We start from the raw sequence: 55,133 nt of genomic DNA, 5'->3' as shown, positions 1-55,133 counted from the left end.
ACCGGCGGCGACGGCAAGGTGGCCAACGCCCGCCTGGCACCGATCATCACCGACTCGCTGCGCAACCAGATCAACGCCCGCACCCTGCAGCAGCTGGTGTCCGGCGACCGCGGCGAGCTGATCGCCGGCCAGCTCAAGGGCATCAACGAAGCGGTGCAGACCCTGGGCATGCAGATCATCGACCTGCGCATCAAGCAGATCGACCTGCCCACCGACAGCCAGGTGATCACCGACGTCTACGAGCGCATGCGCGCCCAGCGCAAGCAGGAAGCGGCCAAGCTGCGCGCCGAAGGCGAGGAGCAGTCGCTGACCATCCGCGCCCAGGCCGACCGCGAAAGCACCGTGCTGGTGGCCGAGGCCGAGCGCGACGCCCAGCAGCTGCGCGGCGAGGGCGACGCCCAGGCCGCGGCCATCTACGGCAAGGCCGGCTCGGCCGACCCGGCGTTCTACGCCTTCTACCGCAGCCTGGAGGCCTACCGCGGCTCCATGACCGACGGCAACGGCGTGATCGTGCTGGACAAGAACGACCCGTTCCTCCAGTACCTCAAGAACGACCGCTGAGCCGCTTGAAAGTCCCTCTCCCTCCGGGAGAGGGGTTGGGGTGAGGGCAGGGGGGCGAAGCCCTCGATTGTCTCCCCGCAGCACTCCAGCCCACGCCCCCTCATCCGCCCTACGGGCACCTCGCTCCGCGCCCCGGCCCGGCGCAGCGCGCCGGGCGTTCAGGCGTGTGCGAGCCCGTGGCTCGCAAGCGACACGCCTTCACCCCAACGCGAGAAGGGAAAACAGCCCCCCATGCAAGACCTCCTCTCCGCCCTCTGCCTGGTCGCCATCCTCGAAGGCCTGTTCCTGTTCGCCGCCCCGCTGGTGTGGAAACGCCTGGCCGCGCGCCTGCAGGAACTGCCCGCCGCGGCCCTGCGCCAGTCCGGCGGGTTGATGCTGGCCCTCGGCCTGGCCGTGCTGTGGTGGCTGCGCCACTGAACCGCCGCCGGCCGCCCGCCGCGGCCCGGGCCGGCGGGGGTGGTAGCCGCCAGGCAAAACCCGGATAATCCAGAAAAGCCGGCCGGGGCACTCCCGTTCGGCTTTTTCCGTGTAGGGCGCATGCGTTTGCCGGCCGCCCCCCGATGGGGCCGCCACCCAGGCAGGCCCGCCGGCCCCGCACGGTCCCGTCCGCGGCCCCGATGGCCGCAGCCAACCTAGGAGTCACCCGTCATGGGTCAATCAGTTGTTGTTCTCGGCGCCCAGTGGGGCGATGAAGGCAAGGGCAAGATCGTCGATCTGCTCACCGAGGAAATCGGTGCCGTCGTGCGTTTCCAGGGCGGCCACAACGCCGGCCACACCCTGGTCATCAACGGCAAGAAGACCGTCCTGCACCTGATTCCGTCCGGCATCCTGCGCGACGACGCGCTGTGCCTGATCGGCAATGGCGTGGTGATTTCCCCGGCCGCGCTGAAGAAAGAGATCGAAGAGCTGGAAACGGCCGGCGTGGAAGTGCGCTCGCGCCTGAAGATTTCCCCGGCCGCGCCGCTGATCATGCCGTACCACATCGCCCTGGACCAGGCGCGCGAAAAGGCCGCCGGCGGCAAGGCCATCGGCACCACCGGCCGTGGCATCGGCCCGGCCTATGAAGACAAGGTGGCGCGCCGCGGCATCCGCATCGCCGACCTGCACTACCCCGAACAGCTGGCCGAAAAGCTGCGCGCCGCGCTGGACTACCACAACTTCGTGCTCACCAAGTACCTGGGCGTGGAGCCGGTGGACTTCGACAGCGTCTACGCCGAGGCGCTGACCTTCGGCGAATACGTGGAGCCGATGAAGAGTGACGTGGCCGGCATCTGCCACGACCTGCGCAAGCAGGGCAAGCGCGTGCTGTTCGAAGGCGCGCAGGGCGCGCTGCTGGACATCGACCACGGCACCTACCCGTACGTCACCAGCTCCAACACCACCGTGGGCGGCGCGCTGGCCGGCACCGGCGTGGGCGCGGATTCCATCGACTACGTGCTGGGCATCGCCAAGGCCTACGCCACCCGCGTCGGCGGCGGCCCGTTCCCCACCGAACTGGACGATGAAATCGGCCAGGGCATCCGCGACCGCGGCGCCGAATACGGCGCCTCCACCGGCCGCCCGCGCCGCTGCGGCTGGATGGACATCGTCGCGCTCAAGCGCGCCGTGGCCATCAACGGCATCACCGGCCTGTGCATCACCAAGCTGGACGTGCTGGACGGCATGGAAAAGCTCAAGGTGTGCATTGCCTACGAATACCGCGGCAAGCGCACCGAATACGCCCCGCTGGACGCGCAGGGCTGGGAAGAGTGCACCCCGGTGTACCTGGAATTCCCGGGCTGGAGCGAGAACACCCACGGCATCACCCACTGGGACGACCTGCCCCCGGCCGCACGCGCCTACCTGCGCTCGCTGGAAGAACTGGCCGGCTGCCCGATCAGCATCGTCTCCACCGGCCCGGACCGCGACCACACGATGGTGTTGCAGGATCCGTGGGGTTAATTTCAAGTAATCAGCTGCTTTGAAGAAGGCCCCGTAAGGGGTCTTCTTTTTTTGCGCTATAAAAACCTAATACGTTGCCCGCAAGTAGCGCGGGGTAGGTGAGCGCGGTAAGGGGAGTGCCTTATCCACTCCGCGCTTTTAGGGCTCGTTCCGGCGGCCTTGCGCGCGGCTATGCTGGAAATATTTCCTCGCAAAGGACGGCTTTCCATCGTTTGATCGCTTCACTACGCTCTCGGAGCCTCATATCCATCAAATAAGACAAATTTTGTCTGCTTTGAACATGAGGCGAGTATTAAGATCATTGAGGCATATGGAGATCGACGTTCTTTCCAGATTTGATCAACTCGTAGATGAGTTCGACCAAAGGTTTCATTGCTTGTTGCTTGTGTTTCATTACATGTGTCGCCAATTCGCTATGGGAGTACAAGGCTCGTACCACCGCTGAGTTGACCGAGCCCCCGATGTTGCCGTTCATCGCCATATCACGTGGGTTATTCATTACTTGCGCAACGGTGTTGGGGTTCTCACGCACGATGTCAGCCACATGGTTGACAAATGCCACCTTGTCGGTCAGTGCGGTGGCCTCGCCGAAGATCGAGTTAAGGTGTGCGATCACCTGCCGTAAATAGACCGGCATCTCAGCTAGGCCGCCGCCCCCAGGGCCGACGGGTTTGAGAATGGTGGTGTGTTCTCCACGGGATTCGTCGTCACTTGGGCGCTCCTGGGCTTTAATGTCGAATCCGGTCAAGATCAGTGCCGAAACGTCGATCTGCTCGGGCGGCACGCCGTGAAGACGCTTGGCGAGAAGGCGACCGAAGCTGGCGAATGCTTCCAGGCTAGGGTCGCCTAGATCGATGGTTTGGGCGATGTAGGTATAAAGCAATCCGAACCGGACTAGGCCAGACTTGAAGTCCATGAGCTGCTGTAACGTTTCTGCATGCGTCGTCCGGATGGCGTCGGCTTGCTTCATGCCTATCTCGTTACCATGCGACTTGGCTGCTTCGTAAGCAGCCTCAGCCGAGTGGATGGCTGCGCGCGCTGCGGCTACCTTGTCGTTGAAGCGCTGGGTGGGCATGCTCGTAGCAGCGTACAGATCCTTGTGTTGTGCAAGCTCGCCTGCCGCATAGGCTGCTGCGGACTTGAAGCGAACAGCTGCGTAGGCGTCAACCTCGCCTTGCGTATAGATCCCCGCCTTGTCTAGGTCGGTCTGCAGGTCATAGATGACGTTGGGATTCTGAACGTCTTGGATCCGAGCGCCCTTATCGTACTTGGCGAACGCGTCCAAAATGACCTGCGGCTCGTTGACGAAGTCGACCACGAAGGTGGTGTCCTTGCCGGGTGCTGTACGGTTGAGGCGGGAAAGCGTCTGGACGATCTCCACGGGGTTGGCGATCTTCTTGTCCAAGTACATCGCGCACAGCTTGGGCTGGTCGAAGCCGGTCTGGAACTTGTTTGCCACGATCATGACCCGGAACTCGGGGCGGTCGAACACCTTCCGCAGATCCGAACCGTACTGCTTGGGGTTCATGCTGCTTTCGGTGAACTGCTCGTCGTCTGCTGCTGCGAACGGATCGTCTTTCAACTGCTCGTCGGAGCTATGGATGACTTCCTTGCCCGTCAGTGTTCCGGAGAACGCCACCAATGCCTGAAACGCCTTGTGCTGGGGGTGAGCCTCGATGTATGCGTCGAAGGCGCGCTTGTAGCGCACAGCAGAGGCACGTGAGGAGGTCACGATCATGGCCTTGGCCGTACCTCCCAGGAGCGGGGCGACGTTGGCCGCGAAGTGCTCGACGATGAACTCGACCTTCTGAGTGACGTTGGTCGCGTGCAGGTTGAGCCACTTGGCCAGGGCACGCTTGGCCGCCTTCTGGGAGACCCGCTTGCCGTCCTTGACGGGCTCGGCCAAGTTGAAGGCTGTCTTGTAAGGCAGGTAGCCCCTCATGACATCGAGGATGAATCCTTCGTCGATGGCTTGGCGCATGGGGTATTTGTGGAAGGACTGCGGCCTATTTTCCTTGCTGGGCGGCTTGCTCGGATCGACAAGGCGCCCGAACAGGGTCAGGGTGGCGTGTTTGGGTGTGGCGGTGAAGGCGAAGTAGGAGACGTTCTTCGGGCGCACGCGGGAGGACTGGATCTTCTCCAACAGCTCCTCGACCGTGAGACCTTCCATTTCCTTGGCGTCGCGCAGCGCCAGTGTGGCCTGCAACTTGGAGGCAGCCGAGCCGGTCTGGCTGGTATGGGCTTCGTCGATGATGACGGCGAAGCTGCGGTCTTTCAGCTTTCCATTGGTCAGAATCTGCTCCATAGCGTAGGGAAAGGTCTGGAGCGTCACTACGATGATGGGCGTGCCGCGTTCCATTGCCCTGGCCAGCTCTTTGGACTTGCTCTCGTCCGTGTCCTTGTCACCTATGGCGGCGATCAGCTCATCTTGATGGTCGATCTGCTGGACGGCGTCCTGGAGTTGCTTGTCGAGAACCGTGCGATCGGTGACCACGATTACCGAGTGGAAGTAGGGGGCACCCTCCTTGCTGCGCAGGCGGATCAGGTCGTGCGCAGTCCAAGCGATGGTGCTGGTCTTACCGGACCCTGCCGAGTGCTCGCACAGGTACGTCATGCCAGGGCCGTTGGCCTTGGCGTCGGCAATCATCTTCGTGACCGCATCCCACTGATGGAAGCGGGGGAAGATCTGCGTTTCCTTACGGGAGTGGTTACCGGCCAGGTCCACCACGTCCTTCCTTTCGGTGTACACGAAGCTGTGGAAGATCCGCAGCCAGTTGTCTCGCTGGCAGACCTGCTCCCAGAAGAACGCCACCGGGTAATCGCCATCCTCCCGGATGGGGTTACCTGTCCAGATGCCATTGCTGCCGTCCCGGCCCTGGTTGAAGGGCAGGAAGTAGCTGTTCTTGCCGTCCAGCTTCGTGCACATCTGGATTTCGCTGTCAGACATGGCGAAGTGAACGACGGCGCCCCGCTGGAAGGTCAGCAATGGCTCCACACGCCCCGTTGCCTTGTCCTTTGGCAGGCGGTCGTTCTTGTACTGCTCAACGGCGGCTTCCGCAGACTGGGTGAAGTCGGTCTTGATCTCGACGGTAGCCACGGCTAGGCCATTGATGAAGAACACCAGGTCGATGGCCAGCGTGCTGCCCGGGCGATACTTGAGCTGTGGCACGACCCGCAGGATGTTGGCGTTGTAGCGCTCCCAAGCGGAAGGGTCGCGCTCGTCCTCCGGTAAGCCCTCGCTAAGCGCGATCTCGCCTGCGCCAGCCACCTTGACCCCCTTGCGCAGAACGTTGATCGTGCCCTCGCGCTCCAAGGCCTGGCTCAAACGATCCATGAGGGTGGCGGTGGCCTTGCTGCCATTGCTGGCCTCCAGCTTCTCCCACTTCTGAGGCTGCGTCGCCTTCACCCACTCGACCAGATCCTCAGGGTACTGGGCGTGGTTTTTGTCGTAGCCAGAGGTGTCGCCCACCTTCCAGCTACGAGCGGCCAGTTGCTTGACGACGTACTCCTCGAAGTACTTCTCGCGGTGGGCGGTGTCGGTGAAGACGGGATGCATGGCTGGTCCTCAGGCCGTGGCGCGCAGGTCGAGTTTGCCGGTGACGGCAGCAGTAATGAGAGCGGTGCGGTGTTCGCGCAGCAGTTCGATGGAGCGCTCGGTCTTGGCTATCAAGGTGTCTATGCGGGCGGTGGCGCGGTCGAGATACTCAACGATAGCCGCGGCCTTACGTTCCTTCGGGCGTGGTACTTGGATCGAGAGGAATGATCCAGGGCGAATGGTCTTGCGTAGCCCCTTGTAGAAAGGCTTGAGGCGCTTGTATTCGTCTACATGCAGGAAGAAATAGTAGAGATAGCGCGCCCACAGTTCGCTCTGTGGATGGAACACCGTGTAGGCGCTGGTGAGCATTCCATCCTGGGGTGCTATACCAACCGTCCTTGGCGTCTCGTCCATATCGAAGAGGCAAAAAACCATTTCGCCGGTGGATATCCGCTGGTAGCCATCGAATGAGGCGGGCATCTTCCCGGTGGGGTTTTCGAGATCGCGCTCGATCACGCCCTGCAGGGTGAGTGATAACAGCCTAGTCTTGGCGCTGTCGGCACCAACGATGTCCCGACGCAACTGCAAGAACGACTTCAGCGGGGCGGTATCCCAGGTTTCTGGCAGGTCTCCCAGCCACTCCACGCCGCTCTCCTTCATCGGTACATTGGGATCTAGACCCCTGGTTACGGCGTGAGTGATTAGGGCCCGGCGCTTCTCGCGCAGCAGTTCGATGAAGCGGGTCTTCTTGGCGACTAGGGTATCGATACGGTTGGTGGCGCGGTCGAGGTGTGAGGCTAGCTCGACTGCCTCCGCAAGGGGCGGGAGGTCAATCTTGCAATATCTCACCTTGTTCCATTGAAGGCGTAGCCCCATTCGGATGCCGGTTTTGAAGAGGCCAAGCTGGCTGATCATGAACTGGCTTTTCAGCGCGTATTTCAGATACCTGGAATAACGAGCGTCGACGATTGGACGAAGCAATGTGTAGTCAGGGCTCACGCCGCCGTGCAAGCCACACCATTCAATTCCATGTGCGTGACTGCTTAAGGAGATCACGAAATCGTTCGGCTGGGCGGGTGCCAAGCTGTAGCCTTCTCGAAATGCCTGTTGGGGCCGCATGTCCAGCGAAGATTGAGGTACTACGCCGTAAACAGTGCTTGGTGTGAGCAGCTCGAGTTCGTCGGCGGGAACGAGCTCCTTTACCTCGCGAAAAATTCGGTCAAGCCGGACGGCATTCATTGGTCCGCAACCTCATCCAGCAGCGCGGCAATCTCCGCTTCCACCTCCTTCAACTCGGCGTCGATCTCGTGCAGGTCACGCGGCGGCACGTACTTGTAGAAGTAGCGGTTGAAATTGATCTCGTATCCCACCTTGCCGATCTGGCCGTCGCGGTCATCCGTGTAGCTGGTATCCACCCAAGCGTCGGGAACGTGGGGCAGGACCTCCATGTTCATGTAGTCGCCGATCATCTGGTCGAGCGGCACGCTCTCGAAATCTTCCAGTTCCTTGTCGGGCACCGGGTTGCCTTCCTCATCGAGGACTTCAGGTGCGTCGGGATCGCGCACTCCCAAGGCGACTTCCAGAGCGTTGGCCAGCGGCTTGCTGATCTTGGGAAGGCCCGCTTTCTTTGCAGCCGTTGCCAACGTGGTGAACCACTCGTGAGGATGGGTCTGACCCAGATCCTTGCGCAGCAGGGCCAGCCACTTCTCCTGGTCGTCTTCGTCCAGCTTGGCGAAGGCCTTGCTGGCTGCCAGAGCAGCCAGCCCTTCCTCGGTGATCTTGGCGACCATTCGCAAGGGGCGCAGCACCTTGATCCGCCGGTAGCCGAATTCGCGGTAGTCCACAATTCGAACATTGTCGCTGGGCGCGAAGTCGGCGTAGAGGCGGGCGATGTCCTGCGCCTGCTCGTCGCTGATGTAACGCCGCTTGTTGCCCTCGGACTTGCGCATAGGGCTGTGCATGCCGATAGCGTCGATGAGCTGGACCTTGCCCTTGCGCTCTTCGGGCTTGTTGTTATCCAGGAGCCAGATGTATGTGCCGATACCGGTGCGAAAGAAGATGTCCGTGGGTAGGGCCACGATGGCATCGATCAGGTCGTTTTCCAGCAGCCAGCGGCGGATCTCGCTTTCACCCTGGCCGGCGTTGCCGGTGAACAGGGGCGAGCCCGACAGGATGATGGCCGCGCGGCCACCGCCGTTCTCCGGGCGCTCCAGCTTGGAAACAAGATGCTGGATGAAGAGCATGGAACCGTCGGACACTCGGGGTGTGCCCGCACCGAAGCGGCCCTCGAAGCCCTTCTCTTTGGCCTCGCGCTCGACGAAGGCCTGGTCCTTTTCCCACTTCTTGCCGAAAGGTGGGTTGGACAGGCAGTAGTGGAAGCGTTGGCCAGCGAAGGCGTCCTGGGACAACGTGGACTTGGGGCCGGCGATGTTGGCCGACAGATCGCGCGCGGGCTCGGTTTCCAGGCGACGCAGCAGCATGTTGGCCAGGGCCACCGCATGGGTTTCGGGTTCCAGTTCCTGCCCGAACGGGATCAGTACAGGTGGCGCCTTGCCCTGGGCAGCGAAGCCATCGACGTGGTTCATGGCGTCGGTGAGAAAGCCGCCGGTCCCACAAGTGGGGTCGTAGAGGGTGCGGATGAGACCTGGGTTGTCGCGGAACAGGGCGTCGTCGGGATCCAGCAACAGGGTCGTGGCCAGGTGGACCACGTCGCGCGGCGTCATGAAGTCCTCGGCCGCTTCGTTGACCTCCGAGCCGAACCGGCGGATCAGGTGCTCGTAGATGTTGGACATGACCCGGTCGGGCACGACATCCGGGTGCAGGTCGGTGTTGGCGAAGTTCTGGCAGATCTTGAACAGGATGCCCGCGCGGGCCAGGCGGACGATCGTGTCGGTGAAGTTGAATTGGTCGAAGATGACGCGCGCATTGTCCGAGAAGCCGGCGATGTAGGCCTCCAGGTTGGACTTGGTCTTGGTCGCGCCCAGAGTGGACAGCGAGTACTGTGAGGTGTTGTAGAAAGGCAGTTCGGCGGTCTGGCGCAGGATCAAGCCGATATCCAATCCCTTGTTCTTGAACTTGGAGTGGGCATCACGGACTTTGTCGCGGGTAGGTTCGAGTACGCATTCCAAGCGGCGCAGTAGGGTAAACGGCAGAATGATCTTGCCGAAATCAGTGTGCTTGAAGTCGCCCCACAGGTCCTCGGCGTTCTTCCAGATAAAGGCTGCAAGAGTTGTGTCTGTAGTAGCTGGTGAGTAAGGGCGAGGTGTAAGGTGGCTCAAGTTCATTGGTTGACTGCGAGTTCGTTCTAGAGGTACAGCGCGACTGTCGTCTTCTGGAGTGGACGAAAAATTGGTGGAGGCTTTTTTCTTGCCACCTTTGACTTTGCAAGCTTTGCTTTGAATGGTGGTCTTGGGAGAGCTTGATTCAATTAGCCGAACCGAACCGCCACGGCCGCCTGCTACGGTTATGCGTCTGGCTTCGACCAGGCTGCTCTTTGTGCGTCGATAGGTGCTCTCCGCCCAGCCTAGCGCTGTCCGCAGCCGCTGGTTTCCTGCAGCGCCTCCTAGGCTTTGCAGTACTTCAATGAACCGGCTTTCCTCTGTGCGACGAGACATCTGAGGTGTTCTTTATAGATGAGTAGTGAATCGTGCAGGTTTCGGCTCAGAGAGGAAAGACCTAGATGCTGGCGATTCTGTGGCAGACCTGCAGGCCCTGTTCCTCGTCAAGGGGGCTCTGCGCGTTGGTCAGCAAACGGATGTCCTTGGTGCCTCGGCAGCTTCGGTGTCCAGCGAGGCAGCCAAAGCCTTGACTCAACAGCGTTTCAGTAGCATCCTCGCCCCACGGAGCCTCGAAACTCCGCAGACAGCGGTACCCACCTCCGACAAACCGGTGGGTTTTTTGTGCCTGCATCTTTTGTAGGCGCAACCGACGCGATGCCTGCGTCGGGAGGGCGGTGAATACAACACCCTTCGGGGAAATAAGCCCGCCGGCTGTCTGCGGTTTCGAGCCTCCCGACTTCCCGTCCGCCGTTCGCGGCGGGCGGCCACTTCATGGAAGGAGACGGCAACGATGGCAAAGCACATGTTGGACGATGACAGGCCGGGCTATTACTTGCCCGAGGACAGCCGCCAGCGGCTGGTGCGGCTGAGCGACCACATCAAGTTCCTGCTGCGGTTGATGCGGCCGCTGGCCGATGCGGCGGACGGGCCGGCGCGCGAGGTGCGCATGGCCGAGGTGGCGTTCTGCCTGGAGCTGGTGGGCGACCAGGTGGACCTGGTGCTGGACGAGCTGTCGGGGCCGGCGCGGCATGCGCCGCAGGCGGTCGCGCCCGCGCATGAGGCTGTGGGCGAGGCGCAGGGCTACACCTTCGGCGTCACGCTGGCGCAGATGGACACGCTGGAAGGGCTGGTGGGCACGCTGGCCGCGCATGGCGACGTGATGGCCACGGGCCATGCGGCCGGGTGGGCGGGCGGTACGTTGCCGGCGATGGGCAGTGCGGTGTTCGATGCGGCGGCCGCCGTGCGCGGGGTGCTGGATGCGGTGGAAACGCAGCGGCTGGCGACGGGCGCTGAGGCGCGCTCGCGGGTGGAGGAGGCGCGGGCGGTGTATGCGGTGCCGGCGCGTCTGTCCGCCGATCACACGCCGGTGGAGGCGCAGCTGCCTTACGGCGACTATCTGCACTGAGGCGGGCGTACAACCCGGGCGGTGCAACTTTGGGCGGCCGCGCTGACGGCACGCCCATAGCCGCATGGGGGCGAATGGCCTGTGTCACATGGCGGGCGTCTCCCACGTCGCTTCCCACGAACAAGGCAATCGGCGATGCTGCCGCAGCGAAAGGGGGACGGGATGACGCAGGCAGAGCAGAACGACAACCGGCAGGCGCAGGGCAGTGCGCTGCCGGCCGCGCCGATGAACTGGTCGCCGATACCCGACGTGGGCGCGGGCGATGATTCCTGGGTGCTGAACCTGTGGCGGCGCGGTTGCCGCGAGCCGGCGCTGATGTTTTCCGCCGCGTATTTGCTGGTGGCGTTCCTGGGCTTGTGGTCGAGCGCGTGGTTCTACCACGGCTTCGGCATCACCATTGCCGATTACCTGCAGGCCAGCGATTACCTGGTGGCGGGCCTGCGCGACCCGGCGTATGCGCTGATTTTCGCCATTGGCGTGCTGCTGGCGGCGCTGGTGAGCTGGCCGGAGGCGCTGCGCCGCCGTTATCCCGAGTACGTGGCCGACCTGCGCCGGCGCCGCTGGTGGGCGCGCCTGGCGTTCCCGCGGTCGCGGATCATGACGTGGGATGGCGTCGGCATCCACCCCATCACCGGCGTCAGCCTGGTGGTGGCGAGCTTCATGCTGCTGGGCTCGGCGGTGTACGTGCAGACCAAGGGCGAGCTTGTGCGCGAGCAGGGCCGCGGCACGCCGGTGCGGGTGCACATGCTGGGCGATGCCGCGCCGCTGCCCGGCGAGGCGCGGTTGCTGGGTACCAGCAGCGCCTTCGTCTACCTGTGGTGGCCGGCGCAGCAGCGAGCGGAGGCATTGCCCATCACCTCGGTGCGGCGGGTGCAGGGCATGCCGAAATCCGTACGGAATACGGAGGCGCCGAAGCCGGCGCCCGCCCCGCGCTGACCGGCTTACGCCGGGTCCAGCGCAATGCCGTTGAGCTGGCGCTCCACGAAATCCAGGATCATCGGCACGCTCACGCCGAAGGAACCGGCGCGGCCGGCGTCGAAGGCCTGCCGCCATTCGTCGTAGCCCTTGCGGTAATCGGCGGCCGGCGCCTGCGGGCCCACGTACACCATGCCGCTGCGCTCGAAGGTCTGTTCGATGACCGGCGCGTGCGCCAGCCGCGTCATCACGCCGCCGGGCAGGCCGGGGTGGCGCAGGCGCAGGCCGTCGAGCGTGACGTGGAAGATGCGCCCGCCCAGCGGGTGGGTTTCCACGAGGTTGATCAGCAGCGTGGGCTGCTCGTCGGGCCCGCGGCCGTTGCAGCGCCATAGCTGGCCGGCGGCGTAGTCGGTGGGAACGGGCGGCTGGCTCATGGTGATGGTCCGGTGGGTGGACCGCCGATGATGCCTTGCGGCCGCCGGCCTGACGTTGCGCAATCGGGCCGGATGCGCCCAGTCAGTGCTTGGTGTCGTGCTTGCGCCCGCTGCCGGATTTCTTGCCGCCACCGTCCTGCTTGTTGACCGTAGCCCAGGCGATGCGCTCGGCGGTCTTGGTGCTGGCGCCGCGCGCTTTCTCGCTCTTTTCGATGTGTTCGGCCTGTCGCTTCTGCTTGTCGGTGTAGCTGGATTTGTCGCCCTGGGTCATGGCGGCGCTCCCTGGGTGGATGGGGCCTGCAGGTATAGGCCGGGCAGTGGGTGGAGATGGTGAAGCCGCCGTTGGCGGTGCGTTAGGGCCGGCCCGCGGCCGGGCGTGGAGGAGGGGTTGGCTAGAATGCGGCGATTGCACCGCTGCTGGACCCTGCTTGATGCGCATAGACCCCGCCGAGATCGAAGCCCTGTTCGACGCCATTCCCAGCGTGCTGTTCTTCGCCAAGGACATGGACGGCCGCTACACCCACGTCAACATGACGATGATGCAGCGGCTGGGGGTACGCTCGCGTGGCGAGGTGATCGGGCGGCGCGCCGACGAGCTGTACCCGGCCGGCATGAGCGAGGCCTATGTGGCGCAGGACGCGCGCGTGCTGGCCGGCGAGGTGATCGAGAACGTGATGGAGCTGCAGCTGTTCGCCAACCGCCAGCCGGGCTGGTGCCTGACCTGCAAGCGGCCCATCGTGGAGAACGGCAGGGTGGTGGGGCTGATCGGCATCTCGCGCGACCTGGGCCAGCGCGGCGGGCTGGAATCGCAGTACGAGCCGCTGCGGCTGGCGCTGGAGTACCTCAATACGCACTACGCCGAAAACGTGCGCATGCAGACCCTGCTGGACATCACCGGGTTCTCGCTGTCCAAGCTGGAGCGCAGTTTCCGCAAGGTGTTCCAGATGACGCCGCAGCAGGTGCTCACGCGCCTGCGCATCCAGATTGCGCTGCACCTGCTGCATGGGCAGGACAGCGTGGCCAGCATCGGCCAGGCCTGCGGGTTCACCGACCAGAGCGCGTTCACCCGCAAGTTCAAGGCCGAGGTGGGCATGGCGCCGCGCCAGTACCGGGCGATGATCGCGGCGCGGCAGGAGGGCAAGGTGCTGGAAAACTGAACGAAGCATGACTTCCGGCGCTGTCGGGCCGGTGCCCGGACGCGGACGATGGATGGCTGGGGATTCCATCGACAACTAGGGAGAGCAGGCATGCGCCGTATTCTGGCAACCGCGATCACGCTGGCCTTGGCCGGCACAGGCCTTCCGGCATCCGCACAGGAACAGGCGCCTGCCGCGCCGGCTGCGCAGTCGGCGGCGGTGACGACGCAGTTGCCGCGCACCGCGCGGCCCACGCACTACCGGGTCGAGGTCACGCCGCATGCGCAGCAGATGGCGTTCGACGGCAAGGTCGGCATTGACCTGGAGGTGCTGGAGCAGACCTCGAGCATCGTGCTGCAGGCCGCGGACCTGCGCTTTGCCAACAGCACGCTCACCGCCGCTGGCGGCAAGCCGATGCCGGCCAAGGTGAGCATCGACGCGGAGAACCAGACCGCGACCTTCAGCGTCGACACGCCGCTGCCACCCGGGCGCTACACGCTGGCCACCGACTACAGCGGCGTCATCAACACCCAGGCCAACGGCCTGTTCGCGCTGGATTACCCCACCGAAGCCGGCAGCCGCCGCGCGCTGTTCACCCAGTTCGAGAATTCCGATGCGCGGCGCTTCATTCCCTCGTGGGACGAGCCGGGCTTCAAGGCCACTTTCGACCTGGCCATCACCGTGCCCGAGGCCGAGATGGCGGTGAGCAACATGCCGGTGGCCAGCAGCAAGTCGCTCGGCAACGGGCTGAAGCAGGTGGTGTTCCAGACCACGCCGAAGATGTCCACCTACCTGCTGTTCGTGGCCACCGGCGATTTCGAGCGCGCCGCGCTGAAGGACGACGCCGGCACCGAGATCGGCGTGGTGACGCAGAAGGGCAAGGTGGAGCAGGCGCGTTTTGCGCTGGAAGGCAGCCGCGCCGTGCTGCGCGAGTACAACGATTACTTCGGCGTGCCGTACCCGCTGCCCAAGCTGGACAACGTGGCCGCGCCGGGCAGCAGCCAGTTCTTCAGCGCGATGGAGAACTGGGGCGCGATCTTCACCTTCGAGCACACCCTGCTGCTGGACCCGGCGGTGTCGGGCGTGTCGGACAAGCAGCGTGTGTTCTCGGTGGCCGCGCATGAAATCGCGCACCAGTGGTTCGGCAACCTGGTGACGATGGCGTGGTGGGACGACCTGTGGTTGAACGAAGGTTTCGCCAGCTGGATGGAAGACCGCACCACGCGCAAGCTGCACCCGGAATGGGACGTCAACCAGGTGGGCGCGGCGCTGACCAGCCGTGGCGCGATGGGGCGCGACGCGTATGCCACCACCCACCCGATCGTGCAGCACGTGGCGACGGTGGAGCAGGCCAGCCAGGCGTTCGACGGCATCACCTACGGCAAGGGCGCGGCGGTGATTGCCATGTTCGAGGATTACGTGGGCGCCGAGGCCTGGCGCGAGGGCGTGCGCAGCTATGTGCGCGCGCACGCCTACGGCAACGCGGTCACCGACGACCTGTGGCGCGAGATGGACAAGGCCGCGCCGGGCAAGCGCTTCGTCGAGGTCGCGCACGATTTCACCCTGCAGCCGGGCGTGCCGCTGATCCGCGTGGCCAGCCAGTGCGTGGGCGGCCGCACGCAGGTGACGCTGGCCCAGGGCGAATACACCCTGGACCGCAAGGACAAGGTGCCGCTGCGCTGGCGCGTGCCGGTGACCGTGCGCGGCGCCGATGGCACGGTTGCGCGCACGCTGGTGGACGGCAACGGCGCGCTGGAGCTGCCCGGCTGCGCCGGGCCGGTGCTGGTCAATGCCGGGCAGAAGGGCTACTACCGCACGCTGTACGCGCCGGCGCAGTTCAAGGCGCTGGGCCAGGGCTTCGCGCGGCTGCCGGTGGTGGACCAGCTGGGCGTGATGATGGACGCCAGCGCGCTGGCGGCGGTGGGTTTGCAGCCGGAATCGGACGTGCTGGACCTGACCGCGCAGGTGCCGGCCGATGCGCCGTCGGACCTGTGGGAAATGGTGTCCGGCACGCTGGGCGGCATCGACGCGTTGTTCGACGGCGATGCGCCGCGCCAGGCGGCGTTCCGCAGGTACGCGCGTTCGCGGCTGTCGCCGGTACTGCAGTCGCTGGGCTGGGATGCGCGCGAGGGCGATGCCGCGCAGACCCGGCAGCTGCGCAGCGGCCTGATCCGCGTGCTCAGCACGATGGACGATGAGCAGGTGATCGCCGAGGCGCGGCGCCGCTTCGATGCGTTCCTGGCCAACCCGGACTCGCTGCCGGCCGACCTGCGCCGCACGGTGCTGGGCGTGGTGGCGCGCAATGCCGACGCCGCCACCTGGGACCGGCTGCACGCCCTGGCGAAGAAGGAAACCTCGGCCATGGTGCGCGACCAGTACTACGGCCTGCTGGCGCGGGCCAAGGACAAGGCGCTGGCGCAGCGCGCGCTGGACATGGCGCTGACCGACGAGCCGGGGGCGACCAACGCCGCCGAGATGATCGGCCTGGTGGCGCACGAGCATGCGGACCTGGCGTTCGACTTCGCCGTGGCCCACCGCGAGAAGGTGGACACGCTGGTGGACAGCACCTCGCGCGCGCGTTACTACCCGGGCCTGGCGATGGGTTCGGACGACCCGCGCATGGTGGACAAGATCCGCGCATTCGCCGAGCAGCACATCGCCCCGACCTCGCGCCGCGACGCGGAGACCGCCATCACCGGCATCCAGACCCGGCTGAAGCTGCGCGCCGAGCGCAAGCCGCAGATCGATGCCTGGCTGAAGAAGAACGGTTACTGAGGCCGGTAACGGGCTGGGGCGCGGCGGTGGTGCCGCGCCTCAGCCGGCGTAGTTCGCGCGCGGTTCCTGCACGCGGCCGCCCGCGTCGATGCGGATGCGCGGGCGCAGCCAGGCGGCGAATTCGGCTTCGCTGGTGGAGCCTTCGGCCAGGCCAAGGTACAGCGGGTAGAGCTCGAGGTCGTCGGCGTCGAGCTCGCCGCCATTGAGCATGATGAACACTTCGCAGGCGACGGCCGCCATGCGCTTGTTGCCGTCGACGAACGGATGGTTGCGCGCTAGGCCGTAGGCCAGGCTGGCCGCCAGATCGGCAAGATCCGGCGGCGGGTCGCCATAGGCGTGCAGTTGCTGCGGGCGGGCGAGCGCGGAGTCGAGCAGGGTGTCATCGCGCACGCCGCTGGCGCCGCCATGCTCGGCCAGTTGCCGGTCGTGGACGGCGAGGGCGAGCGCGCGGCTGATCCACACGATCATGGCGGCTCCTTACTGGGCGAGCTTGTGCAGCAGGGTGCGGCGCTTGCGCATCACCGCCTCGGCCACTTCCATCTGCGCGGCAAGTTCCGGGTCGAAGGCGGTCAGGCGGATGCCGTCGGGAGTTTCCAGCGCGTAGAGCTCGTCGCCTTTTTCCAGGCGCAGGCGCGCAAGCAGTTCCTTGGGCAGGATGATGCCGGACGAATTGCCGATGCTGGTGATCTTGAGCTTCATGGCGGGACTCCGCGGTTGTTATAACGAACGTTACCACTCGGTGGGGGCGCGGGCAAGCGGGCGGCCGGTGGCGTGGCCGTGGGCGTCCAGCGCCTGTTCCCGCTGGCAGGGCGGATGCGGAAAAGCAGACGGCCCGCTTGCGCGGGCCGTCTGCTTTCCCCTGCCGCGGCCCGTCAGGCCTCGACGTCTTCCTTGTAGGCATCCACCGGGATGCAGGCGCACATGATGTTCTTGTCGCCGTAGACGTTGTCCACGCGCGCCACCGGCGGCCAGTACTTGGACTGCTTCAGCGACGGCAGCGGGAACGCCGCCAGCTCGCGCGGGTAGGCGTGGGCCCACTCGCTGGCCGATACCGCGGTGGCGGTGTGCGGGGCGTGCTTGAGCGGGTTGTCCTCGCGGTCCAGGCGGCCGTCCTCGATGGCGCGGATTTCCTCGCGGATCTGGATCATCGCGTCGATGAAGCGGTCCAGCTCGTACTGCGATTCGCTCTCGGTCGGTTCGACCATCAGCGTGCCGGCGACCGGGAAGCTCAGGGTCGGGGCGTGGAAGCCGAAGTCGATCAGGCGCTTGGCCACGTCCTCGGCGCCGATGCCGGAGGTCTTTTCCAGCGGGCGCACGTCGAGGATGCACTCGTGCGCCACCAGGCCGTTGCGGCCGGTGTACAGGGTCTTGTAGTGCGGGGCCAGGCGCTTGGCGATGTAGTTGGCGTTGAGCAGGGCGACCTGGGTGGCCTTGCGCAGGCCGGCCGCGCCCATCAGCGCGATGTACATCCAGCTGATCGGCAGGATCGAGGCGCTGCCGAAGGTGGCGGCCGAGACCATGGCGCCGTTGCCCACGCCCTGCGTGCGCAGGCCGTCGGCGACCAGCGCGCCCGGCAGGAACGGCGCCAGGTGCGACTTGACCGCGCACGGGCCCACGCCCGGGCCGCCGCCGCCGTGCGGGATGCAGAAGGTCTTGTGCAGGTTCAGGTGCGACACGTCCGAGCCCCACTTGCCGGGCTTGGCCACGCCGACCAGGGCGTTCATGTTGGCGCCGTCGGTGTACACCTGGCCGCCATGCTGGTGGATGATCTGGCAGATCTCCACCACCTCTTCCTCGAACACGCCGTGCGTGGACGGGTAGGTCATCATGATCGCGGCCAGGCGGTCGCTGTACTTCTCGGCGTTGGCGCGGATGTCCTCGACGTCGACGTTGCCGTTGGCGTCGGTCTTGGTGACCACCACCTTCATGCCGCACATCTGCGCCGAGGCCGGGTTGGTGCCGTGTGCCGAATCCGGGATCAGGCAGATGTCGCGGTGGCCTTCGCCGCGCGAGGCGTGGTAGGCGCGGATCGCCAGCAGGCCGGCATATTCGCCCTGCGCGCCGGAGTTGGGCTGCAGGCTCACCGCGTCGTAGCCGGTGCATTCGACCAGCATCGCTTCCAGCCCGTCGATCAGTTCCTTGTAGCCCTGCGCCTGGTCGGCCGGGGCCAGCGGGTGGATGTTGGCGAACTCCGGCCAGGTCACCGGGATCATCTCGGCGGTGGCGTTGAGCTTCATGGTGCACGAGCCCAGCGGGATCATCGTGCGGTCCATCGCCAGGTCCTTGTCGGCCAGCGAACGCAGGTAGCGCAGCAGTTCGTGCTCGCTGTGGTGGGTGTTGAACACCGGGTGGGTCAGGAACGCGGACTGGCGCACCAGGCCGGCCGGCAGCGCGTCGGCGGTGGCCGCGTCCAGCGCGTCCACGTCCACGCTGGCGCCGAACACCGCGCCCAGCGCGACGATGTCCTCGCGGGTGGCGGTTTCGTCCAGGCTGATGCCCACCGCCTCGCTGTCGATCACGCGCAGGTTGAAGCCGGCGGCCACGGCCCTGGCCTGCAGCGCGGCGGCGTCGACGTTGCGCACGTGCAGGGTGTCGAAGAAGTGCTCGCCCACGTCCACGCCGTTCTTGCGCAGCGCGGCGGCCAGCAGGGCGGCCAGGCGGTGGGTGCGGCGGGCGATGCGGGTCAGGCCTTCCGGGCCGTGGTAGACGGCGTACATCGAGGCCATCACCGCCAGCAGCACCTGCGCGGTGCAGATGTTGGAGGTGGCCTTCTCGCGGCGGATGTGCTGCTCGCGGGTCTGCAGGGTCAGGCGGTAGGCCGGCTTGCCTTCGGCATCGACCGACACGCCGATCAGGCGGCCCGGCATCGAGCGCTTGTAGGCGTCGCGGCAGGCCATGAACGCGGCATGCGGGCCGCCGAAGCCGAACGGCACGCCGAAACGCTGGCTGTTGCCGACCACGATGTCCGCGCCCCATTCGCCGGGCGCGGCGATCAGGGTCAGCGCCAGCAGGTCGGTGGCCACCGCCACCAGGCCCTGGCGGGCGTGCACGGCCTCGACCAGCGCCTTGTGGTCGCCGATGTGGCCGAAGGTGTCCGGGTACTGCAGCAGCACGCCGAAGGAATCGGCGTCCAGCGCCTCGGCCGGGGTGCCCACGCGCAGGGTGATGCCCATCGGCTCGGCGCGGGTGCGCAGCAGTTCCAGCGTCTGCGGGTGCACCGCGTCATGCACGAAGAACACGTCCGACTTCGACTTGGCCGAACGCTTGGCCAGGGTCATCGCTTCGGCGGCGGCGGTGGCTTCGTCCAGCAGCGAGGCGTTGGCGATCTCCATGCCGGTCAGGTCGGCGACCATCTGCTGGAAGTTGATCAGCGCTTCCATGCGGCCCTGCGAGATTTCCGCCTGGTACGGGGTGTAGGCGGTGTACCAGGCCGGGTTCTCGAGGATGTTGCGCAGGATCACGTTCGGCGTGTGGGTGCCGTAATAGCCCTGGCCGATGAAGCTGCGCAGCACCTTGTTCTTGCTGGCGATGGCGCGGATTTTGGCCAGCGCCTGCACTTCGGTCAGCGACTCGGGCAGGGCCAGCGGGGCGGGCGACTTGATCGCGCCGGGGACGATGGCGTCGGTCAGCGCATCGAGCGAATCGTGGCCGACCACGCGCAGCATCTGCGCGATTTCGGCATCGTTGGGACCGATGTGGCGGTCGACGAAGGCGGAGGCGTGTTCGAGGTCGCGCAGCGAAGGCGTGTTCTGGGGCATGACGGACGTCCGGAAGAAGGCGTGCGGGGACGGCGGGCCCGTCTGTCCGGCGGCGGCGCCGCGCACGCGGCACCCCGGCCGGCAAGCCGGCGGCTCGCCTCGTGCCCCTCTGTCCTTTTGCCTGAGAGTTTGGAAGGCGCAACCTGCGGGTCGCGCGCCTCGTGCACCTTCGGCGCCGGATTCAACCGGTCTCTCCAGAGTTTTGACGCAGGTGGTATCGGGCCTGAGCGATTGCGGGCGTTTGCGCCTTCGGCAGCGGTGTCAGCCGCTTCTCCCACCGGGGAACTGCGGGCTGGATTATAGCCTGCATCGGTGCGCCGCCGGGTGCCGCCGCGGCCTTATGCATGGCCGGTGCGCGGCCGCGCGTGGCGCCGTTCAGAAGCCCTTGCTGAACGCCACGCCGGCGCCCCAGGCCGGGCCGCCGTCGGTGAAGCCGTGGCTGGCGTACACCTGCATGCGGCCGCCACCGGCGGTGGGGTGGGCGTAGAACACGGTGGCGTCGCGGCGGTCGTCGCGGTCGCGGCTGGCGGCGCTGCGGTACTCGAGCATCGCGCCGACGCGGCCGGCGCCGGCACTGCGGCTCAGGCCGAGGTTGGCGCTGTCCACGTGCTGCAGGTCGATGTAGCGCGAATCGCCCAGGCGGGTGCGGCCGGCGCCACCGAACAGCGTGGTGCCGTCGAAATCGCGGTACAGGTCCACGCTCGCGCCGTAATCGTTGGCGCCGGTGCCCAGGCCCTTGTCGGCGTCGGCGGTGGCGAACTTGGCGTTGACGCCGATGTCGATGCCGGCGCTGCGGCCGAGCGGCTGCGACCAGGTCAGCGCGGTGCTGACGTCGCCGATGCCGGAGGCGCTGCCGCGGGCGGCGCCGTCGTTGCCGGGCGCCGACGGCGGCGCGCCAAGCAGCGGCAGGCGGCCACGGCCGAGCGGGTTGCGGTTGTCCACGCCGCCGACGCCGGGCACCACGTCCGGGTCGCCGGCCACATGCAGCCACGGCACGCTGGCACGCGCGCTGAAGCGGCCGTGGGTCCAGGTTGCGGTGAGCGGCACGGCGAGGACGGTGGTGCGGTTATCGCTGCCATAGCGGCCGCTGCTGTAGTCGATGCCGCTGCCGAGGGTGACGCCGTCACGGGCCTGTGCGGCGCCGCAGGCCGCTACCAGCAGGGCGGCCGGAACGATGCGGGAGATCATGGGAAAGGCTTCCGGAAGGAGGGCCGGGCGCTTCCCTGCGGCCCGGCCCCGGGGGAACGGGAAGGGGGCTTCAGCGGCCCAGCAGCGGGCGCACCAGCGGCAGGTTCGGCCGCGCGTCCACGCCGATGCGGCCGCTGCCGCGCATGTCCAGTGCCGGGCGCGCGTCGCGGGCCGAGGCGCCGCCCGCGGTATCGACGCCGAGATCGGCGCTGCCCTGGCCGGCGCGGGCGCTAACGCCGAGCCGGCCCGACGCGGCCGCGTCCGGGTTCACCCGCGACACCACCGCGCCGGCCAGTTCGCCCGCGGCCTGCCCGGCCTGCGCGCCGGCGCCCTGCGCCGTGGAAACCGCATCGCCCAGGGTGTAGCCGAGCCGCTGCGCGACCCGGCCCCAGCCCAGCCCGTCGGCATGCAGGCCAAGCACGGTATCGACCGCGGCATCGAGGTTGGCGGCGTTGCCGTCGGCCACCAACTGCGAGGCCAGGGCCAGGGTGTTGTCGATCGCGCCGTAGCTCATCGCGGCCTGGCCATCGACGCCCTGGTGCAGCGCGCCGACCAAGCCGGCGGCGGCCTGGGCCGAACCGGCGGCCTCGGCGTAGCGCTGGGCCAGCTGGTCCGCGGCGGCGTCGAGCGGGACGTGCGCCTGCGCGGCGGCGACGGCGGAGGTCGCGGCCTGGGCGGTGGCGGCCGCGCCGTTCTGCGCGGTGGTGGCGAACAGGCTGGTGGCGAGGATGGCGCTGAACAGCAGGGAGGTCTTCATGGGGTCGTCTCCTTCGAGTCGCGGCCAATCCGCGACGCTCGAGAGGGGATACGAACCGGGGGAGGGCTTTCTTCCCGCCCGCAACGGGAAAACTCAGTGTTCGTTCAGTCTTCGATGATGCCCAGGCCGCGGCTGTCGTCGCGCGCGTCCTCCCCACCCCGGTGCGCCGAGCGCGCCAGCGCCTGCAGCACGCGCTCGCCGTTGCCGGCCCGGGGGGCGTCGACCTGCAGCGCGGCGCGGTGCGCCACCAGCGGCGCGGCGAAGGAGGTGCCGCGCACGGCCGCCCAACCGCCGCCCACGCGCGCCGCGCGCAGGCCGCTGCCCAGCGCGGCGAAATCCACCTGCGGGCCGCGCCCGGCCTCGGGCAGCACGCGGCCGCGGCGGTCCACCGCGCTCACGCCGATCACGCCGGGGTAGGCGGCCGGATACAGCGGCGGCGCCGACGGGCCGTCGTTGCCGACCGCGGCGACCAGCACGAAGCCGCGCTGGACCAGCGCCTGGGTGGCCTGGCGCAGCAGGGCGTTGTCCGGCCCGACCAGGCTGACGTTGATCACCGGCACCTGCTCGCGCGCCATCCACGCCAGCGCCTGCACCAGCGCGCTGGAGGCGCCGCCCACCGGCTGCCCGCACCAGATGTCGGCTGCGTACAGGCTGCCGCCGCTGGCCTGCGCGCCACTGCCGCCCAGCAGCAGCGAGGCCACCGCGGTGCCGTGCGCATCGGGCACGCGCCGGCCGTCGCAGCCCCAGGCGTGGGTGGTGGCGCTGGCCAGCGCCGGATGCGCCGTGTCCACGCCGCCATCGACCAGGCCGACCCGCAGCGCCTGCGCGGTGGCCGGCATGCTCGGCGTGGTGGCGGCGGACGCGGGCGCGCCGCCGCTGCGCAGGTAGACGTGGTCGAATTCGTAGCTGCCGGCTGGATCGAGCTGGCGCAGCCGCGCCAGCGCGGCGCGCGGGTCCAGCGCGGGCGGGACGCGCAGCACCACCAGCTCCATGCCCAGTTCTTCGAGTTGGCGCGTTTCGGCGATTTCGAAACCGGCCGCGGCGATGCGGCCCAGCGCTTCGGGCGAGGGCGACAGCGCCACCACCTGCTGCTTCATCACCAGCGCGCCGGCGGCATCCACGTCGAGCAGGCGCGGGTGGCGCCGCAGCAGGCGGCGGCTTTCCCGCACATGGTCGAGCACGGGCCGGGCCAGGTCGTCGGCCACCGGCCCGAGCGCGTCGCGCACGCCGCGCGCGGCCTGGCCGGGCAGCTGCAGCAGCGGGTCGGTCGCCGCGGGTAGGCCGCGCCCCAGTTGCCCCAGCCCCTGCTGCGCAGACGCGGGCGCGGCCAGCAGCGCGGCGCAGGCCAGGGCCAGCAGTGGGCGGAAGGGAAAACGCATGCCTGGGTCCGGGGTCGCGGAAGCGCGCAGCTTAAGCGCGTGCCGGGCCGTATCGTCTGAATTCGCAGTGAATGCAAGAATCGTCACTTCCAGTGGAAGAAACCGGCCCCCCGGGACGTATGACGCCATGAACCGAGCGATGGAACCGGCGATGCGCGAACGCCTGTGCGACCTGCTGCCACGGCTGCGACGCTTCGCGCGCGGCCTGGCCGGCAATGCGCACGATGCCGACGACGTGGTGCAGACGGCGCTGGAGCGCGCGCTGGCGCGCGCCGACCAGTTCCGCGAGGGCCAGGAATACGGCCTGGAAGCCTGGGTGTTCGGCATCGTGCGCAACGCCTGGCTGGACGAGCTGCGCGCGCGCCAGCGGCGCGGGCGGGTGATGGCGCCGGAGGAGCTGGGCGAGAACGTCGGCCAGTCGCCGTTCGAGCAGGACCAGGCCCTGTCGGTGGAAGCGGCGATGGCGCGGCTGCCGGAAGAACAGCGCGCCGCGGTGATGCTGGTGCTGGTGGAAGGGCTGGCCTACCGCGAAGCCGCCGCCGCGCTGGAAGTGCCCATCGGCACGCTGACCAGCCGGCTGGCGCGGGCGCGGACGGCCTTGCAGCAGTTTCTGGGAGAAGACCTATGACGAACATGAGCGAGGAACGGCTGCTGGCCTGGCTGGACGGCGAACTCGATGCCGCCGACGCGGAGGAGGTCGCACGCGCGGTCGCCGCCGATCCGGCGCTGGCCGAACGCGCGCGCCGCGAACGTGCGCTGCGTGCGCGCCTGCGTGGCGCCTTCGCGCCGGTGGCCGACGAAGCGCCGCCGCAGCGGCTGCTGGAGGTGCTGGGCATGGCGCAGGAATCGGCCGCCAAGCCACAGGACACGGTGGTGCCGTTGCGCGCGCGCGCTACGGCGACACCGGCGCGGCGCTGGCGCTGGCCGGAATGGACCGCACTGGCCGCCTCGCTGCTGCTGGGCGTGCTGTTCGGCGCGCAGTTCACGCGCCCGCAGGGGCCGGTGCGCATGCAGGACGGCGCGCTGGTGGCGGGCACCGGCCTGGCCCGGGTGCTGGACACCCAACTGGCTGCCGACGTGCGGCCCGGCGCCGCGCTGGCCGCCGGCATGAGTTTCCGCGACGGCGAAGGCCGCTATTGCCGCACCTTCCTGGCGCGCGGCGAACAGGCGCTGGGCGGCCTGGCCTGCCATGGCGGCGGGCGCTGGAACGTGGTGGCGCTGGGCGAGGCGGAAAACCGCCAGGGCGAACTGCGCCAGGCGGCCAGTGGCCTGCCCGCCTCGGTGCTGGCCGAGGTGGACGCGCGGCAGGTGCAGATGCTCGACGCCGCCGCCGAGCGCGCCGCCCGCGACGCCGGCTGGCGCTGAGCCGGCACGCCCGGCAGCGTGGCGCGCCGGCGGGGCGGGTATCATGCCGCCCTGTTTTCGCCCGAGCCGCCCCATGCACACCCCTGCCGCCGCACCCAAGGTGCCGGCGATCACCTCCCGCCGCCTGGCCCTGCTGCTCGCCGGCCTGGCGATGTTCGGGCCGTTCTCCATCGACACCATCTTCCCGGCCTTTCCGCAGCTGGCGCAGCGGCTGGCGGTGGACGAAGTGGCGGTGCAGCAGACCATCAGCGTCTACCTGCTGTTCTACGGCCTGATGAGCCTGGCGCACGGCCCGTTGTCCGATGCCTGGGGGCGCAAGCGGGTGATCCTGGGCGGGCTGGTGCTGTTCGCCGTGGCCTCGGTGGGCTGCGCGCTGTCCACCCACCTGGGCACGCTGCTGGCGTTCCGCGCGCTGCAGGGCATTTCCGCCGGCGTGGGCATGATCGTCGGCCGCGCGGTGATCCGCGACCTGTACCACGGCCCCGACGCGCAGCGGCTGATGAGCCAGGTGTCGATGATCTTCGGCATCGCCCCGGCCATCGCGCCCATCATCGGCGGCTGGATCCTGCTCAGCGGCGCCGGCTGGCCGCTGATCTTCTGGTTCCTGGTGGTGTTCTCGCTGCTGCTGCTCGCCGCCACCGCGCGCTGGCTGCCGGAAACGCACCCGGCGCAGGCGCGCACCGCGCTGTCGCCGCGCGGCCTGCTGCGCGATTACCTGCGCATCGGCTTCAACCCGCGCTTCCTGCGCCTGGCGCTGGCCGGCAGCATCAACTTCGGCGGCATCTTCCTGTACATCTCCTCGGCACCGGTGTTCGTGATGCAGCACCTGCGCCTGGGCGAGGGCGGTTTCGCCTGGCTGTTCATTCCCACCATCGGCGGCATGACCACCGGCGCCTTCCTGTCCGGGCGCATGGCCGGGCGCACGTTACCGGTGCGGCAGATCGGCATCGGCTTCGCCTGCTGCGCGCTGGCGGCGGCGCTGAACATCGCCTACGCCGCCTCGGTGACGCAGCTGCAGCTGCCGTGGGCGGTGCTGCCCATCTTCCTCGGCGGCCTGGGCATGGCGCTGATCTTCCCGGTGCTGGCGCTGGCCGTACTGGACATGTACCCGCAGCAGCGCGGCCTGGCCTCGTCGCTGCAGGCCTTCGTGCAGCTGATGATCAGCACCGTGGTGGCCGGCGTGGTTTCGCCGCTGCTCAGCGGCCGGCCGCTGCACCTGGCGCTGGGCATGGCCGGCTTCATGCTGCTGGGCTTCGTGTTCTGGTACTGGGAACACCGCCGCGAGCGCCGCCTGGCCGGCCCGCACATGCACATCTAGGCGCGGCGTCCATCCCGGCATCACCCCGCCTGCGCCACTCTCCCCATTACCGGCCACCGGCCGTCATCGGAAATTGCCACCATGTCCATCCATTCCAAGGGTCGCCGCGAGGCAAAGAAGAAGCTGGCCGAGCGCGAGCGCAACCAGGCCGCCGCCAATCCGGCCCCGAAAGCCACGGTGGAACCGCATGCCGAACTGCGCGACCAGCAGCGCACTTTGCTGGCCGGCATCGTCCGCCGCGACGGCGAATGGGTGCTGGGCATGGACGGGAAAATCGCCGGCGAAACCCCCAGCGCCGCCCGCGTGCTGGCGCTGATCATGCAGGCCGCCGAACTGCATGAACGCAACGGCACCCCGGTGCGGCTGATGTACTCCGACGCGCTGAAGGATGCCGCGCACGCCGAAGCGGCGGAACAGGGCATCGACTTCGATACCTGGAAGCGCAACCTGGCCGCCGAACTCGGCATCGGCGCGGTCGACGCCGCTGCCGCGCATTGAGTTGCGGCGGCAGGGCTTGAACGGACAAGGGCGCCGCGCGGCGCCCTTGTCGTTTCACGGAAGCGCGGGGGGCCCGCCCGCTACGGCATGCCCGCGCCCACCGTGGCGCGCACCGGGATGCCGGCCGGGTCGAAATCCTCCAGGCAGAACACGTTGATGCCGTAGTGGTCCGGCGTGACACGCTTGCGGTGGAACGGATAGATGCCGCAGGTCCGGCAGAAGTAATGCGTGGCGGTGAAGGTGTGGAACTGGTACGCCGCCAGCTGCTCCTCGCCCGCGAGCAGGCGGAAGTCGCTTTCGTGCACCTTCACCATCAACGCATTCTTGCGTCGGCAGATGGAGCAGTCGCAGGTCGTCAGCTCGGGAAAGTCGCTGGTGATCTCGAAGCGGACGGCGCCGCAATGGCAACTGCCGGTGCAGGGGGCGCGGGGGCGGGTGGACATGGCGTGCAGGGATGGGTGCGGTCGAACAAGACTAAGGCCAAAGTGCCTCAGGGGTTGGCGGGTCTTTCGCCATTGCGCCTGCCATGCAGGTGTTCCTGTTGTGGTTGAGCCCGCGGCTCAGTCGCTTTGGGACGACAAATGCCTGTACATGACATGGGCGTCCACAAAACCCAGCCGCTTGTGGCGGAAGGCCCGGGGCAGGGTGCCGACGATGTCGAAGCCCAGCCGCCTGTACAGTTCCACCGCCGGCGCATTGGTGCTCACCACGTAATTGAACTGCATGGCCCTGTAGCCGGCATCCTGCGCCTGGGCAATGCTGTGCTCGACAAGCGCCCGCCCGATCCCCCGGCCCTGCGCCTCCGGACTTACCAGATAGGTGGCGCTCGCCACATGCGCGCCGCGCCCGGGGTAGTTGGCCCCGTACTTGTACATGCCCACGATGCCGGCTTCCGCGACGGCGACGAAGGACGCGTGCGGCCCGAACCAGTGCGACCGGAAGGTCTCCAGGTCGAAGTCGTCCGAAAATGGCAAGGCGTCGCCTACGGCAATGACCGCCTGGCATATGCGCCACATCGCGTCGAGGTCGGAGTGCCGTGCCTGCCGGATCTGCATGGGGGTCGGGTAGATGATTGGGGCCTGGCAATGAGTGACAAGCGCATTGGCATCGCTGGCCTAACACCTGAGTTAAGCCACCCCGATCTGCGGCGGCGGGCAGCGGCAGACTACCCAAAGCGGCAGGCCGACGCCGCGAAGCGGGGGCGGCTTGAACGAGTAGTTAGACCTTTGGCATCCATTGATGGATATACGGGTACATCACGTAAGCAATGACCGCGAGAACTGGGCCAAGGATCAGCCCGATTGCTGCAGAACGCCAGATTCCAGGCTGACGTGACACTGAGCAGACAACGCCAGTAATGCACGCAACTAGCAAGAGGTACGGCAACGCTACTCGAAACATTGCTGGGTCGTTCGTGGAATCTTGGAAGTGACTTCTCTCAGCTATTCGAAACAACCAGGCAATGCCTGGGAAGGCTGCAATTGTCGCTGCAAAGAAATTCGAAGGCCAAGGTTTGGCTCCAGGCGCCGGAGGTGCGTCCGCAATTGGCGGCGTGTAAGGGTTTCTATGATCTTCCATGTCAAGGTCTAACGCCTGAATTAAGTCGCGCCGCGAAGCGGCGTCGGCTCGAATGAATTGTTAGGCATGCTGCTCATGTGTAGCGAAGCTCGCCGCTGAAATGTCTCACGGCGATCTCTTCCGTTGCCACCTCAATAGCAGACTCAGCACTTTCTTGAGTGACAATCCCCGCACGGAGCAGCGCATCAACTACAAAGCAAGCAAGGCCTCTGCTATTCAAGGATCCGTTGGGATCCACCGGGTCATCAGCATCCCAAACTGGCTCCATCTTTACTCTTCCTCTTTTTTGCACGTGCCGATTATATGGACAGCAGGTCTAACGCCTATTGGGCCGTCTAAGTGCGGTGTAGTGCGGATCATGGCCTGCTTCCACTGGGCTGGCAACGCGTGGTTTTCCCTTTATGCGTCATTTGCTTGGGGGATATAGAGCCTTTTGCAAGATGGCGCTTTACATGGGCGTTATGCCGCAGGAACGAGGTTGTAACGGAATGTGGCCTGGCCAGGGTGGTGGCGTGGTTCGATGCAGAAAAAACGAAGGGCGCCATCGGCGCCCTTCGTCTCCACGCTTCAATCCGGCCTTACGGCGCCGCCGGCTTCACCGGCTGCGCGGTTCCGGCCTGCCAGCCGCACATCTGCCCTTCGTTCTGCTGCTTGAGCCATTCCTGCAGCGGGGCGAAGTATTCCAGCATCGGGGCGGCGTCCAGTTTCTCGGTGCCGGTCAGTTCCTTGAGGGTGGCCTGCCACGGCTGGCTGGCGCCCTTGCTGAGCATGGCCCAGTACTTCTGGCCGGCTTCCTTGTTGCCGTAGAAGGTGCACTGGTTGAGCGGGCCGGTGTAACCGGCCGCGTCGCACAGGCCCTTGTAGAACTGGTACTGCAGGATGCGCGCCAGGAAGTAGCGCAGGTACGGGGTGTTGCCCGGCACGTGGTACTTGGCGCCGGCGTCGAAGTATTCCTCGCCGCGCGCGCTGGCCGGGGCCACGCCCTGGTACTGGGCCTTCAGTTCCCACCACTTCTGGTTGTACTGCTCGGGCTTGATCGAGCCGTCGAACACGCCCCAGCGCCAGCGGTCGATCATCAGGCCGAACGGCAGGAACGACACGCCGCTCAAGGCCATGCGCATCTGCGCGTTGATGGTGGCCTCGCGGCTTTCCTGCGGCTTGTCGACCAGGCCGATGGAGTTCAGGTACTGCGGGGTCATCGCCAGCACGATGGTGTCGCCGATGGCTTCGTGGAAGCCGTCGTTGGCGCCGCCCTGGAACAGCGGCGGCAGCGGGTTGTAGGCCAGGTCGTAATAGATGTGGCCCAGCTCGTGGTAGATGGTGGTGAAGTGCTCTTCGGTGGGGGTGATGCACATCTTGGTGCGCACGTCCGCGCCCACGTCCTTGCCGTCGCCGCCCATGTTCATGTCCCAGGCGCTGGCGTGGCAGACCACGTTGCGGTCCAGCGGCTTGATGAACTGGGTGTTCTGCCAGTAGCCCGGCGGCAGCTTGGGCATGCCGAGGGACACGTAGAAGTCCTGCGCGCGCTCGGTCATCTGCTTGGCGGTGGCAAGCTCGGCCTCGCGCTGGGCCTTGAAGCGGGCGGCGACGTCGGCACCGGCGCCGGCCTTGGCCAGCGCCGCGCTCAGGTTGGCCTGGTGCTGCTTCTCCAGCGCGGCGGTGATGTCCAGGCTGCCGGCGCCGGGGTAGGGCTGCAGCTGGTCCCACAGGTTGCTCCAGTCCTGCTGCCACATGTTGCCGGTCAGGTGCGCGGCGATCAGGCCGCCGCCGACTTCGGCCTTGTCCTTGCCGTACTCCTTGTCCAGCCTGGCGCGGGTGTAGCAGTGCAGCTGCTCGTACAGCGGCTTGACCTGTTCCCACAGGCGGTCGGTTTCCGGGCCGACCTGTTCGGCCGGCATGTCGTAGCCGGCGCGCCACATCTGCCCGGCGTCGGTGTAGCCCAGTTCGCGCGCGCCTTCGTTGACCAGTTCGACGAAGCGCTGGTACGGCTTGCGCGAGGCCACGGCGGTGGAGTGCCAGCCCTGCCAGGCGTCGAGCTGCTTGTCGTAGTCGTGCGAGCGCGCCAGCACCTGCTCCAGCTCGCCGAGCTGGCGGCAGGTCTGCTGGTCGCCTTCGCCGGTGCAGTAGGTGCCGGCGCCGTAGTCGCCTTCCAGCTTGGTGGCGATGGCGGCCAGTTCGGCCAGCTTGGCCGGGTCGCGCGGGGCCGGCATGGCGGTCATCAGCTTGAGCAGGTGCAGGGCACGCTTGGTGTCCTCGCTCATCGGCTGGCCTTCGTACTTGCCGGCCTGTTCGATCCAGCCGTTGAGCGTGGTCAGCCAGCGCTCGTTGGCCTTGGCCGCCACGCGCGCGGAATCGTCGTTGATGTAGGTGGACGACAGCCATTGCGCCGAGGTCATTTCCGGGTACATGGCCTTGTACTCGGCGTTGACCCGGGCGATGAACTGGTCGGCGCTCTCGGCCGGCGCGGCCTGCGCCGCCGGTGCGGCGGTGTCGGTGGCGGCTTCCTTTTTGCAGGCGGCCAGCGACAGCACGGCGGCGCTCACGGCAAGGGCCAGCAGCAGATGACGTTGTTTCACGCGATTCCCCGGTGGTGTTGTTTGACCGGCGAAGGCTAGAGGGCCGCGGCGGTGGCGGCAAGTGCAGGGGCGGCCAGGGGCGTCAGCGCCTGAGCGCCATCAGCAGCACGCCGCCACCGATCATCGCCACGCCCAGCCATTCGCGCCAGGCCAGGCGTTCGTGCAGGAAGGCGACGGCGAACACCGCCACCAGCACCACGCTGAGCTTGTCCACCGGCGCCACCTGCGAGGCGGGGCCGCGCTGCAGGGCGCGGAAGTAGCACAGCCATGAGGCGCCGGTGGCCAGCGCCGAGAGCAGCAGCCAGAGCAGGGTCCTGCCGGGCAGGGCCAGCGGGTTGCGCCATTTGCCGGTGGCCGCCACGAACAGCCCCAGCACCGCGACGATGGCGACGGTGCGCAGCAGCATCGCCAGGTCGGCATCGACCTGCTGCAGGCCGAGCCTGGCGAAGATGGCGGTCAGCGCGGCGAAGGCGGCCGACAGCAGGGCCCAGGGCAGCCATTGCGGGAAGGTGGCCATGGTGGTTCTCCGGGTCGGGGCGGATCCATCTTCCCACCATCGTAGGAGCGGCTTTAGCCGCGAATGCTTTTCGCCGGGAAGGCCAAGGAGCATCGCGGCTGAAGCCGCTCCTACGAAGGGCGGGGTTACCCTGCGCAGCCGGCGAACAGGTCGCGGTCGCGGGCGTAGACCGAGGTGGTGACCTGCATCAGCCCCAGCACCGACGGGAACAGGTTGTCCTGGTCGGTGCGGCGGTGCGCGCGCTCGCGCAGGCACTGCAGGTCCAGGCCGCGGTTGGCGGCGAACTGCGGCGAGAACCACATCACCATCGGCACGCGGGTCTGTTCGTCCGGCGCGATCGCATACGGCACGCCGTGCAGGTACAGGCCCTTTTCGCCCAGCGATTCGCCGTGGTCGGAGAGGTAGATCATGGCCGTGTCGTAGTCGTCCAGGCCGCGCAGGGTGGCGATGGTGCGGGCCAGGAAGTGGTCGGTATAGCGCACCGCGTTGTCGTAGCTGTTGACGATCTGCTCGCGGCTGCACTTGCCCAGGTCCGGGGTGTCGCAGGTCGGCGCGAACTGGCGGAACTGCGCCGGGTAGCGCTGGAAATAGCTCGGGCCGTGGTTGCCCAGCTGGTGCAGGACCACGACGCGGTCGCCCGGCCTGGCGCGCACCTGGGCGGCGAGGTCGTCGAGCAGGATCTCGTCCATGCAGCGGCCGTCGGCGCACAGGCCGGGCCGGGTCGCATCGTCCAGGCGCTGGATGGCCAGGCCCTCGCACACGCCCTTGCAGCCGGACTGGTTGTCGCGCCACAGCGTGGCGATGCCGGCGTGTTCCAGCACGTGCAGCAGCGACTGGTGGGCGCGGATCTTCTTCTCGTCGTAATCGTGGCGGCCGAACGGCGAGAACATGCAGGGCAGCGACACCTCGGTGCTGGTGCCGCACGAATGCATGTCCGGGAAGTTGATCACGCCGGTCTGCGCCAGTTCGGGCGTGGTCTGGCGGGCGTAGCCGTTCAGGCCCCAGTTCTGCGCGCGCACGGTTTCGCCGACCACCAGCACCAGCAGGCGCGGCCTGCTGCCGGCCGCGCGCGGCGTGGCCCTGGCGTCGGTGCCGAGCGGCAGCTTGGGCGCGTGCCCGATCGGGTTGGAGCCGGCCAGGTTCTGCTTCAGCGCGACCAGGTAGTTCACCGGGGTGGCGAGGTAACGCACCTCGCGGTGGTTGCGCATCAGCGCCGACACGTTCTGGAACGAGGCCAGGGTGCCGGCACCGGCCACCACCACCACGCCCACCAGGAACAGCAACCGCCACAGCAGGGCGCGGCCCCAGCTCCGGCGGCGCAGGCGCACGCGCCACAGCAGCACGCACGGCACCAGTGCGTAGCCGAGCAGCGGCAGGAGCAGCGCGGGCGTCATCAGTTCGCGCGATTCCTTGTGGTCGGTGGCCAGCACGTTGCGCAGCATGTCCGCGTCCAGGTAGACGTTGAAGCTGTTCATGTAGTGCGTGGCGAAGGCGGTGGTGACCAGCAGCACCGTCAACAGCACTTTGGCGTTCCAGCGCCACACCAGCAGGCCGAGCAGGAAGGCGTGCACGCCCATCAGCAGGGCGAACAGCGACAGCGCGAACAGCACGCTGCCCGGATTGGTCGCCATCGCGTTGCGCCAGAACAGGCCGTTGCAGGCCAGGGCGAAGAACGCGCTGGCGAGCAGGATCAGCGTTTCGGTGGCGATTTCCGGGCGCCACCGGCGCAGGCGCGCAAATGGGGTGGCCGATGCGGGCAGGTGCGGGGAGGCGGTGCTCATGCGCGTGCTTCTTCCTTGAAGGGAGCGGTCTTGGCCGGTGGGAACATCAGCAGGTAGAGCAGGACCGCCACGGTCCAGCTGACCGCCAGCGCCCCCACATCATGCGAGAGAAAGTGGGCGCCGCGCAGCTGCTGGGAAATGCCGAACACCAGGCCGGTGGCCACGGCCACGGCCAGCGCCGCCCAGCGCCATTGCGGGCGCACCCGCAGCGCGAAGAAGTACAGCGCCGCCCAGCCATAGCCGGCGCTGGCGTGGCCGGCCGGGAAGCAGGCGGCATGGCCGAGCAGCACCGGGCGCGGCTGGAACAGGCCGACGAACGGGCGCAGGCCGCCATAGCGCTGCAGGTCCCAGGGGCAGTCCATGTGGGTCATGGACTTGAGCAGGGCGACCACGCCGGTGGACAGGCCCACTGCCAGCAGCAGGTACAGCAGCGGCAGGCGCAGCGGCTTCCAGCGGGCGTCGAAGCAGGCGCGCAGCAGGGCCAGCATCACCAGCAGGGCGGCCAGGGTGCTCAGGTTCTTGCCGCCGCGGTGGACCAGGTGGCTGCTCCACCAGGCATCCTTGAACGCCCATTGGCCGCCTTCCCAGTGGAAGAGCAGGTCGGCCAGCCACTGGTCGCCGTTGCCGGCCATCAGCACCACGCTGGCGGCGACCGCGGCCAGCAGCGGAACCAGCAGGTGTCGGCGCAGGAAATCGCCGCGGGTGGGCGCGGAGAGGTCGGCGGGCAGGGCGTAGGGAGGGGTGGAAGCCAGGGGCATGGGCGATGCGCCATCAGAACGTGGGCGCATCGTCGTTGCCGGCATGTCGGAGAGGGGTCGGAGCGGTGTCCGAGCCGCGTTAACCGGTCAGCGGCGGGCAAGGCCGCCGCGTCCGGCAGGCGGGCGCGCCGGGCATCGCCCGGCGGTCGGCTTCAGTCCTCGGCGTCGGGGTCTTCCATCGCGCCGGCCACCGCGCCGTGGCTGCGCGCCACGCAGGCGGCGTCCAGCGCGGTGCCGGGCAGCAGCTGCCAGTCATTGCGGTTGGCGCTGCCGATGTCGATGACCCGGGCCGGATCGGCGCAGGGCGTCATCGCCTGTTTGAGCACGAACAGCCAGCGCCGGCCGGGATCGGCGGCGACCCACTGCGCGGCGCGTTCCCACTGCTCGGCGAGCGGGCGCTTGAAGCCGAAGTCGGTGGCCTGCGGCGAGGTCTGCAGCAGGTTCTGCTCGCGCCAGGCGACCATGCCCAGTTCGGCGTCGGCGCCGATGCGCGCGCGCGCCTTGTCCATCACCGCCGAAGCCGAGCTGTACGGGTCCAGCGCGGGCATCAGGCCGACGCCGTACATGATCCACAACAGCACCGTGGCCAGCACCGCCGCCAGCCCGGCGCGGCGCAGGCGCAGGAACGCCACCAGCGCCAGCGCGGCGATGCCGAAGCCCAGCAGCCAGGCGCCCACCTGCGGCAGCACCCACGGGTCGATGGCGCGTTTGGCCGCGTTGCGCTGCGCCCAGCCGTCGCCGTGTAGCGCGCCATAGCCGATGGCCAGGGTCGCCACCGCCAGCAGCAGCACGTACAGCAGCAGCGCCCAGCGCACGCCGGTGCGGCGCAGCAGCCCGGCCAGCAGCGGCGCGGCCGCCACCGCCAGCGCCGGCAGCATCGGCAGGATGTAGACCTCGCGCTTGCCCGGGCTGGCGCTGAAGAACAGCAGCACCAGCAGCGCCCAGCCCAGCAGCACGATGTAGCGCGGATCGGCGCGGCGCAGGCGACGCCACCAGGCCGGCACCAGCCATGGCAGCAGCAGGCTGCCTGGCAGCCACAGCGTGGCCATCACCTGCAGGTAGTACCAGGCCGGCTTGTGGTGGTGCCAGGCGTTGGCGTAGCGGGTGCCGGTCTGCTTGAACAGCAGTTCGTGGGCATAGGCCTGCAGGTGCGGGTCGGGGTTGCGCAGCAGGGCGATGCCCAGCGGCGCCAGCCATACCGCGGCGCCGGCGACGAACAGCGGCAGGATCAGCCACCAGCCCCAGCCGCGACCCGCACCGGCCGCGCCCGGGTGGCGCCAGCGCCAGATGGCCCAGGGCAGCAGCGCCAGCAGCGGCAGGAAGCCCACGCCCTTGGTCACCGTGCCCAGCCCGGCGGCGAAGGCGCCCAGCGCCAGCAGCTTCCAGTTCGGCCCCAGCAGCAGGTGCCGCAGCAGCGCCCACAGCGACAGCGTGGTCATGGCCACCAGCACCATGTCGATCTGCGCGCGCTTGGCCATCAGCCCGAACTGGATGCACACGAACAGCCCCAGCACCGCGTAGCGCGCCACGCGCCGGTTCCACAGCCGCCGCGCCAGGTCCCAGGTCAGCCACAGGGTCAGCAGCGCCGACAGCAGCGATGGCAGCAGGAAGGCGATGTTCCAGTTGCCCAGCACCTGGTAGGTGGCGGCCTGGATCCACATGAAGGTCGGCGGTTTTTCCGCATAAAGCTCGCTGCCGCGGTGCGGCAACAGCCACTGCCCGGTCTCCACCATCTGCCGCGCGGCGAGCACGAAGCGCGGCTCGTCGGGCGGGGAGGGATCGCGCATGCCGAGCCCGGCCAGCAGGCTGGCTGCGACCAGGGCAAGCAACAGGAACCAGGGGGCGGAGGACCGGGAGCTGGACAGGCGCACGCGAGGCTCGCTTGGAAGATGGGGCGGGGATGGTCGCGCGGCCGCTGTGGGAAGCGCGTCGTAGGATGCATTGTCGCCTGTTTCGACGCCGCTCCGACCACCGCTGCGGCTACGATGGGCGCGCCCTCACGCCCCCGCCGCCGCCCGGTTGCTTCCCGCTGGTGCCGGAACAGGCTTTCCGGCGGGGGCGGGCATCGTTCTTCCAAGGGTTCTGCACATGCGGCTGCTGGTCATCGAAGACAATCGCAACCTGATCGCCAATCTTTTCGACTACTTCGAGGCGCGCGGCCATGTGCTCGACGTCGCCCCGGACGGCGTGACCGGGCTGCACCTGGCCGCGACCCAGACCTACGACGCCATCCTGCTGGACTGGATGCTACCGCGCATGGAAGGGCCGGAAGTGCTGCGGCGCCTGCGCGAGGAACACCGTTCCGAGGTGCCGGTGATCATGCTCACCGCCCGCGACGAGCTGCCCGACAAGATCGCCGGTTTCCGCGCCGGCGCCGACGACTACCTGACCAAGCCCTTCGCCCTGCCCGAGCTGGAAGTACGGCTGGACGCGGTGCTGGCGCGCACCCGCGGCCGCAACCCGCGCAAGGTGCTGGAGGTGCACGACCTGCGCCTGGACCTGGCCACCCTGGAAGTACAGCGCGCCGGCCAGCCGCTGCACCTGTACCCGGCCTGCCGCAAGCTGCTGGAAGTGCTGATGCGCGCCAGCCCGGCGGCGGTGCCGCGCGACCAGCTCGAGTACGCGCTGTGGGGCGACGAGCCGCCCGATGGCGACATGCTCCGCTCGCACATCTACGAACTGCGCCGCAGCGTCGACGGGCCGTTCGAGGAGAAGCTGCTGCACACCCTGCCGCGCGTGGGCTACCGGCTGTGCGCGCCCAGCGCGCCGGCGGCGGCCGGGGCGGGCGGGCAATGAAGCGGCGCACGCTGCGGCGCAAGCTGCTGGGCTGGCTGGCCAGCTACCTGGCGCTGCTGACCCTGGTGGTGTTCAGCGCCGCCAACTACGTGCACGAACGCGCCGAGCATTCGGTGTGGCGCGCGCTGCTCAATTCCGAGCTGGACAGCGTGATCGCGAGCAAGCGCACCGACCCGGCCTACCGCTGGCAGGACTCGGACACCCTGCATTTCTTCAGCGAGCACGACGCGCACGGCATCCCGGACACGCTGGCGCACCTGATGCCGGGGCTGCATGACGGGGTGTGGCTGGAAGGGCACCGGAGCGCGGTCATGGTGCGGCAGACCAGCGATTTTGGCCGCACGATGCTGGTGCTGGACATCACCGATTTCGCCGAACTGGAACACTTCATCACCCGCTGGGCGGTGCTGGCCGGCATCGCGATGGCGGTCGTCACCCTGCTGATGGCCTGGATCGGCATGAACCGGCTGGTGCGCCCGCTGGTCGCGCTGGCCGGCGATATCGGCGGGCTGCAGCCCGAGCGCAGCGGCCAGCGGGTGCAGGTCGCCGCGCGTGGCAGCACCGAGATGGAAGTGATCGCCGATTCGGTCAACGACTACCTGGAGCGCAACGAGCGCTTCGTCGAGCGCGAGCGTGCCTTCATCAGCACCGCCAGCCACGAGCTGCGCACGCCCATCGCGGTGATCACCGGCGCGGCCGAGCTGGCGCTGGAGCAGCCGGAACTGCCGCCGCGCGCGCGCCAGCAGCTGCAGCGGGTGCGCAGCACCGCGTCCAGCATGGAGCAGCTGATCCAGCTGATGCTGCTGCTGGCGCGCGACCCGGCGCGGCTGGCGGCGCTGAGCGAGCCGCTGGCGCTGGAGCAGCTGCTGCCCGAAATCGTCGCCGACCATGCCCATCTGGCCGGTGGCAGGGAGCTGTCGGTCGAAGTGGTGGAAACCGCGCCGTGCACGATCATGGCGCCGGTGGGCGTGGTGCAGGCGGCGGTGGGCAACCTGCTGCGCAATGCGCTGGAGAACAGCGACCGCGGCGTGATCCGCCTGTCGCTGACGCCCCGGGCGGTGGTGACCATCGAGGATCCGGGGCACGGCATGAGCCCGGAGGAAGTCGCCGCGGCCTACGCCAAGATCGCGCGTGGCGAACGCAACATGCGCACCGGCATCGGCCTGGACCTGATCGGCCGCCTGTGCGAGCACCTGGGCTGGAAGCTGGACATCCATTCCGGCCCGGAGCGCGGCACCCGGGTCACCCTGGACATGGGCGCGTCGCTGCCTTAGCGCCGGGGAGCGCCCTCACCCCAACCCCTCTCCCGGAGGGAGAGGGGCTCAAGATCAGGGCGCGCTGCGCTTTTCCCTTCTCCCTTGGGAGAAGGTGCCCCGAGGGGCGGATGAGGGGCAGGGGCGAAGCCCTGCGCAGCCCGCGGCTCGAACTGCGTGGACGCGCAGCGGCAAGCCGTCGCCCGATCAGTCGCCAGGTTTTCATGCAGTGCGGGCAGGTCCACCCTCACCCCGACCCCTCTCCCGGGGGGAGAGGGGCTCAAGATCAGCGCGCTGCGCTTTCCCTTCTCCCGTCGGGAGAAGGTGCCCCGAAGGGGCGGATGAGGGGCAGGGGCGAAGCCTTGCGCAGCCCGCGGCTCGAACTGCGTGGACGCGCAGCGGCCAGCCGTCGCCCGATCAGTCGCCTGGTTTTCGGGCAGTGCGGGCAGGTCCACCCTCACCCCAACCCCTCTCCCGGAGGGAGAGGGGCTCCAGATCAGGGCGCTGCGCTTTTCCCTTCTCCCGCCGGGAGCAGGGTACTCACGCCGGCAGCAGCCCGCGTTCGACCAGCCACTGCCTCGCATCATCGGCGTCCTGCTCGAACCAGGCCTGCGTCGAGCCGAGCCGGTACGTATAGCCCCAGGCATCCATGTCGGCCATCAGGCGCGCGCTGCCGACGCCGGGCAGCTGCCCGGCCAGCACGATCTGCAGGTAGCAGGTGGCGTCTTCCTCGGCCACCGAATCGGTGGCGTCGGTGTGCACCCGCGCGCGCCGCTCGGGTGGCAGCACGATCAGGTGGCAGGCTTCGTGCAGCATCGAGTGCACCGGCGTGTCGGCGCGCACGTGGACATCGCTGGCGATGATGCCGGCTTCGGGTTCGCCCCAGTAGCTGCCGGGGATCTTCTGCCCGTCCTCGACCCGGTTCAGGCGCAGGCCGTGGCGGGCGAGCAGGGCGGCCGCGTCGTCCCAGGCGATATCGCCCACGCACAGGATCGAGGCGGCGGGCGCGGTGGCGGGCGGCATGGACATCGGCATCGGCACCCGGGGCCGGCGCGTGGCCCCGGGCGCGGGAATCAGCTCTGCGGGCCTTCGGGCAGGGCCACGGAAATGTCGAGCACGTCGTGCTCGCCGTCCTTGACCAGGTCGACCTTGACCGCGTCGGCGTCGATGTTGACGTACTTCTTGATCACTTCCAGCAGTTCGCGCTGCAGCAGCGGCAGGTAGTCCGGGCCGCCGCGGGTGCTGCGCTCCTGCGCGATGATGATCTGCAGGCGGTTCTTGGCGGTTTCGGCGGTGCTCTTCTTCGCCTTGAAGATGTCGAAAAGTCCCATCGTCACCCTCCGAACAGCTTGCTGAAGAAGCCCTTCTTCTCCACGGAAGTGAAGCGCATCGGGCGCTCCTCGCCGAGGATGCGGCCAACCGCGTCCTCATAGGCCTGGCCGGCCATGGATTCGGTGTCCAGGATCACCGGCTCGCCCTTGTTGGAGGCGTTGAGCACGTCGCCGGACTCGGGGATCACGCCGATGGCCTTCAGCCCCAGTACTTCCTCGACGTCGCCGATGCTGAGCATCTCGCCGCTTTCCACGCGCGAGGGACTGTAGCGGGTCAGCAGCAGGAAGGCGGGCACGTTCTTGCCGGCCTCGGCGTTGGCGGTCTTGGAATCGAGCAGGCCGATGATGCGGTCCGAGTCGCGCACCGAGGACACTTCCGGGTTCACCACCACCACGGCGCGGTCGGCGAAGTACATCGCCAGGAAGGCGCCCTTCTCGATGCCGGCCGGCGAGTCGCAGATGATGAAGTCGAAACCGTCGGCGGCCAGGTCCTTGAGCACCTTCTCCACGCCTTCCTTGTTCAGCGCGTCCTTGTCGCGGGTCTGCGAGGCGGCCAGCACGTACAGGTTGTCGAAGCGCTTGTCCTTGATCAGGGCCTGCTTCAGCGTGGCCTCGCCGTGGACGACGTTGACGAAGTCATACACCACCCGGCGCTCGCAACCCATGATCAGGTCCAGGTTGCGCAGGCCGACGTCGAAGTCGATGACGGCGACCTTCTTGCCGCGACGGGCCAGGCCGCATGCGATGCTGGCGCTGGAGGTGGTCTTGCCGACGCCGCCCTTGCCGGAGGTGACTACGATGATTTCAGCCAAAGGATTTCTCCTGAATGTTCCGTGGGGGCTGCGCGTCAATCCAGCGCAGCGATCATGACCTGGTCCTGTTCCAGCCAGACCTGCACGGCCTTGCCGCGCAGGTTGTCGGGAATATCGTCCAGCACCTTGTATCGTCCCGCAATCGCGACCAGTTCAGCGTGGAAGTCGCGGCAGAAGATGCGGGCGCCGGTATTGCCCTGCGCGCCGGCGAGGGCGCGGCCACGCAGAGTACCGTAGATGTGGATGCTGCCGTCGGCGATCACCTCGGCGCCGGCGCCCACCGTTGAGAGTACGGTCAGGTCGCAGTTCTCGGCATACAGCTGCTGGCCCGAGCGCACCGCGCCCAGCTGCATGCGGCCGGGCTGCGCGGCGGAAGCCGCGGGGGCGGGGGCGGGCGCCGGTTCGGGCGCGCGGCGCGCCGGCGCGGGCGCTGGCGGCGCGGCTTCGGCGCGCTCGTACTGGGCGCGGAACTTGGCCAGCAGCGGCAGCCCGAGCTGGACGGAAAGCTGTTCGACCTCCGTGGTGCCGTAGGCCAGCGCCACCGGCAGCACGCCGGCATCGCGCAGTCCGTCCAGCAGCGCCTGGGCGGTGGCGTGGTCGGGAACGCGGCTCAGGCCGCCGAAGTCGAGGATGACCGCCGCGCGCCCGAACAGCTTGGGCGCACGCGCCACGCGCTCGCGCATTTCCTGTACCAGCCGCTCCACATCGAGGGTGCGGATGCGCAGGTTGGCGATGCCCACCTGCCCGATCTTCAGTTCGCCTGCCTGTTCGTAATCCGGATTCACTGCCATCTCAGGTTCCCGTCGGCCGCTGCTGCATGGGCCGGCGTGTGTGGCCTACCCATGGAACATCGGGCAGGTTGTCGCCATAGGTTTCCTTCACCCACTCGTAGCTGCACAGGTCCTTGAGCAGCATGCTGGCGCGCAGATCCGCCTCGCCCCCGGCATTGTGCATGGTGTTCTGCCCGACCTCGCGGAAACCGAAACTGCCATGGAACAGCAGCGCGGCATCGGCGCCGTGGTCCAGGAACACCTCGCAGGCCATCTGCGGGTAGCGCAGCTCGGCGTAGCTCTGCGCGTCGGCATAGAACGCACGGCCGACGCCGCCACCGCGGCGGCGGCTGGCCACCACGATGCGGTCGATATAGAAGAAGCTGGGGTAGCGCTGCTGGAACCAGGCGAAGTTGCAGCTGTCGTGCTCGCTGCTGCTGCCATAGCCGACCAGGAAGCCGGCCATGTTGCCGTCGCGCTCGGCGACGCGGAAATACTCGGCGGTCTCGTAGAAGCGGCGGATCTTGGCGGCATCCAGCGGCAGGATGGCCAGGCCGGCGTTGTTGTTCAGTGCCAGGACGGAATCGAGCTCGTGCTCGCGCACGTCGCGGATGACGATCGACATTGTGACTCCGTGGGTGAAGCGGTCGGCCCCGAGTGAGGGGTGGGGGCTGGCCGGCGATTATCGCATGGCCGGCCGGACCCGGCGAGCGCCGGCCGGGCATGACTTCCGTGGGAGGGCGCAAACGCGCCGCGCTCCTTACCATGCACGCATGTTGGGATACCTCAGCCATACCCGCGTCCTGCGCCTGGCCGGCCTGTTCACCTGGGGCCTGGTCAGCCTGCCGCTGCTCTATACCCAGTACGCGCCGGCCGAGGGCGAGCTGCCGCCGAGCCTGGGCGAGGCGACCTGGCTGATGGCCGCCTACCTGTCCTTCGGCGTGTGCTACTTCTGGCTGACCCGCGGCCTGAGCGCCGGCGGCCACACCAACTGGTACGACCGGCTGGCGCTGCTGGTGCTGACCCTGTCCGGGCTGGCGGTGAGCTACCTGAGCGTCACCGGCCTGGGCAGCATCCTGCTGATGGTCGCCGCCGGAGTGATCCCCTGGCTGCTGAGCCGGCGCGTGGGCGTCGTCTGGCTGGTGCTCAGCCAGCTGGCGGTGCTGCCGGTCTACAACCTGATCATGGGGTTGCCGCTGTTCGAGGCGCTGCTGCAGTCGCTGCTGTACGCCGGCTTCTCGATGTTCATCTTCGTGACCAGCCTGGTGGCGCGGCAGCAGACCCAGGCCCGCGAGGAGCAGCGCCGGCTCAATGCCGAGCTGCGCGCCACCCGCCTGCTGCTGGCCGAGAGCGCCCGCGTCAACGAGCGCACCCGCATCTCCCGCGAGCTGCACGACCTGCTCGGCCACCACCTGACCGCGCTGAGCCTGAACCTGGAAGTGGCCGGCCACATCACCGAAGGCCAGGCGCAGGAACATGTGCGCCAGGCCCATACCCTGGCCAAGCTGCTGCTCACCGACGTGCGCGAGGCGGTCAGCCAGCTGCGCGAGAGCGGGGCGATCGACCTGGCCGCGGCGCTGCGGCCGCTGGCCGAGCGCGTGCCTTCGCTCGAAATCCACCTGGACATGGACGACCCGCTGAGCGTGGAAGACCCCGAGCGCGCCCATGTGCTGCTGCGCTGTACCCAGGAAGTCATCACCAACGCGGTGCGCCATGCCGGCGCCCGCAACCTGTGGATCCGGGTCGAGCGCGACCGCGAGCGGATCGTGATCGACGCCCGCGACGACGGCGTCGGCGGCGAGGTCGAGGACATCCTGCCCGGCAACGGGCTGCGCGGCATGCGCGAACGCCTGTCGCAGTATGGCGGCGAACTGGACGTGTCGGCGCGGCGCGGCGAAGGCTTCCACCTTCGCGCCTCGCTGCCGGTGGCAACCAATATGATGCTGGCCTCCGGGCCGCAAGGAGTGAACTGATGATCCGCGTCTGTCTGGTCGATGACCAAACCCTGGTACGGCAGGGCATCCGTTCGCTGCTGGCGCTGGACGACGGCATCGAGGTGGTGGCCGAGGCCACCGACGGCCGCCAGGCGGTGGAGATGATCCCGCAGGTGGCGCCGGACGTGGTGCTGATGGACATGCGCATGCCGGTGATGTCCGGCCTGGAGGCGCTGCAGACCCTGTCGCGGCTGGGGCAGCTGCCGCCGGCCATCATCCTGACCACCTTCGACGACGACCAGCTGGTGCTGGCCGGGCTCAAGGCCGGCGCCAAGGGCTACCTGCTCAAGGACGTGACCCTGGAGCAGCTGGTCGGTGCCATCCGCACCGTGGCCGAGGGCGGCTCGCTGGTGCAGCCGGCGGTGACCCAGCGCCTGCTGTCGGGGCTGGAACACATGCGCAACGAGTTCGTCAGCCTCGACCGGCCCGACCCGCTGACCGACCGCGAGACCGAGATCCTGCGGCTGATGGCCAGCGGCTTCTCCAACAAGGAGATCGCCAATTCGCTGGGCGTGGCCGAAGGCACCATCAAGAACCACGTTTCCAACATCCTCAGCAAGCTGGGCGTGCGCGACCGCACCCGGGCGGTGCTCAAGGCCTTCGAGCTGCAGCTGGTATGAAGCCGGGATGCCCGGCCCGTCGCAGCGCGGCGGGCGTTCGCCGGCAGCACGAGGCGGTGCCTCGTGAGCGCTGCCGCCTCACCCTCAGCAAGCTGGGCGTGCGCGACCGCACCCGGGCGGTGCTCAAGGCCTTCGAGCTGCAGCCGGTGTGAACCGGGCGGCCCGCGCGCGCCCATGGCCGTACGGTTGCGTCCGGTGCCGGGCGCCGCGGATGGCGATGCCGACATGGCGGAATCTGCTTTCGAATGAATCTCAAGGAACGGCTGGTGTGAAGACCATGTGTGGAGGGAAAATGGGCGCGCCGGGCTCCTTCGCCACCCGGGCCTTCGCGTGACAGCGCGCACGGCCGCCGAGGCAGGAGGTACCCTTTACGGCCTTCGGCCCGCATGCCTGCACCGGACACGGAAACCGGTGCGCCAAATCCGTCAACAACCTGCGCAAAGCCTGATAGGATGGGGGCTTCGCTTCAATCAACCCGGCCGTGGGATCGGCCCCGGAGACTCCTGAATGACCCGTATTATCGAGTTCCTGATCGCCTTGGGGATCGTGGCTGGCCTGTTCGTCATCATTGGCGTATGCCTGCCGGGCGAGCGCCATATTTCCGAAAGCATCGAAACCAACCGCAAGATGACGATCGTGTACGACACGGTCAACAGCCTGCGCCGCTTCAAGGACTGGAACCCGCTGGTGCTGCGTGACAAGGGCATCGAGCTGAAGTACAGCGGTCCGGACGCCGGCAAGGGCGCCCGCATGGAGTACTCGTCCAAGGACAGCGCGCTGGGCCAGGGCAGCTGGGAGATCACCGACACCGAGCAGAACAAGCGCGTGGTGATCGCCATCGAGGACCAGACCAAGGGCAAGGACAAGGTCACCACCTTCACCCTGGAGCCGACCGGCAAGAACGACCGCAACGTCAAGATCACCCAGGATTACTCGGTCAACTACGGCTTCGACCTGTTCGGCCGTTACGCCGGCCTGTACGTCAGCCGCCACATCGGCGACGACCTGAAGCTGGGCCTGTCGCGCATGGCTAACATGCTGGCCTCGGTGCCGAACGTCGACTACCGCGCCGCCGAAGCCCCGCTGACCGACCTGAAGGTCGTGGACGTGCCGGCCGAGGACCTGCTGGTGGTCAACGCCGGCAACATCGACCGCAGCAACGAGAGCATCCGCAAGTCCATCCAGGACAACCAGGAGTGGATCAAGCGCGCGATGGAAGCCAATGGCCTGGAGGCCGCCGGCCCGGTGCGCATCGTGACCACCGACTTCGGCGCCGAGAAGTACGCCTTCGACGTGGCCCAGCCGGTCCGCAAGAAGAGCGGCGCTGCCGCTGCCGGCGACAAGAAGGACGGCGAGGCCGACAAGGCCGAGGCCGCTCCGGTCGCCGCTGCCGATGGCAAGCTCGACGTGAAGATCCCGTCCGGCAACCCGGTCACCTACGTGCATGCCGACGCGCACCGCTCGGCGTTCGCCTCCTACACCGGCCACATGGCGGGCCTGGACGTCGCACGCAGCGCGCTGCGCGCCTGGGCGACCACCGCCGGCTACGAGGTGACCGACCGTCCGTACGAGTCGTGGAAGGGCGGCGTCGACAAGGCGTTCACCACCGACGGCACCTACGACGTGTACTGGTCGATCAAGTAACCGGCCCGTCGCGGAAGAATGAAGTGAGGTACAAAAAACGCGCCGCCTGACAGCGGCGCGTTTTTTTGTTCCCGCCGCTCCGTTGCGGGAACCCTGCGGGCCATCGGCGTGCGGTGTGAGAAACCGCTCCCGGCGGTTCTTTTCTGTTGCCTCCCTGCCTGGCGCCAACCGGACGCGCATCCAGGCAAGCGGTACGATCGGCGTCCGGATGGTCATGGGCCGCGCCGCGAGGGCCGGCGAACCGGGAGTAGAGGATGCTGGGAATGGAACGGAGGGTGCGCAGACCCTCGCTGCTGGCCTTCTGCGGCGCGCTGCTGGCGGCGTCGGCGGTCGGGCTGTCGGCCTATGCCGCGCACGCGGTGAGCGACCCGCTGGCGCAGTCCCATCTCGATACCGCCGCGCTGTATGCCTTCGGCCACGGCGCCGTGCTGGCGGTGCTCGGCCCGGCGTCGTTGAACGCGGTCGGGCGCACCGCGCTGTACGTGCTGCTGCTGGGCGTGCTGCTGTTCTCCGGCAGCCTGGCCGGCGGCGCGCTGGGGTGGTGGCCGACGCGGCTGGCGCCGGCCGGCGGCACCGCGCTGATGGCCGGCTGGGTGCTGCTGGCGCTCAGCGCGCTGAAGCGGTAAGCCCGGTGCCCCGGCACCCGCGCGGCTTCGACGTGGACCAGGCGCTGGCGCACCTGCAGCGCCGCGACCGCCGCCTGGCGGGCTGGATCGGCCGCATCGGCCCGCTGGAGGCGCCGGCCGGGTGGCGGCGTCCGTTCGATCCGGTCGACGCGCTGGCGCGCGCGATCCTGTTCCAGCAGCTCAGCGGCAAGGCGGCCTCGACCATCGTCGGGCGGGTGGAAGCGGCGATCGGCAGCAGGCGCCTGCACGCCGACACGCTTGCCCGCATCGACGACGCCGGCCTGCGCGCCTGCGGCGTGTCCGGCAACAAGGCGCTGGCGCTGCGCGACCTGGCCCGGCGCGAACAGGCCGGGGAGATTCCCTCGACGCGGCAGATGGCGTGGATGCACCACGAGGCCATCGTCGAGGCGCTGGTGCCGGTCCGCGGCATCGGCCGCTGGACGGTGGAAATGATGCTGATGTTCCGGCTCGGCCGGCCCGACATCCTGCCGGTGGACGACCTGGGCATCCGCAAGGGCGCGCAGCGGGTGGACGGGAGCGACACGATGCCCACGCCGCGCGAACTGCAGGCCCGCGGCGAACGCTGGGGGCCGTACCGCACCTGGGCCAGCCTGTACCTGTGGCGGATCGCCGATTTCGCCGAGGCTGGCGGCGCCAGGACCAACCGTTCGCAGGATTGAACGTCGGCCCGGACAGGGGCAGTGGATGGTGGGCACCGGCGCCAGCGCCAGCGCGCGGGGGCCGCCAGCCCGCTCGGCAGCAGCGCCGGCAACAGCCAGCGCAGCACCCGCCGGTCCAGGGCGAGGGTGACGGCCAGCATGACGGCAGCAGGCCACCCAGAGCGATCAGGGCGAGGACGAACAGATGGCCGCCGCCACAACCCGCGAGCCCGGAGAGCGAAGGGACGCTGATGCCTGCGGGCAGGGCGGCGATGCCGATGGTGATGATCGCCAGTACCCGCGCGGCGAGCCGCCGCGGGTTTGCGCCCCGCTCACCGCGCGGCGCCGCCGAAGCACCAGTGCCACGGCTCATAGACGATGCCGTGCGGATTGTCGCGGGGGTAGCTCATGTGGAAACCGAAATCGCCCGCATGCGCCTGCAGCCAGGCGAAGGCCGGGGTGCGCTCGAACGATTCTTCCGCCGGCGCTTCGCCGGGCGTGCCGATGTCCAGCGCGTTGCCGCCGTGGTGCTCGCTGTAGCCGGGCGCCGCATTGACGGTGAGGATCTGCGCCACGTCCAGGCCGCGCGCGAGCTTGCGTTCAAAGATGCCCAGTTGATAGTCGTGGCTGCGGTAGCCGGAGATCGCGTCCAGGGCGATGCCGTCGGCCGCGGCGGCGCCGTGCAGGCGCTGCCAGGCGCGCGCGGCGCCGCGGGTCAGCCACAGCGCGCGGCGGTAGCGGTCCAGGCCGGCCAGATGCAGGCACGAAGGTTCGGCGACCAGGGCCAGGCCGCTGCGGCCGGCGTAACTTTCGTCCAGGCCGAGGCGGTGCAGGCGTTCGTTGAGGCGCTCCAGCGGCAGCGGCGTTTCCACCGGCGGGCCGCGCCGGAGCAGGGGATCTTCCAGGCGCTGCAGTGCCTCGTCGATGCCGGGTTCGCGGGCCAGGCGTTCGACCATCGGCATCAACCCCTCCGGCAGCAGCGCCGCCAGATAGCGGCCGTCGCGCTTGCGGCGCAGCACCGCGCGCGCGCGGGCAAGCAGGCGCGCGTCGTGGCTGCTGCGCGCGCGCAGCAGGCCGCCGGGCCACAGTTCGATGTCGGGGGTGTTGAGCAGCAGGCGTGGAGCGGGGCGCATGCGGGTAGCTTGGGGCATCGATGCGGGGCTGTCGATTGCCGGGAGGGTACGGAAGGCGCCGCCGGAGGCGGGACTGCCCGTAGGCGCTGACGCAGGCGGAGAGTGCCGTGCCCGCATGGCGTGGATTCGCATGCGGGCAGGCTCCGCACCTACGCGGTGGATCCGCCGGCCTGTTGCTTCAGCGCGTCGAGCAGGGCGCGGGGATGCTCCGGCGAAAGCAGCAACAGCGCGCCGTCGCGCAGCGGCAGCGCCAGCACGCGGCTGCTGTCGGTGACCAGGCAGAACGCCTTGCCGCCGTCGCGCATGCGGAAGTGGCCGGAGCGGAAGCCGGGCAGGCTGTAGCCGTTGGTCTTGACCGCCGGCTTCAGCTCGCCGTGCTCGGCCAGGTCGACGATGCGCGCGCGCTCCAGCCGCAGGGAACCGAGGGCCACGGTCCGGGTGTAGAACGTGGAGCGGACGACCAGGCCGCCGGCGCCGAGCGTGATGCGCCGGCGCAGGTAGGCCAGGCTCACCACCACGCCGGTCAGCGTCACCAGCGCCGGGCCCAGCCAGGCGCGGGGGCTGGCCAGTTGCGCCATGCCCTTGTCGCCAAGCAGGAAGGCCAGCGGCAGCAGGATCGCCGCCGCCAGGATGCCCCGCAGGATCAGCATCGGTCTGCCGGACGGCGTGGCGACCGGGTAATCCCTGGGGGCCTGGGTCGTGCTCGGCATCGCTCGGGTTCCTCCGGGAAAGGTCATGGTGCGCCGGTTCCGGTCAGGACGGCCGGCGGCGGTGCGGTTCCTGCCCCGCGCCGTGGCAACGGTGCGCGCGCGCCGGCCCTGCGCGGTGTCGGCGGCATCGCGGCGCGCGGATTCACCGCTGCGCCTCCACCCAGCGGGCGATGTCGTTGATCAGCGTGGCATCGACGTGGCCGGGCTTCCGGTATTCGTCCAGCGTGCCGGGGCCTTCGCCGGCGATGCCGAGGTGGTTGAGCGCGGGATAGAGATGGAAGCGGTAGCGTGGGCCCTGCAGGCCCTGCTTCCAGCGCTGCCAGTCGGCGTTGATCACCTGGAAGTCGCGGCCGCCGTGCAGCAGCAGTACCGGCAACCCGCTGTCGCGCGCGTCGGCGACGGGATCGACCTGCTCCATCTGCTGCCAGTAGCGCCCGGGCAGGTCCAGCAGCTTCGCTTCCGGATCGCGGCGGATCTGCGCGATGAGGGCATCGAGCGCGTCCAGGTGCGCCTGTTCCTCGGCGCTGACGCTGCCGTCGAGATTGGCCAGGTAGCGGTTCTGCTCGCCGAGCAGGTCGAGGATCGGGCGCGCGGGCGCGGCCAGCAGGATTAGCCCGGCCACCTTGCCCTGGCTGTTGCGGGCGATGCGGCCGGCGAGCATGCCGCCCTGGCTGTGGCCGAGCACGTAGATGCGGTCGTGGTCGATGTCGGCGTTGCCGGCCAGCGCCGCGACGGCGGCGACGGCATCGTCGGTGGTTTCGTCGTCGATGCTGGCATCGCCACCGAAGTCCTGCGGACGCACCCGGGTGCGCTTGTCGTAGCGCAGCGTGGCGATGCCGTGCGCGGCGAGGCCGCGCGCGATGTCCAGGAACGGGCGGTTGGCGCCGATGGTTTCGTCGCGGTCCTGCGGGCCCGAGCCATGCACCAGCACCACCGCCGGGAACGGCGCCCTGGTCCGCGGCAGGACCAGCGTGCCCGGCAGCCCCGGCTTGCCCGACGCCGTCGCCGGCAGGGTGACGTCCTGTTCGGTGAAGGGCGCATCGGTGAGCGCCGGCGGGGGCGGGGGCGGCGCCGGCTGCACCAGGAAGCCGGCGATGCGGTCGTCCTTGTCCAGCACCACGCGCGCGAGCACGCCGCCGGCGGCGTATTCCAGCGGGATGACGACGATGCGCAAGCCATCGGCTTCGCTGGCCGTGGCCTCGCCGCGCTTGCCGGCCGCCCCCAGCTGCGCGGGCAGCGATTCCCACACGGCCTTGAGTTTTTCGGCGGGCACCGCCGCCTTCATCTGCGGCGAGAACGTGGCTTCGGCGGCGGCGTACTGGCCCGCGTCGAGCTGGTCGAGCAGGCGCGTGGCCAGGGCGACGGGAGAATCGGCGGCGGAGGCGGAGGCGGTGGCCGCGACCGCGATCGCCACGGCGGCGATCCAGACCTGCAGGCGCCTCATCTCAGGCCTCCCGCTTGAACAGCAGGGTCGGCGAGGAATAGCCGGGCATGGAATGCACCACGTTGACCAGCTCCCAGCCCAGCCGGCCCTGCTTGTCCAGTTCCTCCTGCAGCGTCTCCATCTTGAAGCCGCCGAATACGCTGGTGTCCACTTTGACGACGAGATACTTCCATTGCTTGTTCATGGTTCTTCCTCGCTGGAGTCGTTCTTCGGTGCGGGCAGCCGCCCGGCCTTGCGCAGGGCGTCGCGTATCACGTACTCGATCTGCGCGTTGAGGCTGCGCAGCTCGTCATCGGCCCAGCGCTGCGCCGCCGCCAGCACGTCGGCGTTGATGCGCAGCGGGTAGGCCTTCTTCTCGCTCACTTGCGCATCGCTCCGGTGTCGCCGCGGCGCAGGTGCAGCACCATCGACACCACCAGCACGTTGACCGCCACGGCAAAGCCGATGCCGACGGCCATCGCCGCGCTGCGGTTGCTGCCGGCCAGGTACAGAGCGATGGCGGCGATGAAGCTGCACAGCGCGATCAGTGCCCAGCGCAGCCCGGTGCCGCGCGCGTGGGCGCCGCCGCGACGGCCGGCCCAGGCGGCGATGAACAGCGCCGGCAGGCCGGTGATGGCGAGGACAAGCGGGGCGATGGCGTCGTTCATCGCCGGCCTCAGTACAGCGAGCCGGTGTTGACCACCGGCTGGGTGCCGCGGTCCGAGCACAGCACGGTGAGCAGGTTGCCGACCATCTGCGCCTTGCGCTCCTCGTCCAGCGCCACCAGGCCGCTCTTCTGCAGTTCGGACAGCGCCATCTCGACCATGCCCACCGCGCCGGCGACGATGCGCTGGCGCGCGGCGATCACCGCGTTGGCCTGCTGCCGCTGCAGCATCGCCTGGGCGATTTCCGGGGCGTAGGCCAGGTGGCTGATGCGCGCGTCGAGCACCTGCACGCCGGCATCGGCCAGGCGCTCGGCCAGTTCGTCCTTCAGATGCTGGGAGATTTCGCTGGCATGGCTGCGCAGCGACAGCTGGCCTTCCTCGTGCTGGTCGTAGGGGTAGCTGGTGGCCATCGCGCGCAGCGCCGATTCGGACTGGATGTGCACGAAGCTCTCGTAGTCGTCGACGTTGTAGACCGCCTCGGAGGCGTCCACCACCTGCCACACGATCACCGCGGCGATCTCGATGGGCGAGCCGTCCAGTTCGTTGACCTTGAGCTTGCCGCTTTCGAAGTTGCGCACGCGCTGGCTGACCTTCTTCTTGGTGAAGAAGGGGTTGTTCCAGCGCAGGCCGTTGTCCTTGACCGTGCCCACGTACTTGCCGAACAGGCTCAGCACCGCGGCCTGGTTGGGCTGGACCATGTACAGGCCGCAGCTGATGAACAGGCCCGCCCCCCCCGCGATCACGCCCAGGACGACGTACAGGCCACCGCCGCCCGCGCCGGTCTTGGTGAGCGCCACCGCGGTGATGAAGGCGGCCACGCCGGCCAGCATCAGGACGAGCGAGCCCAGCAGGGTGGGGATGCCGGGCAGGGAACCGAGGGCTTTCTCTTTCATGGCGCGTCTTCCGTGGTGGTTGCGATGGAAGATATCAAATTGATATCAACATGCAAGAGGGGCGTGGCCGGAACCGGCGGCTAGAATGTGCGGCCCCGTTCCCGCCCGGATCCGCCCGATGACCTGCCTTGGTACCCCGCTGTCGCCTTCCGCCACCCGCGTGCTGCTGCTCGGTTCGGGCGAACTGGGCAAGGAAGTGGCGATCGAACTGCAGCGCTTCGGCGTGGAAGTCGTCGCCGTCGACCGCTATGCGGACGCGCCGGCGATGCAGGTGGCGCACCGCCGCCACGTCATCGACATGCTTGACCCGGCCGCGCTGCGCGCGGTGATCGCGCTGGAACAGCCGCACCTGGTGGTGCCCGAGATCGAGGCCATCCACACCGAGACCCTGGTGGAACTGGAAGCCGCGCAGGGCCTGCGGGTGATCCCGACCGCGCGCGCCGCGCGCCTGACCATGGACCGCGAGGGCATCCGCCGGCTGGCCGCCGAAACCCTGGGCCTGCCGACCTCGCCCTACCGCTTCGTCGATACCGAAGCCGAGTACCGCGCCGCGGTGCAGGCCATCGGCCTGCCGTGCGTGGTCAAGCCGGTGATGTCGTCCTCGGGCAAGGGCCAGAGCACGGTGCGCGGCGAGGCCGACATCGGCCCGGCCTGGGACTACGCGCAGACCGGCGGCCGCGCCGGCGCCGGGCGCTGCATCGTCGAGGGCTTCATCGATTTCGACTACGAGATCACCCTGTTGACCGTGCGCCATGCCGGCGGCACCGCGTTCTGCGCGCCGATCGGCCACCTGCAGAAGGACGGCGACTACCGCGAGAGCTGGCAGCCGCAGGCCATGTCGGCCACCGCGCTGGCGCGCGCGCAGGCCGTGGCGCGCGCCATCACCGACGACCTCGGCGGCTGGGGCGTGTTCGGCGTGGAGCTGTTCGTGAAGAACGACGAGGTGTGGTTCAGCGAGGTCAGCCCGCGCCCGCACGACACCGGCCTGGTGACGCTGGCCTCGCAGGAGCTGAGCGAGTTCGCGCTGCATGCGCGCGCCATCCTCGGCCTGCCGGTCGGCGCCGGCGACAGCGGGGTGATCGGCCACCGTGGCCCGTCGGCGTCGTGCGCGATGCTGGCGCAGGGCAACGGCGTGCCGTTCTTCAGAGGCGTCGATGCCGCCCTGCGCGCGCCGGACACCGCGTTGCGCCTGTTCGGCAAGCCGGTGGTGCAGGGCCAGCGCCGCGTCGGCGTCACCCTGGCGCGCGCGGCGGACGTGGACCAGGCCCGCGCCATCGCCCGCGACGCGGCCGCGGCCATCGGCATCGAACTGCGCTGACGGGCCTGCAGGAGCACCGCTTTCCCGGTAATGCGCCATGCAGGGCAGGCCCCCGCATCCACGGTTCAACGCGTCATCGCATGGCATGACGAGCGCAGGTGCGGGGCCTTCCCGGCACGCGGCTTCCCGGCGATGGCCCGTCGCGCACCAATACGCGCTCATGCGGACGCGAAAACGCCGGCGGTTGCCGGCGTTTTCCTGATGCCTCGATCGTGGCGGGCGGCGCTCAGCGCACGTCCACCCACACCAGGTGGTGGTCGCTGCCGTCGGCGATCGCCGCTTCCGCGCTGCCATCGGCCGGCCAGAACACGCCGCTGCCGACGTAGCTGAAACCGGTCGAGGGCAGCACGTAGTCCAGCCGCATCGTGCCCGAGCGCGGGCCGAAGTCGCCGGTGGCGTGCTGCGGCGCGCCGCGGCGCACGATGCCCTTCTCCGCATAGGCCAGGCTGGTCTGCTCGCCGCCGACGCTGGTCGGGGTGGGGTAGCGCAGCACGCGCGGGTGTTCGAGCAGTTCGAGGATGGCGTCGTGGCGGCCGTCGCCGTCCACCGGGTCGTTGTTGAGGTCGCCGACGATCACGAAGCGCGCGTCCGCCGCCAGTCCGCCGCAGCGGCCCTGGTCGTCGCACAGCCACGGCGTGTCGCCGCCGTCGAGATATTCCTTCCACAGCCGCAGCTCGTCGTGGTTGCGCGCGGCGTTGCGCTTCTCGCGGCCGTCGAACACCGGCGGCGTCGGGTGCGAGGCCAGCACGTGCACCGTGCCCAGCGGCGTGCGCACCGGCACGTCCCAATGCGACTTGGAGGAAAGCCGCAGTTGCGACCACACCGCGTCGTTCCAGAACGGCTTGCCGGTTTCCGGGTCGACCGGCCGCAGCGCGCCGGGCAGCGTGCTCCACTTCAGCAGCTGGAAGCTGCGCACGGCGGCGGTGTCGATCGGGTATCTGGACAGCACCAGCATGCCGTACTGGCCGGGATGCAGGCCATAGCCCCAGGCATCGTTGCCGCGTTCGCGGCCCTTGCCGCCCACGCTGCCGTTGTTGTCCAGGTCCAGGCCGCTGGGCACGCCGGTGTTGACCGGCGCCAGGTAGCGGTAGGGATAGCGCAGCGCTTCGCCGCCGCCGGCCTGCGGCGTTTCCAGATAGCGCTGCTGGAACAGGTCGGCGGCGCGGTGGGCGTCGTCGAAATCGAACTCGTTGAGCAGCACCAGGTCCGGGCGCACGCGCTGCAGCACCGCGGCGATCTTGCGCGCGTGCGCGCTGTCGCCTTCCAGCTCGGCGATCAGGCCGCCGGCGTCGTCCGAATACAGCGAGGTGTTGTAGGTCGCCAGCCGCAGCTGCGCGGTGGTTGTGGGCGTGGACGGCGTGGAGGTGGCGGGGGCGGTGCTGGTGCAGGCGGCGCAGAGCATCGTCAGGGCCAGGAGCAGGGTGTGTTTGTTCATGGCGGCATTCTCGCACCCGGATGATGAAGACGGGATGGCAGATGCCGCCGTTACGGGGCCGGGCCGCCGCTGGTGTCCATGTCGAGCCAGCGCCGGCCATCGAAGCATTCCAGCGGCCGGTAGCGGCGCTTGTAGTCCATCTTGCGGTGGCCGTCGATCCAGTAGCCCAGGTACAGGTGGGGCAGGCGGCTGCGTCGCGCCCACTCGATCTGCTGCAGGATCGCGTAGGTGCCCAGGCCACGCGCGTGTTCGTCCGGATCGAAGAAGGTGTAGACCGCCGACAGCCCCAGCGGAGTGACGTCGGTGACGGCGACCGCCAGCAGCCGGCCGCGCCGGCCATCGCCGCCCGCGGCGCGGATCTCGAGGAAGCGCCCCTGCGACCAGCCGCCGATCAGGAACTGGTCGAACTCGTGCGGGCCGTGGTCGTCCATGCCGCCCTTGGCATGGCGCGCGGCGAGGTAGCGCCGGTACAGCGCGAACTGTTCGTCGGTACGCTCGGCCGGCAGCACCCGGCACTCGAGGTCGCCGTTGCGCGCCAGGCAGCGGCGCTGGCTGCGGTCGGGCATGAAGCGTTCCACCGGCACCCGCACCGGCACGCAGGCGCGGCACTGCTGGCAGTGCGGCCGGTAGACCAGGTCGCCGGAGCGGCGGAAGCCCCAGCCCAGCGCCATCGGGTACAGCGTGCCCAGCCGGCTGTCCTGCGGGTCGAGCACCAGGTCGCGCGCGCGCCGCTCGGGGAAATAGCCGCAGGGGTGTTCGCCGGTCTGGAACAGGCGCAGTTCTTCGTGGGAGTCGCCATGCAGGGCCATGCCGACAGCATAGCGGCCGGCCGTCTCAATTCATGCGGCGGAACCGGACGATTGCGCGCCGGCGGCCTGTCTGCGCCATGAATACAGCCGGCACCGGCGTCAACGCCCGCGGCCGGCAGGCGTTGATTGCCCCGAGGACGCAGGCGATGCGCCCGATCTTCCACCACCGGAGCCCGACCATGACCCACCGCAAACCCCTGATCCTGCTGGCCGTGCTGATGGCCGCCTCCGCCACCGGCGTTGCCCTGGCCGCCACCGCGCCCGCGCAGAAGCCGGCCCCGGCGCGGCTGGACGCCAACGGCGATGGCGCGATCGACCGCCAGGAGGCCGCCGCCCACCCGCGCCTGGCGCAGCGCTTCGACGAACTGGACAAGAACAAGGACGGCAGGCTGTCGCGCGAGGAGATGCCGCGCTGGCACGCCCGTGGCGGCGACGGCCACCGCGGCATGGGCCGCCACCATCGCGGCCATGGCGGCCAGGGCTTCGTGCGGATGATGGACGCAGACCGCGATGGCCGCGTCAGCGCCGCCGAGTACCAGGCCTTCTTCGAGCGCATGGACGTCAACAAGGATGGCTTCATCGACCAGGCCGACCGTGAAGCGCGCGCCCAGCAGCGCCGCGAGGCATGGTTCCGCGACGCCGACACCGACAAGGACGGCAAGCTGAGCCCGGCCGAACTGGAGGCCGCGCGCGCGAAGATGGGGTCGCATGGCCCGCGTGCGATGCAGGCGCCGGCGAAGTAAACGGAAAACACCGCGCCCCTTTCCGGAGAAAGGGGCGCGGTGGGCC

Annotated in this window: 52 protein-coding genes and 1 riboswitch (1 of these 53 running past the window's edge); of the genes, 20 read left to right on the top strand and 32 right to left on the bottom strand. The window is 68.7% G+C overall.

What is annotated here, in order from left to right:
• The 3 genes from hflC to AC06FP_RS14665 all read left to right on the top strand — a co-directional run.
• Window positions 1–561, top strand: the 3' portion of a protein-coding gene (hflC, locus tag AC06FP_RS14675) for a protease modulator HflC (protein WP_433852104.1). Its footprint begins 303 nt before the window's first position; the window shows 561 of its 864 coding nt (coding positions 304–864); the start codon falls outside the window, past its left edge; the stop codon is at window positions 559–561.
• A 231-nt stretch (window positions 562–792) separates the two neighbouring features.
• The gene (locus AC06FP_RS14670) at window positions 793–978 is read left to right on the top strand and encodes a DUF2065 domain-containing protein (RefSeq protein ID WP_478076015.1); all 186 of its coding nucleotides are present in this window, start codon (window positions 793–795) and stop codon (window positions 976–978) included.
• Window positions 979–1,209: 231 nt separating this feature from the next.
• Window positions 1,210–2,502 carry an adenylosuccinate synthase gene (locus tag AC06FP_RS14665; RefSeq protein ID WP_478076014.1) on the top strand — a complete coding sequence of 431 codons (1,293 nt, stop codon included), beginning with the start codon at window positions 1,210–1,212 and terminating at the stop codon, window positions 2,500–2,502.
• 298 nt (window positions 2,503–2,800) lie between these two features.
• On the opposite strand, the gene AC06FP_RS14660 is transcribed toward AC06FP_RS14665, so the two are convergent.
• Genes AC06FP_RS14660 through AC06FP_RS14650 form a run of 3 tightly spaced genes read right to left on the bottom strand, consistent with a single transcriptional unit; the run spans window position 2,801 to window position 9,321 of the window.
• Complete coding sequence (locus AC06FP_RS14660; RefSeq protein WP_478076013.1) at window positions 2,801–6,058, bottom strand: type I restriction endonuclease subunit R; 3,258 nt, start codon at window positions 6,056–6,058, stop codon at window positions 2,801–2,803.
• 9 nt (window positions 6,059–6,067) lie between these two features.
• Window positions 6,068–7,276 carry a restriction endonuclease subunit S gene (locus tag AC06FP_RS14655; protein ID WP_478076012.1) on the bottom strand — a complete coding sequence of 403 codons (1,209 nt, stop codon included), beginning with the start codon at window positions 7,274–7,276 and terminating at the stop codon, window positions 6,068–6,070.
• A complete protein-coding gene (locus tag AC06FP_RS14650; protein WP_478076011.1) occupies window positions 7,273–9,321 on the bottom strand; it encodes a type I restriction-modification system subunit M in 2,049 nt (682 codons plus the stop codon). Before AC06FP_RS14650 ends, AC06FP_RS14655 begins: the two co-directional genes overlap by 4 nt.
• Window positions 9,322–10,117: 796 nt before the next feature.
• On the opposite strand from AC06FP_RS14650, the gene AC06FP_RS14645 reads away from it, so the two are divergent.
• Together AC06FP_RS14645 and AC06FP_RS14640 are read left to right on the top strand one after the other, a co-directional pair.
• On the top strand, window positions 10,118–10,720 hold the full coding sequence (locus tag AC06FP_RS14645; RefSeq protein ID WP_478076010.1) for an XAC0095 family protein: 603 nt from the start codon (window positions 10,118–10,120) through the stop codon (window positions 10,718–10,720).
• A 162-nt stretch (window positions 10,721–10,882) separates the two neighbouring features.
• Entirely contained in the window at window positions 10,883–11,656 is a 774-nt protein-coding gene (locus AC06FP_RS14640; protein ID WP_478076009.1) for a hypothetical protein, read from the top strand.
• Between the two features lie 5 nt (window positions 11,657–11,661).
• Here AC06FP_RS14640 and AC06FP_RS14635 read toward each other — a convergent pair whose 3' ends face one another.
• On the bottom strand, window positions 11,662–12,069 hold the full coding sequence (locus AC06FP_RS14635; protein WP_478076008.1) for a hypothetical protein: 408 nt from the start codon (window positions 12,067–12,069) through the stop codon (window positions 11,662–11,664).
• Between the two features lie 82 nt (window positions 12,070–12,151).
• Window positions 12,152–12,340 carry a hypothetical protein gene (locus AC06FP_RS14630; RefSeq protein WP_427853173.1) on the bottom strand — a complete coding sequence of 63 codons (189 nt, stop codon included), beginning with the start codon at window positions 12,338–12,340 and terminating at the stop codon, window positions 12,152–12,154.
• 157 nt (window positions 12,341–12,497) lie between these two features.
• Between AC06FP_RS14630 and AC06FP_RS14625 the strand changes: the two genes are divergently transcribed.
• Both AC06FP_RS14625 and AC06FP_RS14620 read left to right on the top strand, forming a co-directional pair.
• Complete coding sequence (locus tag AC06FP_RS14625; RefSeq protein ID WP_478076007.1) at window positions 12,498–13,226, top strand: AraC family transcriptional regulator; 729 nt, start codon at window positions 12,498–12,500, stop codon at window positions 13,224–13,226.
• Between the two features lie 90 nt (window positions 13,227–13,316).
• Entirely contained in the window at window positions 13,317–15,980 is a 2,664-nt protein-coding gene (locus AC06FP_RS14620) for a M1 family metallopeptidase (protein WP_478076006.1), read from the top strand.
• Between the two features lie 39 nt (window positions 15,981–16,019).
• Here the strand turns inward: AC06FP_RS14620 and AC06FP_RS14615 are convergent, their stop codons facing one another.
• The 6 genes from AC06FP_RS14615 to AC06FP_RS14590 form a co-directional block, all read right to left on the bottom strand.
• Window positions 16,020–16,448, bottom strand: a complete 429-nt coding sequence (locus tag AC06FP_RS14615) for a type II toxin-antitoxin system death-on-curing family toxin (RefSeq protein WP_478076005.1) — start codon at window positions 16,446–16,448, stop codon at window positions 16,020–16,022.
• 9 nt (window positions 16,449–16,457) lie between these two features.
• Window positions 16,458–16,679, bottom strand: a complete 222-nt coding sequence (locus AC06FP_RS14610) for an AbrB/MazE/SpoVT family DNA-binding domain-containing protein (RefSeq protein ID WP_456116708.1) — start codon at window positions 16,677–16,679, stop codon at window positions 16,458–16,460.
• Window positions 16,680–16,852: 173 nt separating this feature from the next.
• Window positions 16,853–19,738, bottom strand: a complete 2,886-nt coding sequence (gene gcvP / locus AC06FP_RS14605) for an aminomethyl-transferring glycine dehydrogenase (RefSeq protein ID WP_456116707.1) — start codon at window positions 19,736–19,738, stop codon at window positions 16,853–16,855.
• Between the two features lie 99 nt (window positions 19,739–19,837).
• Window positions 19,838–19,946: riboswitch (glycine riboswitch) on the bottom strand.
• 167 nt (window positions 19,947–20,113) lie between these two features.
• Window positions 20,114–20,926, bottom strand: coding sequence for a transporter (locus AC06FP_RS14600; protein WP_478076004.1), 813 nt, complete (start codon window positions 20,924–20,926; stop codon window positions 20,114–20,116).
• Between the two features lie 70 nt (window positions 20,927–20,996).
• Complete coding sequence (locus AC06FP_RS14595) at window positions 20,997–21,683, bottom strand: hypothetical protein (protein WP_478076003.1); 687 nt, start codon at window positions 21,681–21,683, stop codon at window positions 20,997–20,999.
• A 104-nt stretch (window positions 21,684–21,787) separates the two neighbouring features.
• Window positions 21,788–23,062: a S8 family serine peptidase gene (locus AC06FP_RS14590; protein WP_478076002.1), complete on the bottom strand. Its 1,275-nt coding sequence runs from the start codon at window positions 23,060–23,062 to the stop codon at window positions 21,788–21,790.
• Window positions 23,063–23,189: 127 nt separating this feature from the next.
• Between AC06FP_RS14590 and AC06FP_RS14585 the strand changes: the two genes are divergently transcribed.
• The 4 genes from AC06FP_RS14585 to AC06FP_RS14570 all read left to right on the top strand — a co-directional run bounded on the left by AC06FP_RS14585 (window position 23,190) and on the right by AC06FP_RS14570 (window position 26,243).
• Window positions 23,190–23,690, top strand: a complete 501-nt coding sequence (locus AC06FP_RS14585; protein WP_478076001.1) for a sigma-70 family RNA polymerase sigma factor — start codon at window positions 23,190–23,192, stop codon at window positions 23,688–23,690.
• The gene (locus AC06FP_RS14580; protein ID WP_478076000.1) at window positions 23,687–24,427 is read left to right on the top strand and encodes an anti-sigma factor family protein; all 741 of its coding nucleotides are present in this window, start codon (window positions 23,687–23,689) and stop codon (window positions 24,425–24,427) included. The genes AC06FP_RS14585 and AC06FP_RS14580 overlap by 4 nt, the downstream gene beginning before the upstream one ends.
• Window positions 24,428–24,500: 73 nt before the next feature.
• Entirely contained in the window at window positions 24,501–25,745 is a 1,245-nt protein-coding gene (locus tag AC06FP_RS14575; RefSeq protein ID WP_478075999.1) for a multidrug effflux MFS transporter, read from the top strand.
• A gap of 81 nt (window positions 25,746–25,826) precedes the next feature.
• Window positions 25,827–26,243: a hypothetical protein gene (locus AC06FP_RS14570; RefSeq protein ID WP_478075998.1), complete on the top strand. Its 417-nt coding sequence runs from the start codon at window positions 25,827–25,829 to the stop codon at window positions 26,241–26,243.
• Window positions 26,244–26,323: 80 nt separating this feature from the next.
• Here AC06FP_RS14570 and AC06FP_RS14565 read toward each other — a convergent pair whose 3' ends face one another.
• The 7 genes from AC06FP_RS14565 to AC06FP_RS14535 all read right to left on the bottom strand — a co-directional run bounded on the left by AC06FP_RS14565 (window position 26,324) and on the right by AC06FP_RS14535 (window position 35,240).
• Entirely contained in the window at window positions 26,324–26,686 is a 363-nt protein-coding gene (locus AC06FP_RS14565) for a GFA family protein (RefSeq protein WP_478075997.1), read from the bottom strand.
• A 117-nt stretch (window positions 26,687–26,803) separates the two neighbouring features.
• The gene (locus AC06FP_RS14560) at window positions 26,804–27,298 is read right to left on the bottom strand and encodes an N-acetyltransferase family protein (RefSeq protein WP_478075996.1); all 495 of its coding nucleotides are present in this window, start codon (window positions 27,296–27,298) and stop codon (window positions 26,804–26,806) included.
• 1,101 nt (window positions 27,299–28,399) lie between these two features.
• Window positions 28,400–30,397, bottom strand: coding sequence for a M2 family metallopeptidase (locus AC06FP_RS14555; RefSeq protein WP_478075995.1), 1,998 nt, complete (start codon window positions 30,395–30,397; stop codon window positions 28,400–28,402).
• 82 nt (window positions 30,398–30,479) lie between these two features.
• Window positions 30,480–30,914 (bottom strand): EamA family transporter, encoded by a 435-nt coding sequence (locus AC06FP_RS14550; RefSeq protein ID WP_456116695.1) that lies wholly within the window; start codon window positions 30,912–30,914, stop codon window positions 30,480–30,482.
• A gap of 125 nt (window positions 30,915–31,039) precedes the next feature.
• A complete protein-coding gene (locus AC06FP_RS14545; RefSeq protein ID WP_478075994.1) occupies window positions 31,040–32,695 on the bottom strand; it encodes a phosphoethanolamine transferase in 1,656 nt (551 codons plus the stop codon).
• Window positions 32,692–33,453 carry a phosphatase PAP2 family protein gene (locus AC06FP_RS14540; RefSeq protein WP_478075993.1) on the bottom strand — a complete coding sequence of 254 codons (762 nt, stop codon included), beginning with the start codon at window positions 33,451–33,453 and terminating at the stop codon, window positions 32,692–32,694. The genes AC06FP_RS14545 and AC06FP_RS14540 overlap by 4 nt, the downstream gene beginning before the upstream one ends.
• Window positions 33,454–33,605: 152 nt before the next feature.
• Complete coding sequence (locus tag AC06FP_RS14535) at window positions 33,606–35,240, bottom strand: ArnT family glycosyltransferase (RefSeq protein WP_478076038.1); 1,635 nt, start codon at window positions 35,238–35,240, stop codon at window positions 33,606–33,608.
• Window positions 35,241–35,541: 301 nt separating this feature from the next.
• Here AC06FP_RS14535 and AC06FP_RS14530 point away from each other — a divergent pair, with 301 nt between their 5' ends.
• Both AC06FP_RS14530 and AC06FP_RS14525 read left to right on the top strand, forming a co-directional pair.
• The gene (locus tag AC06FP_RS14530; protein WP_478075992.1) at window positions 35,542–36,249 is read left to right on the top strand and encodes a response regulator transcription factor; all 708 of its coding nucleotides are present in this window, start codon (window positions 35,542–35,544) and stop codon (window positions 36,247–36,249) included.
• Window positions 36,246–37,523, top strand: coding sequence for a sensor histidine kinase (locus AC06FP_RS14525; RefSeq protein ID WP_478075991.1), 1,278 nt, complete (start codon window positions 36,246–36,248; stop codon window positions 37,521–37,523). The genes AC06FP_RS14530 and AC06FP_RS14525 overlap by 4 nt, the downstream gene beginning before the upstream one ends.
• 519 nt (window positions 37,524–38,042) lie before the next feature.
• Here the strand turns inward: AC06FP_RS14525 and AC06FP_RS14520 are convergent.
• The 5 genes from AC06FP_RS14520 to AC06FP_RS14500 are packed head-to-tail and all read right to left on the bottom strand — an operon-like array spanning window position 38,043 to window position 41,040.
• A complete protein-coding gene (locus tag AC06FP_RS14520; protein WP_456119456.1) occupies window positions 38,043–38,525 on the bottom strand; it encodes a hypothetical protein in 483 nt (160 codons plus the stop codon).
• Window positions 38,526–38,575: 50 nt separating this feature from the next.
• On the bottom strand, window positions 38,576–38,833 hold the full coding sequence (gene minE, locus AC06FP_RS14515; protein ID WP_055764330.1) for a cell division topological specificity factor MinE: 258 nt from the start codon (window positions 38,831–38,833) through the stop codon (window positions 38,576–38,578).
• A gap of 2 nt (window positions 38,834–38,835) precedes the next feature.
• Window positions 38,836–39,645 carry a septum site-determining protein MinD gene (gene minD / locus AC06FP_RS14510; RefSeq protein WP_433852071.1) on the bottom strand — a complete coding sequence of 270 codons (810 nt, stop codon included), beginning with the start codon at window positions 39,643–39,645 and terminating at the stop codon, window positions 38,836–38,838.
• A 35-nt stretch (window positions 39,646–39,680) separates the two neighbouring features.
• Window positions 39,681–40,436, bottom strand: a complete 756-nt coding sequence (gene minC, locus AC06FP_RS14505) for a septum site-determining protein MinC (RefSeq protein WP_456116690.1) — start codon at window positions 40,434–40,436, stop codon at window positions 39,681–39,683.
• A 1-nt stretch (window position 40,437) separates the two neighbouring features.
• Window positions 40,438–41,040, bottom strand: coding sequence for a GNAT family N-acetyltransferase (locus AC06FP_RS14500; RefSeq protein ID WP_456116689.1), 603 nt, complete (start codon window positions 41,038–41,040; stop codon window positions 40,438–40,440).
• Window positions 41,041–41,188: 148 nt separating this feature from the next.
• Here AC06FP_RS14500 and AC06FP_RS14495 point away from each other — a divergent pair, with 148 nt between their 5' ends.
• From AC06FP_RS14495 to AC06FP_RS14475, 5 genes are all read left to right on the top strand, one after another.
• Window positions 41,189–42,388, top strand: a complete 1,200-nt coding sequence (locus AC06FP_RS14495) for a sensor histidine kinase (RefSeq protein ID WP_456116688.1) — start codon at window positions 41,189–41,191, stop codon at window positions 42,386–42,388.
• Window positions 42,388–43,029, top strand: coding sequence for a response regulator (locus AC06FP_RS14490; protein ID WP_054666964.1), 642 nt, complete (start codon window positions 42,388–42,390; stop codon window positions 43,027–43,029). The genes AC06FP_RS14495 and AC06FP_RS14490 overlap by 1 nt, the downstream gene beginning before the upstream one ends.
• A gap of 507 nt (window positions 43,030–43,536) precedes the next feature.
• Complete coding sequence (locus AC06FP_RS14485) at window positions 43,537–44,673, top strand: polyketide cyclase (protein WP_478075990.1); 1,137 nt, start codon at window positions 43,537–43,539, stop codon at window positions 44,671–44,673.
• Window positions 44,674–44,927: 254 nt separating this feature from the next.
• Window positions 44,928–45,299 carry a DUF423 domain-containing protein gene (locus AC06FP_RS14480; RefSeq protein WP_478075989.1) on the top strand — a complete coding sequence of 124 codons (372 nt, stop codon included), beginning with the start codon at window positions 44,928–44,930 and terminating at the stop codon, window positions 45,297–45,299.
• A gap of 5 nt (window positions 45,300–45,304) precedes the next feature.
• Entirely contained in the window at window positions 45,305–45,979 is a 675-nt protein-coding gene (locus tag AC06FP_RS14475; protein ID WP_456116685.1) for a DNA-3-methyladenine glycosylase family protein, read from the top strand.
• 311 nt (window positions 45,980–46,290) lie between these two features.
• On the opposite strand, the gene AC06FP_RS14470 is transcribed toward AC06FP_RS14475, so the two are convergent.
• The 7 genes from AC06FP_RS14470 to AC06FP_RS14440 form a co-directional block, all read right to left on the bottom strand.
• The gene (locus AC06FP_RS14470) at window positions 46,291–47,091 is read right to left on the bottom strand and encodes a M15 family metallopeptidase (protein WP_478075988.1); all 801 of its coding nucleotides are present in this window, start codon (window positions 47,089–47,091) and stop codon (window positions 46,291–46,293) included.
• A gap of 149 nt (window positions 47,092–47,240) precedes the next feature.
• On the bottom strand, window positions 47,241–47,801 hold the full coding sequence (locus AC06FP_RS14465; protein ID WP_478075987.1) for a PH domain-containing protein: 561 nt from the start codon (window positions 47,799–47,801) through the stop codon (window positions 47,241–47,243).
• A gap of 142 nt (window positions 47,802–47,943) precedes the next feature.
• Complete coding sequence (locus tag AC06FP_RS14460; protein ID WP_478075986.1) at window positions 47,944–49,245, bottom strand: alpha/beta hydrolase; 1,302 nt, start codon at window positions 49,243–49,245, stop codon at window positions 47,944–47,946.
• Between the two features lies 1 nt (window position 49,246).
• Window positions 49,247–49,429 carry a DUF4177 domain-containing protein gene (locus AC06FP_RS14455; protein ID WP_433852060.1) on the bottom strand — a complete coding sequence of 61 codons (183 nt, stop codon included), beginning with the start codon at window positions 49,427–49,429 and terminating at the stop codon, window positions 49,247–49,249.
• On the bottom strand, window positions 49,426–49,608 hold the full coding sequence (locus tag AC06FP_RS14450) for a type II toxin-antitoxin system antitoxin (RefSeq protein WP_456116681.1): 183 nt from the start codon (window positions 49,606–49,608) through the stop codon (window positions 49,426–49,428). Before AC06FP_RS14450 ends, AC06FP_RS14455 begins: the two co-directional genes overlap by 4 nt.
• The gene (locus AC06FP_RS14445) at window positions 49,605–49,892 is read right to left on the bottom strand and encodes a hypothetical protein (RefSeq protein WP_478075985.1); all 288 of its coding nucleotides are present in this window, start codon (window positions 49,890–49,892) and stop codon (window positions 49,605–49,607) included. Before AC06FP_RS14445 ends, AC06FP_RS14450 begins: the two co-directional genes overlap by 4 nt.
• An 8-nt stretch (window positions 49,893–49,900) precedes the next feature.
• Window positions 49,901–50,782 carry an SPFH domain-containing protein gene (locus tag AC06FP_RS14440; protein WP_478075984.1) on the bottom strand — a complete coding sequence of 294 codons (882 nt, stop codon included), beginning with the start codon at window positions 50,780–50,782 and terminating at the stop codon, window positions 49,901–49,903.
• A 118-nt stretch (window positions 50,783–50,900) separates the two neighbouring features.
• Here AC06FP_RS14440 and purT point away from each other — a divergent pair, with 118 nt between their 5' ends.
• Window positions 50,901–52,100 (top strand): formate-dependent phosphoribosylglycinamide formyltransferase, encoded by a 1,200-nt coding sequence (gene purT, locus AC06FP_RS14435; RefSeq protein WP_478075983.1) that lies wholly within the window; start codon window positions 50,901–50,903, stop codon window positions 52,098–52,100.
• A gap of 226 nt (window positions 52,101–52,326) precedes the next feature.
• On the opposite strand, the gene AC06FP_RS14430 is transcribed toward purT, so the two are convergent.
• Entirely contained in the window at window positions 52,327–53,535 is a 1,209-nt protein-coding gene (locus AC06FP_RS14430; RefSeq protein WP_478075982.1) for an endonuclease/exonuclease/phosphatase family protein, read from the bottom strand.
• 50 nt (window positions 53,536–53,585) lie between these two features.
• On the bottom strand, window positions 53,586–54,344 hold the full coding sequence (locus tag AC06FP_RS14425) for an arginyltransferase (protein WP_456116676.1): 759 nt from the start codon (window positions 54,342–54,344) through the stop codon (window positions 53,586–53,588).
• Between the two features lie 179 nt (window positions 54,345–54,523).
• Here AC06FP_RS14425 and AC06FP_RS14420 point away from each other — a divergent pair, with 179 nt between their 5' ends.
• Window positions 54,524–55,087, top strand: coding sequence for an EF-hand domain-containing protein (locus AC06FP_RS14420; RefSeq protein ID WP_478075981.1), 564 nt, complete (start codon window positions 54,524–54,526; stop codon window positions 55,085–55,087).
• The last annotated feature ends 46 nt before the right edge of the window (window positions 55,088–55,133 follow it).

Source organism: Stenotrophomonas sp. Steno-Z2 (genome assembly GCF_056393235.1).
The sequence above is the reverse complement of the archived record's forward strand: the minus strand, read 5'-3'. Positions and strand labels throughout refer to the sequence as shown.

What these genes read in the sequence shown, in the direction of transcription:
- AC06FP_RS14575 (WP_478075999.1), top strand. Translation starts at nt 24,501, where the DNA reads ATGCACACCCCTGCCGCCGCACCCAAGGTGCCGGCGATCACCTCCCGC.
- AC06FP_RS14430 (WP_478075982.1), bottom strand. Translation starts at nt 53,535, where the DNA reads ATGAACAAACACACCCTGCTCCTGGCCCTGACGATGCTCTGCGCCGCC.
- AC06FP_RS14655 (WP_478076012.1), bottom strand. Translation starts at nt 7,276, where the DNA reads ATGAATGCCGTCCGGCTTGACCGAATTTTTCGCGAGGTAAAGGAGCTC.
- AC06FP_RS14665 (WP_478076014.1), top strand. Translation starts at nt 1,210, where the DNA reads ATGGGTCAATCAGTTGTTGTTCTCGGCGCCCAGTGGGGCGATGAAGGC.
- AC06FP_RS14525 (WP_478075991.1), top strand. Translation starts at nt 36,246, where the DNA reads ATGAAGCGGCGCACGCTGCGGCGCAAGCTGCTGGGCTGGCTGGCCAGC.
- AC06FP_RS14560 (WP_478075996.1), bottom strand. Translation starts at nt 27,298, where the DNA reads ATGCAGATCCGGCAGGCACGGCACTCCGACCTCGACGCGATGTGGCGC.
- AC06FP_RS14565 (WP_478075997.1), bottom strand. Translation starts at nt 26,686, where the DNA reads ATGTCCACCCGCCCCCGCGCCCCCTGCACCGGCAGTTGCCATTGCGGC.
- AC06FP_RS14660 (WP_478076013.1), bottom strand. Translation starts at nt 6,058, where the DNA reads ATGCATCCCGTCTTCACCGACACCGCCCACCGCGAGAAGTACTTCGAG.
- AC06FP_RS14495 (WP_456116688.1), top strand. Translation starts at nt 41,189, where the DNA reads ATGTTGGGATACCTCAGCCATACCCGCGTCCTGCGCCTGGCCGGCCTG.
- minC (WP_456116690.1), bottom strand. Translation starts at nt 40,436, where the DNA reads ATGGCAGTGAATCCGGATTACGAACAGGCAGGCGAACTGAAGATCGGG.
- AC06FP_RS14615 (WP_478076005.1), bottom strand. Translation starts at nt 16,448, where the DNA reads ATGATCGTGTGGATCAGCCGCGCGCTCGCCCTCGCCGTCCACGACCGG.
- purT (WP_478075983.1), top strand. Translation starts at nt 50,901, where the DNA reads ATGACCTGCCTTGGTACCCCGCTGTCGCCTTCCGCCACCCGCGTGCTG.
- AC06FP_RS14635 (WP_478076008.1), bottom strand. Translation starts at nt 12,069, where the DNA reads ATGAGCCAGCCGCCCGTTCCCACCGACTACGCCGCCGGCCAGCTATGG.
- AC06FP_RS14485 (WP_478075990.1), top strand. Translation starts at nt 43,537, where the DNA reads ATGACCCGTATTATCGAGTTCCTGATCGCCTTGGGGATCGTGGCTGGC.
- AC06FP_RS14420 (WP_478075981.1), top strand. Translation starts at nt 54,524, where the DNA reads ATGACCCACCGCAAACCCCTGATCCTGCTGGCCGTGCTGATGGCCGCC.
- AC06FP_RS14460 (WP_478075986.1), bottom strand. Translation starts at nt 49,245, where the DNA reads ATGAGGCGCCTGCAGGTCTGGATCGCCGCCGTGGCGATCGCGGTCGCG.
- AC06FP_RS14640 (WP_478076009.1), top strand. Translation starts at nt 10,883, where the DNA reads ATGACGCAGGCAGAGCAGAACGACAACCGGCAGGCGCAGGGCAGTGCG.
- AC06FP_RS14630 (WP_427853173.1), bottom strand. Translation starts at nt 12,340, where the DNA reads ATGACCCAGGGCGACAAATCCAGCTACACCGACAAGCAGAAGCGACAG.
- AC06FP_RS14465 (WP_478075987.1), bottom strand. Translation starts at nt 47,801, where the DNA reads ATGCCGAGCACGACCCAGGCCCCCAGGGATTACCCGGTCGCCACGCCG.
- AC06FP_RS14590 (WP_478076002.1), bottom strand. Translation starts at nt 23,062, where the DNA reads ATGCGTTTTCCCTTCCGCCCACTGCTGGCCCTGGCCTGCGCCGCGCTG.
- AC06FP_RS14645 (WP_478076010.1), top strand. Translation starts at nt 10,118, where the DNA reads ATGTTGGACGATGACAGGCCGGGCTATTACTTGCCCGAGGACAGCCGC.
- AC06FP_RS14610 (WP_456116708.1), bottom strand. Translation starts at nt 16,679, where the DNA reads ATGAAGCTCAAGATCACCAGCATCGGCAATTCGTCCGGCATCATCCTG.
- AC06FP_RS14440 (WP_478075984.1), bottom strand. Translation starts at nt 50,782, where the DNA reads ATGAAAGAGAAAGCCCTCGGTTCCCTGCCCGGCATCCCCACCCTGCTG.
- AC06FP_RS14570 (WP_478075998.1), top strand. Translation starts at nt 25,827, where the DNA reads ATGTCCATCCATTCCAAGGGTCGCCGCGAGGCAAAGAAGAAGCTGGCC.
- AC06FP_RS14650 (WP_478076011.1), bottom strand. Translation starts at nt 9,321, where the DNA reads ATGAACTTGAGCCACCTTACACCTCGCCCTTACTCACCAGCTACTACA.
- AC06FP_RS14480 (WP_478075989.1), top strand. Translation starts at nt 44,928, where the DNA reads ATGCTGGGAATGGAACGGAGGGTGCGCAGACCCTCGCTGCTGGCCTTC.
- gcvP (WP_456116707.1), bottom strand. Translation starts at nt 19,738, where the DNA reads ATGCCCCAGAACACGCCTTCGCTGCGCGACCTCGAACACGCCTCCGCC.
- AC06FP_RS14530 (WP_478075992.1), top strand. Translation starts at nt 35,542, where the DNA reads ATGCGGCTGCTGGTCATCGAAGACAATCGCAACCTGATCGCCAATCTT.
- AC06FP_RS14670 (WP_478076015.1), top strand. Translation starts at nt 793, where the DNA reads ATGCAAGACCTCCTCTCCGCCCTCTGCCTGGTCGCCATCCTCGAAGGC.
- AC06FP_RS14620 (WP_478076006.1), top strand. Translation starts at nt 13,317, where the DNA reads ATGCGCCGTATTCTGGCAACCGCGATCACGCTGGCCTTGGCCGGCACA.
- AC06FP_RS14470 (WP_478075988.1), bottom strand. Translation starts at nt 47,091, where the DNA reads ATGCGCCCCGCTCCACGCCTGCTGCTCAACACCCCCGACATCGAACTG.
- minE (WP_055764330.1), bottom strand. Translation starts at nt 38,833, where the DNA reads ATGGGACTTTTCGACATCTTCAAGGCGAAGAAGAGCACCGCCGAAACC.
- AC06FP_RS14425 (WP_456116676.1), bottom strand. Translation starts at nt 54,344, where the DNA reads ATGGCCCTGCATGGCGACTCCCACGAAGAACTGCGCCTGTTCCAGACC.
- AC06FP_RS14550 (WP_456116695.1), bottom strand. Translation starts at nt 30,914, where the DNA reads ATGGCCACCTTCCCGCAATGGCTGCCCTGGGCCCTGCTGTCGGCCGCC.
- AC06FP_RS14545 (WP_478075994.1), bottom strand. Translation starts at nt 32,695, where the DNA reads ATGAGCACCGCCTCCCCGCACCTGCCCGCATCGGCCACCCCATTTGCG.
- AC06FP_RS14580 (WP_478076000.1), top strand. Translation starts at nt 23,687, where the DNA reads ATGACGAACATGAGCGAGGAACGGCTGCTGGCCTGGCTGGACGGCGAA.
- AC06FP_RS14500 (WP_456116689.1), bottom strand. Translation starts at nt 41,040, where the DNA reads ATGTCGATCGTCATCCGCGACGTGCGCGAGCACGAGCTCGATTCCGTC.
- AC06FP_RS14540 (WP_478075993.1), bottom strand. Translation starts at nt 33,453, where the DNA reads ATGCCCCTGGCTTCCACCCCTCCCTACGCCCTGCCCGCCGACCTCTCC.
- AC06FP_RS14535 (WP_478076038.1), bottom strand. Translation starts at nt 35,240, where the DNA reads ATGCGCGATCCCTCCCCGCCCGACGAGCCGCGCTTCGTGCTCGCCGCG.
- AC06FP_RS14600 (WP_478076004.1), bottom strand. Translation starts at nt 20,926, where the DNA reads ATGATCTCCCGCATCGTTCCGGCCGCCCTGCTGGTAGCGGCCTGCGGC.
- AC06FP_RS14490 (WP_054666964.1), top strand. Translation starts at nt 42,388, where the DNA reads ATGATCCGCGTCTGTCTGGTCGATGACCAAACCCTGGTACGGCAGGGC.
- AC06FP_RS14445 (WP_478075985.1), bottom strand. Translation starts at nt 49,892, where the DNA reads ATGAACGACGCCATCGCCCCGCTTGTCCTCGCCATCACCGGCCTGCCG.
- AC06FP_RS14455 (WP_433852060.1), bottom strand. Translation starts at nt 49,429, where the DNA reads ATGAACAAGCAATGGAAGTATCTCGTCGTCAAAGTGGACACCAGCGTA.
- AC06FP_RS14595 (WP_478076003.1), bottom strand. Translation starts at nt 21,683, where the DNA reads ATGAAGACCTCCCTGCTGTTCAGCGCCATCCTCGCCACCAGCCTGTTC.
- AC06FP_RS14520 (WP_456119456.1), bottom strand. Translation starts at nt 38,525, where the DNA reads ATGCCGCCCGCCACCGCGCCCGCCGCCTCGATCCTGTGCGTGGGCGAT.
- AC06FP_RS14585 (WP_478076001.1), top strand. Translation starts at nt 23,190, where the DNA reads ATGAACCGAGCGATGGAACCGGCGATGCGCGAACGCCTGTGCGACCTG.